The organism is Bradyrhizobium sp. AUGA SZCCT0158 (assembly GCF_018130065.1).
GTDB lineage: Bacteria > Pseudomonadota > Alphaproteobacteria > Rhizobiales > Xanthobacteraceae > Bradyrhizobium.
Map to the genome: position 1 here is coordinate 56328 of NZ_JAFCME010000006.1, position 57671 is coordinate 113998.

35 protein-coding genes and 1 tRNA gene (2 of these 36 cut by a window edge) are annotated in these 57671 nt (G+C 62.3%); 14 read left to right on the forward strand and 22 right to left on the reverse strand.

Translation table 11 applies throughout. The annotated features are described in order from the left end of the window. A protein-coding gene (locus JQ574_RS10530) for a TRAP transporter large permease subunit (RefSeq protein WP_212383484.1) crosses the window boundary here: on the forward strand, window positions 1-324 show its final stretch. The gene continues 1575 nt to the left of window position 1, outside the view; only the last 324 of its 1899 coding nucleotides appear in the window; its start codon lies off the left edge, out of view; its stop codon occupies window positions 322-324. A gap of 27 nt (window positions 325-351) precedes the next feature. After that, a complete protein-coding gene (locus tag JQ574_RS10535) occupies window positions 352-2013 on the forward strand; it encodes an acyl-CoA synthetase (RefSeq protein WP_212208712.1) in 1662 nt (553 codons plus the stop codon). A gap of 87 nt (window positions 2014-2100) precedes the next feature. Here JQ574_RS10535 and JQ574_RS10540 read toward each other — a convergent pair whose 3' ends face one another. From JQ574_RS10540 to JQ574_RS10575, 8 genes are all read right to left on the reverse strand, one after another. Next, complete coding sequence (locus tag JQ574_RS10540; RefSeq protein ID WP_312014653.1) at window positions 2101-2838, reverse strand: antibiotic biosynthesis monooxygenase family protein; 738 nt, start codon at window positions 2836-2838, stop codon at window positions 2101-2103. Between the two features lie 58 nt (window positions 2839-2896). Further along, window positions 2897-3895, reverse strand: a complete 999-nt coding sequence (locus tag JQ574_RS10545; RefSeq protein WP_212208709.1) for a L,D-transpeptidase — start codon at window positions 3893-3895, stop codon at window positions 2897-2899. A 78-nt stretch (window positions 3896-3973) separates the two neighbouring features. Next, the gene (locus JQ574_RS10550; protein WP_212208707.1) at window positions 3974-4780 is read right to left on the reverse strand and encodes an MBL fold metallo-hydrolase; all 807 of its coding nucleotides are present in this window, start codon (window positions 4778-4780) and stop codon (window positions 3974-3976) included. Next, window positions 4777-5568, reverse strand: a complete 792-nt coding sequence (locus JQ574_RS10555; RefSeq protein WP_212208705.1) for a TatD family hydrolase — start codon at window positions 5566-5568, stop codon at window positions 4777-4779. Before JQ574_RS10555 ends, JQ574_RS10550 begins: the two co-directional genes overlap by 4 nt. 14 nt (window positions 5569-5582) lie before the next feature. Then, a complete protein-coding gene (metG, locus tag JQ574_RS10560) occupies window positions 5583-7490 on the reverse strand; it encodes a methionine--tRNA ligase (RefSeq protein WP_212208703.1) in 1908 nt (635 codons plus the stop codon). 57 nt (window positions 7491-7547) lie between these two features. Further along, window positions 7548-8588, reverse strand: coding sequence for a DNA polymerase III subunit delta' (locus tag JQ574_RS10565; RefSeq protein WP_212208701.1), 1041 nt, complete (start codon window positions 8586-8588; stop codon window positions 7548-7550). Continuing rightward, window positions 8585-9271: a dTMP kinase gene (tmk, locus tag JQ574_RS10570; protein WP_212208700.1), complete on the reverse strand. Its 687-nt coding sequence runs from the start codon at window positions 9269-9271 to the stop codon at window positions 8585-8587. Before tmk ends, JQ574_RS10565 begins: the two co-directional genes overlap by 4 nt. A gap of 2 nt (window positions 9272-9273) precedes the next feature. Further along, window positions 9274-10536 carry a D-alanyl-D-alanine carboxypeptidase family protein gene (locus JQ574_RS10575; protein ID WP_212208699.1) on the reverse strand — a complete coding sequence of 421 codons (1263 nt, stop codon included), beginning with the start codon at window positions 10534-10536 and terminating at the stop codon, window positions 9274-9276. A gap of 167 nt (window positions 10537-10703) precedes the next feature. On the opposite strand from JQ574_RS10575, the gene JQ574_RS10580 reads away from it, so the two are divergent. Beyond that, the gene (locus JQ574_RS10580) at window positions 10704-11645 is read left to right on the forward strand and encodes an alpha/beta fold hydrolase (protein WP_212208698.1); all 942 of its coding nucleotides are present in this window, start codon (window positions 10704-10706) and stop codon (window positions 11643-11645) included. Here the strand turns inward: JQ574_RS10580 and JQ574_RS10585 are convergent. After that, window positions 11639-12565, reverse strand: a complete 927-nt coding sequence (locus tag JQ574_RS10585; protein WP_212208799.1) for a septal ring lytic transglycosylase RlpA family protein — start codon at window positions 12563-12565, stop codon at window positions 11639-11641. The two genes, JQ574_RS10580 and JQ574_RS10585, sit on opposite strands and share 7 nt — an antisense overlap. Before the next feature lie 781 nt (window positions 12566-13346). Between JQ574_RS10585 and JQ574_RS10590 the strand changes: the two genes are divergently transcribed. After that, a tRNA-Ser gene (locus JQ574_RS10590) sits at window positions 13347-13436 on the forward strand. 258 nt (window positions 13437-13694) lie between these two features. On the opposite strand, the gene JQ574_RS35485 is transcribed toward JQ574_RS10590, so the two are convergent. The 6 genes from JQ574_RS35485 to JQ574_RS10620 all read right to left on the reverse strand — a co-directional run bounded on the left by JQ574_RS35485 (window position 13695) and on the right by JQ574_RS10620 (window position 24502). Then, window positions 13695-13814 carry a helix-turn-helix domain-containing protein gene (locus JQ574_RS35485; RefSeq protein WP_212208797.1) on the reverse strand — a complete coding sequence of 40 codons (120 nt, stop codon included), beginning with the start codon at window positions 13812-13814 and terminating at the stop codon, window positions 13695-13697. 124 nt (window positions 13815-13938) lie between these two features. Further along, complete coding sequence (locus JQ574_RS10600; RefSeq protein ID WP_212208674.1) at window positions 13939-14454, reverse strand: hypothetical protein; 516 nt, start codon at window positions 14452-14454, stop codon at window positions 13939-13941. A 40-nt stretch (window positions 14455-14494) separates the two neighbouring features. Continuing rightward, window positions 14495-21193: an FG-GAP-like repeat-containing protein gene (locus JQ574_RS10605; protein ID WP_212383486.1), complete on the reverse strand. Its 6699-nt coding sequence runs from the start codon at window positions 21191-21193 to the stop codon at window positions 14495-14497. Between the two features lie 378 nt (window positions 21194-21571). Continuing rightward, entirely contained in the window at window positions 21572-21763 is a 192-nt protein-coding gene (locus tag JQ574_RS10610; protein WP_212208672.1) for a LuxR C-terminal-related transcriptional regulator, read from the reverse strand. Window positions 21764-22168: 405 nt separating this feature from the next. Further along, window positions 22169-23344 carry a helix-turn-helix transcriptional regulator gene (locus tag JQ574_RS10615; RefSeq protein WP_212208670.1) on the reverse strand — a complete coding sequence of 392 codons (1176 nt, stop codon included), beginning with the start codon at window positions 23342-23344 and terminating at the stop codon, window positions 22169-22171. Window positions 23345-23359: 15 nt separating this feature from the next. Then, window positions 23360-24502, reverse strand: a complete 1143-nt coding sequence (locus JQ574_RS10620; protein ID WP_212383488.1) for a LuxR C-terminal-related transcriptional regulator — start codon at window positions 24500-24502, stop codon at window positions 23360-23362. 744 nt (window positions 24503-25246) lie between these two features. Here JQ574_RS10620 and JQ574_RS10625 point away from each other — a divergent pair. Beyond that, entirely contained in the window at window positions 25247-25516 is a 270-nt protein-coding gene (locus tag JQ574_RS10625) for a hypothetical protein (RefSeq protein ID WP_212208668.1), read from the forward strand. Between the two features lie 39 nt (window positions 25517-25555). Here JQ574_RS10625 and JQ574_RS10630 read toward each other — a convergent pair whose 3' ends face one another. From JQ574_RS10630 to JQ574_RS10650, 5 genes are all read right to left on the reverse strand, one after another. Further along, window positions 25556-26368, reverse strand: a complete 813-nt coding sequence (locus tag JQ574_RS10630; RefSeq protein WP_212208667.1) for an aspartate dehydrogenase — start codon at window positions 26366-26368, stop codon at window positions 25556-25558. Window positions 26369-26510: 142 nt separating this feature from the next. After that, the gene (locus JQ574_RS10635; protein ID WP_212208666.1) at window positions 26511-28172 is read right to left on the reverse strand and encodes a ShlB/FhaC/HecB family hemolysin secretion/activation protein; all 1662 of its coding nucleotides are present in this window, start codon (window positions 28170-28172) and stop codon (window positions 26511-26513) included. 15 nt (window positions 28173-28187) lie between these two features. Further along, window positions 28188-46493, reverse strand: coding sequence for a leukotoxin LktA family filamentous adhesin (locus tag JQ574_RS10640; protein ID WP_212383491.1), 18306 nt, complete (start codon window positions 46491-46493; stop codon window positions 28188-28190). 75 nt (window positions 46494-46568) lie between these two features. Beyond that, entirely contained in the window at window positions 46569-47285 is a 717-nt protein-coding gene (locus JQ574_RS10645; RefSeq protein ID WP_212208664.1) for a hypothetical protein, read from the reverse strand. Window positions 47286-47857: 572 nt separating this feature from the next. Continuing rightward, window positions 47858-48583: a hypothetical protein gene (locus tag JQ574_RS10650; RefSeq protein WP_212208663.1), complete on the reverse strand. Its 726-nt coding sequence runs from the start codon at window positions 48581-48583 to the stop codon at window positions 47858-47860. Between the two features lie 129 nt (window positions 48584-48712). Here JQ574_RS10650 and JQ574_RS10655 point away from each other — a divergent pair, with 129 nt between their 5' ends. Then, the gene (locus JQ574_RS10655) at window positions 48713-49318 is read left to right on the forward strand and encodes a tripartite tricarboxylate transporter substrate binding protein (protein ID WP_212383492.1); all 606 of its coding nucleotides are present in this window, start codon (window positions 48713-48715) and stop codon (window positions 49316-49318) included. A gap of 9 nt (window positions 49319-49327) precedes the next feature. On the opposite strand, the gene JQ574_RS10660 is transcribed toward JQ574_RS10655, so the two are convergent. Continuing rightward, window positions 49328-49594 carry a PilZ domain-containing protein gene (locus tag JQ574_RS10660; RefSeq protein WP_212208661.1) on the reverse strand — a complete coding sequence of 89 codons (267 nt, stop codon included), beginning with the start codon at window positions 49592-49594 and terminating at the stop codon, window positions 49328-49330. 219 nt (window positions 49595-49813) lie between these two features. On the opposite strand from JQ574_RS10660, the gene JQ574_RS35490 reads away from it, so the two are divergent. The 3 genes from JQ574_RS35490 to JQ574_RS10670 are packed head-to-tail and all read left to right on the forward strand — an operon-like array spanning window position 49814 to window position 51621. Beyond that, window positions 49814-49936 (forward strand): hypothetical protein, encoded by a 123-nt coding sequence (locus tag JQ574_RS35490; protein WP_283813710.1) that lies wholly within the window; start codon window positions 49814-49816, stop codon window positions 49934-49936. Window positions 49937-49995: 59 nt separating this feature from the next. After that, a complete protein-coding gene (locus tag JQ574_RS10665) occupies window positions 49996-51192 on the forward strand; it encodes an acyl-CoA dehydrogenase family protein (protein WP_212383494.1) in 1197 nt (398 codons plus the stop codon). Window positions 51193-51219: 27 nt separating this feature from the next. Continuing rightward, window positions 51220-51621 (forward strand): VOC family protein, encoded by a 402-nt coding sequence (locus tag JQ574_RS10670; RefSeq protein WP_212383496.1) that lies wholly within the window; start codon window positions 51220-51222, stop codon window positions 51619-51621. 347 nt (window positions 51622-51968) lie between these two features. On the opposite strand, the gene JQ574_RS10675 is transcribed toward JQ574_RS10670, so the two are convergent. After that, window positions 51969-52718, reverse strand: a complete 750-nt coding sequence (locus JQ574_RS10675) for a Spy/CpxP family protein refolding chaperone (RefSeq protein WP_212208794.1) — start codon at window positions 52716-52718, stop codon at window positions 51969-51971. Between the two features lie 465 nt (window positions 52719-53183). Here JQ574_RS10675 and JQ574_RS10680 point away from each other — a divergent pair, with 465 nt between their 5' ends. The 5 genes from JQ574_RS10680 to JQ574_RS10700 all read left to right on the forward strand — a co-directional run. Beyond that, on the forward strand, window positions 53184-54524 hold the full coding sequence (locus JQ574_RS10680; RefSeq protein WP_212383498.1) for an ABC transporter substrate-binding protein: 1341 nt from the start codon (window positions 53184-53186) through the stop codon (window positions 54522-54524). A gap of 142 nt (window positions 54525-54666) precedes the next feature. Further along, window positions 54667-55599 carry a carbohydrate ABC transporter permease gene (locus JQ574_RS10685; protein ID WP_212208657.1) on the forward strand — a complete coding sequence of 311 codons (933 nt, stop codon included), beginning with the start codon at window positions 54667-54669 and terminating at the stop codon, window positions 55597-55599. Continuing rightward, window positions 55599-56513: a carbohydrate ABC transporter permease gene (locus JQ574_RS10690; protein ID WP_212031516.1), complete on the forward strand. Its 915-nt coding sequence runs from the start codon at window positions 55599-55601 to the stop codon at window positions 56511-56513. Before JQ574_RS10685 ends, JQ574_RS10690 begins: the two co-directional genes overlap by 1 nt. A 4-nt stretch (window positions 56514-56517) precedes the next feature. After that, a complete protein-coding gene (locus tag JQ574_RS10695; protein WP_211996838.1) occupies window positions 56518-57618 on the forward strand; it encodes an ABC transporter ATP-binding protein in 1101 nt (366 codons plus the stop codon). A gap of 32 nt (window positions 57619-57650) precedes the next feature. Further along, window positions 57651-57671 carry the start of a hydroxyacid dehydrogenase gene (locus tag JQ574_RS10700; RefSeq protein ID WP_212383500.1) on the forward strand. Its footprint extends 966 nt past the window's final position, so 21 of the gene's 987 nt are visible here — the first part of the coding sequence; its start codon is at window positions 57651-57653; the stop codon falls past the right edge of the window.

The window sequence follows — 57671 nt, forward strand, 5'->3', positions numbered from 1 at the left end:
TTCATCGCGGTGTCGATCGTGGCCTTCGTGATCCTCGGCAGCGTGCTCGAGGGCATTCCGGCCATCGTGCTGTTCGGGCCGCTGTTGTTTCCGATCGCCCGCGCGGTGGGCGTGCACGAGGTCCATTATGCCATGATCGTTATCCTGGCGATGGGTATCGGGCTATTCGCGCCGCCGTTCGGAGTGGGCTATTATGCCGCCTGCGCCATCGGACGCGTCGATCCGGCCGAAGGGATCAAGCCGATTTGGGGTTATCTGCTGGCGCTGATGGTCGGACTTATTATTGTGGCGATCTTCCCGTGGATTTCGATCGGGTTCTTGTAGGTACATTTTAGCGATGGGACAGAGCCGATGAGCGCAGCCCAAACTCCAGACCAAGGTCAATACAGCATCGGATTGGACAAGACGCCGGCGAATTACGTGCCGCTGACGCCGCTGAGCTTCCTCGCACGCAGCGCGGCTGTTTACCCCGACGCCGTCAGCACCGTCTACGAAGGCCGCGTCTTCACCTGGTCGCAGACCTATGAGCGCTGCCGTCGCTTTGCCTCCTATCTCGCCGGCCGCGGCATCGGCAACGGCGATACGGTCGCGGCGATGCTGCCGAATATTCCCGCAATGAACGAACTGCATTTTGCGGTGCCGATGGCGGGCGCGGTGCTGAATGCGCTCAACATCCGGCTCGACGCGCCCTCGATTGCGTTTCAGCTCGATCATGGCGGCGCCAAGATCATCCTGGTCGATCCGGAATTTTCCGGCGTGATCACGGAAGCGCTGGCGCTGATGAAGGGACTCAAACCTTATGTCATCGACGTCGACGATGCGGCATTTGCCGGCGGCACGCGGATCGGCGAACTTGAGTATGAGGCGGCGGTAGCGCAGGGCGATCCCGGTTTCGTTGCCCTCCTGCCCGGCGATGAATGGGACGCGATCGCGCTGAGCTATACGTCGGGCACCACGGGTAACCCGAAGGGCGTCGTGACCCATCATCGCGGCGCTTATCTCAATGCCGTCAGCAACATCCTGGCGGGCAATCTCGGCCAGCATCCGGTCTATCTCTGGACGCTGCCGATGTTTCACTGCAACGGCTGGTGCTTTCCGTGGACGGTCGCGGCCTCCGCCGGCGTCAATGTCTGCCTGCGCAAGGTGGACCCGTCGAAGATCTTTGAACTGATCCCCAAACACGGCGTCACCCACATGTGCGGCGCGCCAATCGTCTACAACACGCTGATCAATGCGCCCGGCGCCCCCAAGGGCGCCAAGGCGCGGCCCGTGGCCGGATTGATCGCCGGCGCCGCGCCTCCCGTTGCCGTGCTCGAAGGCGCCGAGAGCATCGGCATCAAGCTGACGCATGTCTACGGCCTGACCGAGGTCTATGGCCCGGCGTCGGTCTGCGCCGAGCAGCCGGGCTGGGATGAATTGCCGGCCGATCAACGCGCCCAGCTCAAGCGCCGGCAGGGCGTGCCCTACCCGCTGCAGGAAGGCGTCACCGTGCTCGACCCCGAAACCATGCGCGAAGTGCCGCGCGACGGTGAGACCATTGGCGAGGTGATGTTCCGCGGCAATATCGTGATGAAGGGGTATCTGAAGAACGAGAAGGCGACGCAGGAGGCGTTTGCCGGCGGCTGGTTTCACACCGGCGATCTCGGCGTGCTCGATGAGAGCGGCTACGTCATCATCAAGGACCGCTCCAAGGACATCATCATTTCCGGCGGCGAGAACATCTCCTCGGTCGAAGTCGAGGACATCCTCTACAAGCATCCGGCCGTGCTGTTCGCAGCTGTCGTGGCGAAGCCAGATCCGAAATGGGGCGAAGTGCCCTGCGCCTTCGTTGAGCTGAAAGAAGGCGCGAAAGCAACCGAAGCCGACATCATCGCGTTCTGCCGCGGCCACATGTCCGGCTTCAAGACCCCGAAGGCCGTGGTGTTCGGCGTTATTCCGAAGACGTCGACGGGGAAAATTCAAAAGTTCCTGCTGCGCAATCAGGTGGATTCGGCAAAGGCGATTTCGGCGTGAATTCGTAGACCGTAGGCGTCGTGCCCACCATCGTTCGTCGAATTCCTCGAGAATGGTGGGCACGCTTCGCTTTGCCCACCCTACGAACTACACCTGCTCTCTCCTGACCGGCGGATAATACTGCGGCGCCTCGGCCCGCTCGTACATGCCGTAGTCGCGCATGACCTCGAAGACGCGGAAATATTCCGTCGTGGGATCGGCAAATAGCCGCGCACCGAATGCGGCACCGCCCGCTTCGTCCGGCACGTCGATCAGGTGGGCATACTGTCCTTCGCGATAGACGCTCGTGAACGCGTCGCGGCGCCAATCGGTTGAGACTGAAAGTTCGGCGCTTCGCGATTCCGCCGCCAGCACATAGGTCGGCGGACGGCGGGAAGGGTCGTTGTAGGGCGTCCGCTTCTTCGGCTGCCAGACAGGTTGTCCCGGCCGCTCTTCGTGAACGAGCTGAGCGACGCGAATGCGGTAGTCCGAAAAGACTTTCTCGCGGCCGGCCGTCTGGACCTCGTGATGGTGGCCATGGGCCCGCCAGGCCGTCAGGGCGCCCTCGTCCTGCCATATCTGGTAGGACAGCAGCAGGTTTTCCTGTGTCAAACTCCTGAAGCGGTCAATGAAAAGACAGCCGCCCATGGCCTCAAGCTCGGGCTTCAGTGAAGCGGCGAGATTGAGATACTGGTCCCGGCGCCCGGGCCTCGTCTGAACTTCGAAGAACAGGCCGATCATTACACTACCCCTGCTTTTTCCCCAACGTAGTCCGTTTGCTCCACCCGCTCCAGCATCAACCGTCATGGGCCCGATCACGCCAGCCTGCAGAGTCTGACGCAGCACTTCATAATCCTGTTGGTGATGACAGGAAGTGGTTCGGCTTGAACCGCGCTCGGACGATCTAGCTCTTTCCGCTCGCCGGCGGCTGCTCGACGAAAACGACCGCTGTTCCCTTCTTGACGCTCTTGCCCAGCAAGCCGGCATCCCAATTGGTCAGCCGAACGCAACCGTTGGATTCAGACTTGCTGACCGTCGAAGGGTTGGACGTGCCGTGGATGCCATACCCCTCCGCTGAAAGCCCTATCCAATAGATTCCCACGGGGTTGTTCGGGCCGGGTTTGATGGTGAAGGCCTCTTTTGATCTGACACCCTTGAATTTGTAGTCGGGATTATAGCGGTAGTTCGGGTTGGCATCGGCGGACACGACTTTGAGCATACCGCTGGGGGTTGGCTTTTCCTTACTCCCGACCGTCGCTGGAAAGAACGCGACAAGCTCGCCGGAGGAGGCAAAGACCTTTACGGTCTGGCGCGATTTATCCACCTCAATCCGTTCAGCCTTCAATTTGGCGTCGTTGCCGGCCACGGCCGTGACCCAAACCGCTTCACCTGCCTTATCGAACTTCTTTCCGGGGTTCAGAGCTTCCAGCAGTCCCTCACTCATGTGAAATTTCTCGGCGAGGCCCTCACGCGGGCTCGTATAGCCAACAGTCTTGAGGTCTCGCATGGCCTCCATCCTGGCGGGAAGCTTTTCCAGGAAGGGTCCTTTGATATCGTCACTGGAAATCTTGTACTCGATAACGACGGCATCCGAGCTTGTCCCGGTAAGCGCATTCCATACCTCCGGCGTCAGTGCCTGAGCCGGCTTCAAACCCTTCGCCTCGGCGAAAGCCCTTAACGCCTTCTGCGCGTTTTCGCCGAGCTTGCCGTCGATTTCTCCCGGAGAAAACCGCGCGCGATCGAGCAGGACCTGCACCTTGACGACGAGCGGATCGACTTTTCTTTCTGCCGGAGGTCTTGCAGATTCAAATTCTGCATTGTTGATCGATGCGGCGTCCAGGCCGGCCGCCGGCAATATCAGCCAGACCCACAGGACCGGTGCGGCCAACAGGCGGCGGATCATCTCGGCTCACTCCTGGAAGCGGAAACTCCGGTGATAATCAGTTCGTGCCGACGAAGTTCCGCCGCGCCGGCTGGGCCCTTAGCCCGCCCGCTCCAGCGTCAGGCGCATCCCGTCAAAAGCCGGGATCACGCCGGCCGGCAGGCTCTGGCGCAGCACCTCGTAATCGAGGTCGGAATGCATGTTGGTGATGACGGCGCGGCGCGGCTTGAAGCGTCCGATCCAGGACAGCGCGTCGTTGATGCTGAAATGGCTGGGATGCCCGGCATAGCGCAGCCCGTCGATGACCCAGAGTTCGAGGTTTTCGAGGGCATGCCAGCTCTCCTCGGGAATGTCGTGGAGGTCGGGTGTGTAGGCGGCATCCCCAATGCGAAATCCCAGCGCGGGAATCTTGCCGTGGTGAACCAGGAAGGCGGAAAGCTCCACCGGGCCGCCCTTCCCCTGTGTTGTGTGGCTCTCGCCGGCTTCGATGGAATGACGCGTCAGGATCGGCGGATAATCGCTACCCTCGGGCGCGATGAAGCAATAAGAGAACCGCGCCATGATGTCTTTCGCGGTCGACTGATTGAAGTAGGTGGGAATGCGGCGGCGCTGGTGCAGCACGACCGAACGCAAATCATCGATGCCATGGGTCTGGTCGGCGTGCTCATGCGTCAAAAACACCGCGTCGATATGGTCGACATTAGCGTCGATCAATTGCTCGCGCAGGTCGGGCGAAGTGTCGATCACGATCCGCGTGGTTCCGTGGGCGCCCGTGCGCTCAACCAGCAACGAACAACGACGGCGCCGATTCCTGGGATTGTTGGGATCGCAGGCGCCCCAACCGAGCGCCGGACGCGGCACGCCGGCGGAGGAACCACAGCCGAGGATCGTCAGCGTCAGCGTCATGCGACCGCTTTCGGCGCAGGCACCTTGGAAAACAGGCGGAAGAAGTTCTCGGTGGTCTGCCGCGATATTTCCTCAAGCGAAACCCCGCGCGCCTCCGCCAGCACCTTGGCCACCTCGACCACGTAGGATGGCTCGTTGCGCTTGCCACGGAATTTGCCGGGCGCGAGATATGGCGCATCGGTTTCGACCATGATGCGGTCGGCCGGCAGTTCTGCGGCGAGTTCGCGCAAGGCCTCTGATTTCTTGAACGTCAGGATGCCCGTGAACGAGATCGAAAGTCCCAGCGAGATCGCCTGCATCGCCAGTTCGCGCCCGCCAGTGTAGCAATGCAGCACCGCTCGAAACGGCCCCTTGGCCATTTCCTCTTCGAGGATGCGACCGCAACCTTCATCGGCGTCGCGCGTGTGTATGACCAGCGGCAGGCCGGTGGCGCGCGCGGCGGCGATGTGGGCGCGAAAGCCGCGCTCCTGCGCTTCCGGGGAGCCGTCATCGTAGAAATTATCCAGCCCCGCCTCGCCCAGCGCCACGACCTTCGGATGCTTCGTCAGTTCGATCAATTCGGCCGCGGAAATGCCGTCTTCCTCGTCGGCGTGGTGCGGATGGGTGCCGACCGAGCAATAGACATTCGGAAACCGCTCGGCGATTTGCAGCAGGCCGCCGAGCCGCCTCACCCGCGTCGAGATGGTGACGATGCGACCGACGCCTGACGTCTCGGCGCGCGCGACGATGCCGTCGAGATCGTCGGCGAAATCGGGAAAGTCGAGATGGCAGTGGCTGTCGACGAGCATGGCGTTCGAACCGATCAATCTGCCTTTGGTTCGACGTAGCGCGGAAACACCCCGACCGGCGCTGGCAAGGCTGTACCTGCGGCGATGCGCGTGGGTAGTGCTGCAAAATTACGCGACTTGATATCTTGGGGGATACCGAGACTGTCCAGCAGCTTGGCTGAGGATTCCGGCATCACTGGCTGTGCCAGGATGGCGACCTGGCGCACGACTTCCGCGGTCACGTACAACACGGTCTTCTGCCGCGCCGGATCGGTCTTCGCCAGCGCCCAAGGCGCCTCGCCCGCGAAATAGCGGTTGGCTTCCGCCACCACGGCCCACACCGCGCTCAGCCATTGATGGATCTGCTGCGTCGCCATCGCCGTGCGCGACGCTTCGAGCATTCCATCGGCCTGTGCCAGGATCGCCTTGTCGTTGTCGCTGAATTCACCGGGCTCCGGCAAGATGCCGCCGAGTTGTTTGGCGATCATGGAAAGCGAACGCTGCGCCAGATTGCCGAGATCATTGGCGAGATCGGCATTGACGCGCGCGACGATGGCCTCGTGGTTGTAGCTGCCGTCCTGGCCGAACGACACTTCGCGCATGAAGAAATAGCGTATCTGATCGACGCCGTACTGCGCCGCCATGGCGAAGGGATCAACGACGTTGCCGACAGATTTCGACATCTTCTCACCGCGGTTGAGCAGGAAGCCGTGGCTGAAGACACGATGGGGGACCTCGACGCCGGCCGACATCAGGAAGGCGGGCCAGTAGACGGCGTGGAAACGCACGATATCCTTGCCGGTGACGTGCAGATTGGCCGGCCAGTAACGCTGGAATTCGGCGCTCTCAACGTCGGGATAGCCGGCAGCCGTAATGTAATTCGTGAGCGCGTCCATCCAGACATACATCACATGGGACGGAGCGCCCGGCACCTCGATGCCCCAGTCGAACGTCGTTCGCGAGACCGATAGATCCTTCAGGCCGCCTTTGACAAAGCTCGCAACTTCATTGAGCCGCTCGCGCGGCAGCACGAAGTCGGTCACGTCAGCATAGAGGGCGAGCAACTTGTCCTGATAGGCCGACAGGCGGAAGAAATAGGTCTCTTCCTCGGTCCACTCGACCGGCGAGCCCAGCGGCTCGCGGCGAATGCCATCGTCCCCGACGGTGGTTTCCGCTTCGTCGAAATAAGCCTCCTGACGGACCGAATACCAGCCGGCGTACTTGTCGAGATAGATATCTCCGTTCTTCTCGATCGCGCTCCAGAGTGCCTGGCATGCCCGTTTGTGGCGCGGCTCGGTGGTGCGGATGTAATCGTCGTATGAAATGTTGAGCGCAGTCATCATGTCGCGAAAGCGCGCGGAGTTGCGATCCGCAAGAGCCAGCGGCGTGAGACCCTCCGCAACCGCGGTTTGCTGCATCTTGAGGCCGTGCTCGTCGGTTCCCGTCAGAAACCGGACATCGAAGCCGTCGAGCCGCTGAAAGCGGGCGATCGCGTCGGTGACCATTGCGGTATAGGCATGCCCGATGTGCGGTATGCCATTCGGGTAGAAGATCGGCGTCGTGACATAGAAGACCTTGTCCCGCGGCGCGGCCGGGGCCGGCGCCGCGGCAGCAGGCGCCTTCGCACGCGGCGCTGCGGCAGGCTTCTTTTCGGCTGACGAGGTCCTGTCGACGGCACTCGGCGTTTTGGGGACTGCAACGGATTTCTTGGCCGCTGATTTCTTCGCCGGTTTCTTCGAAGGTGTCTTAGAAGACTTCTTTACGGCCTTCTTTGCTGTCTTCACGGATTTCTTGACGGTTTTCTTGGCAGCCTTCTTCGACGCCTTGCGCGATTTCTTCACGACGCGCTTTTTAGCGCTAGCCTTTTTGGTGGTGCGCGCTGGCGAAGACTTGCGGGCCTTGGCCTTTTTCTTTTTGGAGGTTTTCTTGTTAGCCTTCGCCACCACGAATTTCCTTTAAGCGTTCAAATCAGATTGTCCGGATTGATATCAAACGGAGCGTCACCGCGTGGCTTCCGCGAGCATCCCGAATACCGAGAAAACCAGCGGTTTTCGTTCCAGATTGTACGATTCCGTATCGCGCGCGGCGCGGATGATCTTTTCCCATACCTCCGCCAGCCGTGCAAGGCGCGGCAGGTTGGCGTTGGCGTCATCAGCGCGCAGCTTTTCGCCGATCCAGCGATCGACGCCATCGACGAAGGCGGCAAGGGCCACGCGGTCGCTGCCGCCCAGAGCGTCACCCAGCGCATGCAATTCGCGGGGGTCGACATGCGGCAGGGTCGCCAGCAGCGCCGCGGTCCGTTGCTGCAATTTCAGCGCATCGCCTCCGAGCAGCGTGACCGCGCGTGAGACACTTCCCTCCGCCGCCTCTGCCGCTTCCGCAAGCGCGGGATCATCCGCCATCATGTTCGCAGCCTGTGCGGCGGCGCGGATAACGTCGCCAGTCGCCAGCGGCCGCAGCGGCAATTTGCGGCAACGGGACAGGATGGTCGGCAGCGCCCGCGCCGGCGAATGACTGACGAGCAGGAACAGTGATCGCTGCGGCGGCTCTTCGAGAATCTTGAGCAGCGCATTCGCCGCATTGGGATTGAGCTCGTCGACGGTATCAACGATGCAGACCCGCCAGCCGTCGACCGCCGCGGTCGAGCCGAAGAACGAGATCGTCTCGCGCGTCTCGTCGACGGTGATGACGGTGCGCATCACGCCGCGGTCGTTCAGACTGCGCTCCAGCACCAACAGCCCGCCATGGGCGCCATTGGTAACCTGCCGCGCAACGGGATCGGCGGGATCTACGGCAAGCGTCTCCGCGCGTTGCACCGCTGGCGACAACGGGTTGGGATGCGTCAGCACGAACCGCGCCATGCGATAGGCCAGCGTCGCCTTGCCGATGCCCTGCGCGCCACCGATCAGCCAGGCATGCGGAATGCGGCCGCTGCGGTAGGCGTTGATCAGTGCGATCTCGGCATCGCGATGCCCGAACAGGTCAGGCGTTTCGCGGGGATGCCGGACTGCGGTGTCCTGCTCGACCTTGCGGGCGCTCATGCGGAACTCGCCGTCGAGGAAATAGCGAACAGGTGATCGCGCAACGCCTTCCAAACGCGGGCGGCGACCGTGTCGGTATCGGCATTCGCGTCGATCAACGCGCAACGCTTCGGATCTTCCGCGGCGATCTGCTGGTAGGCATCGCGCAGATCCTGATGAAACTTGACGTCCTCTGCCTCGAAACGGTCGGGCGCGCCGGTGCCGCGGCGGGCGGCGGCGCGCTTCAGTCCGACTTCAACGGGGATATCGAGGATGATGGTCAGGTCCGGCTTGAGATCGCCGATGGTGACCCGCTGCATGGCGTTGAGCACGGCGGGCGAGACCTGCCCCAGCCGGCCCTGATAGGCACGGGTCGAATCCGAAAACCGGTCGCAAAGCACCCAAATGCCCTGGCTGAGCGCCGGCTGAATCACCGTGCGCACATGGTCGTCGCGGGCGGCGGCAAACAGCAGCGTTTCCGCCTCCGGCCCCAGCAGCTTGCCCATGCCCGACAGCACGACATGACGGATGATTTCGGCGCCCGGAGAGCCGCCGGGCTCGCGGGTGACGATCGCGCGCAGTTTTACCGTTGCAAGGCGGTCGGCCAGTTTCTTGATCTGCGTGGACTTTCCGGAGCCCTCGCCGCCTTCGAACGAAATGAACTTTCCGCGTCCCGAAGGCCGGCTAACCGTTGCTTCGGCCATAATCAGAGCTTCTCTGTGCTCGCGCGGAACACGCCGATGACAAGCTCGCTGGCGCCGTCGATCGCCCGGCGCATCGTCGAACCGGTCGCGACCGCCTCCGCAGCATAGACCGGCGCCTCCATCGCGACATTGCCGCCGCGCCAGACCCGCACCACTCCGACCGGCTGGCCCTCGGCGACCGGCGCCCGCACCGGGCCGCTATAGACCAGGCGCGCGATCAGTTTTTCGTTGCCGTTCTTCGGCACCATCACCTTGATCGGCTCGCGGCTCGCAAGCTTGACCGATCGGCTTTCACCGCCGAACACCTTGGCGTATCCGACCTGTTGATTGGCGGCGAACAGCGTCCGCGCCTCGAAATTGCGGAACCCCCATTCCAGCATTTTCTTGGCTTCCGAGGCGCGATCGTCGGGGTCTTCGAGCCCGTTGATCACGACAATCAGCCGGATGTCGTTCTGGACGGCGGAGCCGACCATCCCGTAGCCACCCTCCTTGGTGAAACCGGTCTTCAGCCCGTCGGCACCGCTAAGCGAGTTCAACAGCGGATTGCGGTTCTGTTGCCGGATCTTGTTCCAGGTGAACTCCCTCTCCGCGAACAGCTTGTACATGTCCGGATAGGTTTGAATGATATGGCGCGCGAGGACAGCCAGTTCGCGCACCGTCATCTTATTGGCGGGATCGGGCAGCCCGTTGGAATTGCCGAAGGTCGACCTGGTCATGCCGAGCTCGCGCGCACGCTTGGTCAGGAATTCGGCGGCAAAGATCTTCTCGTTTCCAGCCATCCCCTCGGCGAGCGCGATGCAGGAATCATTGCCGCTCTGAATGATCGCGCCCTTCAGAAGATCGTCGACCGAAACCTTGCTGTTGAGGATGGCGAACATGGTCGAGCCGCCCGCCGGCGCGCCGCCTTTGCGCCAGGCGTTTTCGCTGATGCGGTATTCGTCGGTCAGTTTGACCTTGCCGGTCTTGACGGCGTTGAACACCACCTCGGTCGTCATCAGCTTCAGCATGCTCGACGGCGCCCGCAACTCGTCGGCGTTCTTTTCGAACAACACGCTTCCGCTGGTGGCCTCGATCAGGATCGCGGTCGGCGCGTCGCCGTCGAAACCGCCCTCCGCTTCCTTCTTGCCACCCTGCACGCTGTTGTTGGCGGCGTAGACGATCCCGCCCCAGCCGACGGCCAGTGCCAGCGTGGCCGCGATCAGGCCCCGCCACGGACGTGCGGCCGCGGCGTCAGCTTTGCGGGAAACGGGTCTGTCGGCAGCCATTGGCGATGTCCTGAATCCCGGCGTTCTAACAGTTGGAAGTATCGCAAACAACACAGGTTTTCGGACTTGTGGATCAGGCGATCCAATTGCGGCTCCGACCAAACGACCGTATCCTTCGGGGGCGCTGCAATTTCCCGACAAGTTACGAAAAACAGGGCGGAAACGCGATGCCATCCTCACGCACCATTTCCGCAGGCGGGATCGAGTTGTTTGTGCTCGAGGAAGGTCAGGGTCCGCTGGTGCTGCTCTGTCACGGCTGGCCCGAATTGTCCTATTCGTGGCGGCACCAGATCCCTGCGATCGCGGCAGCCGGTTTCCATGTCGTGGCCCCGGACATGCGCGGCTTTGGCCGCAGCAGCGCGCCCGCCGATGTCGGAGCATACAGCATCTTCGACACTGTCGGCGACATGGTCGCGCTGGTGTCGGCGCTGGGCGAAAAGCAGGCCGTCATTGTCGGCCATGACTGGGGCGCGCCGGTTGCCTGGCACGCGGCGATGTTCCGCCCCGACGTCTTTACGAAAGTCGCGGGCCTCAGCGTCCCGCCCCCGTTCCGCGGCCGGGGCCGGCCGCTGGAGAGCCTGCGCGAGGGTGGAATCACCAACTTCTATTGGCAATACTTTCAGACCCCCGGCGTTGCCGAGGCCGAATTCGAGCGGGACGTCGCCTGGACCATGCGCCTGGTGCTCGGGCGCGGGGTGTCCGACCCGGCCGCGCTCTACATCACCGAGGGCAAGGGCTTTCTCGGCAACATCAGCCCCGTCGTGAAGCTGCCGGATTGGCTTGATGAGGCCGACATCGCCTATTTTGCCAAGGTCTATCGGAAGTCGGGCTTCCGCGGCGGACTGAACTGGTACCGCAATCTCGACCGCAACTGGGAACTGACCGCCCCCTGGCAGGGGGCGCAGATCCATCAGCCGTCATTGTTCGTTGCGGGATCGAAAGATTCCGTCATCACCGGCCTGATCGGCGCCAAGCGCGTTACCGAACTGGAGCGGGTGCTGCCTAACCTGCGGCAAAAGCTGATCATCGACGGCGCCGGTCACTGGGTTCAGCAGGAACGGCCCGATGAGGTCAACGCCGCGTTGATCGCCTTCCTGAAGAATCAGTAGAGCCCGCGCCCGCTCAGAACCTCGCTCGGGCCCCGCGGATCGATCGGCAGATAGGCTGCGCGAGGCGCGGCCGTATAGCCCGCCTCGTTTTCGTAAGAGACCGCCCGTGGGTTTTCCAGCGCCCGGCCCCGGGTGCGGTTCGACGTCGACATTTCAGAGGTCGCATTGATCGAGGCGTAGTCGGCCGACGTGTTGCCGAGGCTATAGGGCCGCCCCTCCGGCATCGGAACCTCGCCCCGGATCCGGCCCGCGGAGGACGGCATCTCGGGAACGAACGGCCGGGCGGAAGCCACACGCACTGTGGATGGTGACGGCGCCGGAACGCCGGTCCGCAAGGTCGCCATCAGCTGGCGGTCGTCGGAACCCTCCAGGGGGGCTCGCCCGACATATTCGACGCGGACCTTGGCGACGCCATTGCTTTTAAAATCAAGCAGTTCAGCCGCCTTGTTCGACACGTCTATGAGGCGATTGCCATGGTATGGGCCGCGATCATTGACGCGAACCACCAGCGATTTGCCGTTACGCAAGTTGGTGACGCGGGCGTAGCTGGGGATCGGCAGCGTTGGATGGGCTGCCGTCAGCGAGAGCATGTCGAATACTTCGCCATTGGCGGTCAGCCGGCCATGGAAATCGTCGCCATACCAGGAGGCCATGCCTTCCGCGCGATAGTCAGGGTCTTCCTCGGGCACATAGACCCGCCCCGCAACGGTGTAGGGCTTGCCGATTCGGTAAGTGCCGCCGCCCTTCGGCACGGGCTCGCCCATCGCCACCACCCGGGGGCTCGAGGAGACGCCGTATTTGGGATCGACGCGGCTCGCGAACTTGCCCGACGAGGCGCAATTGGCGAGGAGGACGCAGGCGGCCACGGCAGCAGCGCCACGCGCCACCCGGACCATCGATTTCGGCCGTCGAATCCCCATCTGCCCCAATTACCATTCCCACGGCCGCATGCCTACGTTGAGGCTGCAGGGCCTGATTCCTTGATACGGCCCACCTCCGCACCAAGTCGTAAAGATATCGCAACCCGAACACGGCGGAAATGCGGTGCGCGCCGCCGTGGTGAATCAATGGTTGCTATCCACCGTCGCCTCGGGTTTGCCTCGGTCCCCCGGCGATTTACGGGCTTCATTGTGACGACCGCCACCAAGGCTTCCCTGCCCTGTCCCGCATTCGGACAATCTGTTGCAGCAAATCATCACTCGGCCCGGATCTGTCGTTTCGGCCACTGAATCTTTTTGACTGTGCAACGCCGCAGTCGTTCTGTGCGTGCAGGGGCGCAAAGGATTTGTGCGATGATTGAGACGGTTACAGCGATTATGGGCTTGGTGAGCGCGGCGATTTTCCTGGCTCATGCATTCGAAGGCTATCGTTCCCGGGCCTGACTTTCAGGTCCTGCCGGTGGCTTTGGCCCCGGGCAGAAAGACGCATCACCTCTTTCGAGGCGGGAGATTCGGAAAGCTTTAATAAATTCGGACGAGCATCCAGAGTGGCAGGTGTATCATGCGCAACCACGATTTGGTCTCCAACGGATTCCTCGCACTGACCACGGCCAGCCTGGTGCTGCTGTGCTCGAGCTTGCTGGCGTTCGCGCTGGGCTAGGACGACGGCCTTCCGCATTACTGGGCGGGATGGCATCCTCACCGCGCGAAATGACGCTTTCCCCGGCGGCACGCCCCTGCTAAGTCGCTGACATCCAAAGACGGAAGGGTGGCCGAGTGGTTTAAGGCACCGGTCTTGAAAACCGGCGTGCCTGCAAGGGTACCGTGGGTTCGAATCCCACCCCTTCCGCCAGTATACTGTTCTCCCTTGTTCGCCATTGTTCGGAATCCCCAACAAGAGCAGAGCCTTGCGCCGGAACGTCCATCCTCCCTACTCACCTGAAAAACGAATTGGAATCGTTCACATTTCGGAACGCTCGGCAGAACGCAGCAGCAAAGCTACGGTTGAAAGCCACGGCGGTAGGGAATAAGGCGCTAAGAAGTCGGCTAGAAATCAACGAATGCCTCGTCAACCGATCTCCTGATCTTCCCATAGCGAAATCAACTCACTCTACTTATCGTGACTGACATTATACGACCGCGCAATGTCCGTTAGCACCTCGCCCGCCTCCCTCCGAGCGATTGCCTCCCTACGCTGGTGTCCAGTTAGCTTTGGCTTGCGACCGAGAATTAAATACGCGTCTCATGAATTTCCTCACGCATAGCCAATGACAAGCAAGGTACACGGCTGTACGGCGCAGTTATAAATCGCGGACCTCGCTTGGCACACAAGTAGCCACGAAATTCAGCTGGTCTCAGTTAGTTTTGACAAACTTGTACGTGCCTTTCTTATGGCCAATGACTTGACTGATGCCGTCGAAGTTGCCCTTGAGCGGGTTGATGGTAATGACGAGCGCGGCCTGGAGTCCGTCGAATTTGCCGGTCCCGCCAGTTATCTTGCAGTTATTGGGTTGCCCCGGCACGAAATCGCATTGTTCAAAAGTTTGATCGCCGTCCTTGTCGACATAAGTGCAGAACCCGTGCACTTCCACCGTCTTCGCGGACGGATCCCTGAGCCTGCTAAACTGGCAGCGTCCACCCATGTTGTTGAGCACAGGGTTTCCCGCGTCGTTCGTTGCTGTCATCGCTTGGTTCAGCAGGTCAAACTCCTTGCCGGCGCCAATCGGCATCGACTTGGGGAGCGGAATTGGCGTCGCCGTAAATGTGACGGACACGGGTCCTTCCGGTGGAATGCTCTGCGCCTGCACGGTGGTAGCCGTCAAAACGGCGGCAATCGAAGACAATGCGAAAAGCGCGTGAGAAATTGTCATTGCTCTCTCCCGTTAATTGCGGCCAATGGACAGTTCACATTTAGAGTACGAAGTCCCCTGCGCTAAGTATGTGACGGCCGACCAAGTCGACCTGAAATTCCGCCGCCGCATCGGCGTCAACGTTACCCTCCACGATTGTGTGCTCGATGCCGTTTGCGTCCGTCTCGTAGTGGTACCCAACTTGGCCGCGTCCGAGTTGGCCGATGCCGCCGACGATGTTGGTGATCTGGCCAATAAACACGAAGTCAGGGGTACCGGCTTGGCTGCCGTTGGCGTCGACTCCGCTCAGATCGATGCGATCCCCAGCCGAAAAGTCGGTGATCAGATCCCGATTGGCACCAATGCCAGCGGTGGCAGTACTTGCGAAGACAAAGGTGTCGTTGTCTGCTCCGCCGGTAAACGCATTTTTCCCATTAGCGGCCGTAATGCTGTCCTGCCCGGAGCCTGCCACCACGTTCTCGATCGCGTTGAGGCTATCGGTACCCGTCTCGCTGCTGCTCGCTGCCCCCGTGGTCAGGTTGATGGTCGCACCAGCCGTGAGTCCGGCAAGACTATAGGTGTCACTTCCGCCATTGCCGGCGTAGCTGTCGTTGCCGTCGCCGGCTTTCGCAACGAAGGTGTCGTCCCCCGCACCACCGCTGATCGTGTCATTTCCACTCAGGCCGATTATTACGTCATCCCCACCCGCACCCGACAGGGTGTCAGCGTTGCTGCCGCCGGTGATCGTGTTGGCCAGGCCGTTGCCGGTCCCGTTGAAAGTGCCGGTCCCGGTATAGGTCAGATTTTCGGTGTTTGCTGACAAGGAATAAGCAGCGATCGCAGCCATCACGCCGTCTGTACCCGCACTCGCCGCCTCGACGACGACATCGGACGCGTTGTCGACAAAGTAAGCGTCATCCCCCCCAAGGCCGACCAACCGGTCGGCCCCTGTCGCTCCGTCGAGCGTGTCATTGCCGGCACCGCCGGTGATGGTATTGGCGAGCGCGCTGCCGGTGCCAGCGAAATTTCCGGTGCCGACGAATGTGAAGTTCTCCACGTTGGCGATCGCGGCTAGGGAAAACGCCGCGAGCGCGGAGCGGATGGTATCGGTGCCTTCGCCTGAATTCTCGACCACGATGTCCTGCAGAGTGTCCACCTCGTATGTGTCGTTGCCTGCTCCACCGGTCATCGTGTCTCCACCAGTTCCGCCATCGAGTGTGTCGGCGCCAGCGCCGCCAATGAGCACGTCGTTTCCTGCGAGCCCCCGCAACGTGTCGTTCCCGCCCGCACCATTGAGCGTGTCTTCCTCGGCTGTGCCCGTCAGCGTATTTGCGGATCCGTTGCCCGTCTGCGATACGCCGGGCACGTTCTGCACTGTGACTGCGATCGCCTGCGTGTCGAATCCACCGGCGCCGTCGGAGACCTGTACGGTGACGTCGTAAACGTTGTTGCCGCCTGCATCGGCGGCTGCCTCGAAATCGGGTGACGTGCTGAAGGACAGTGCGCCGGTGCTGGCGTCAATCGTAAAGAGGCTTGCGTTCGCACCACCGATAATCGAGAAGCTGAGCGTCTGCTCAGCATCCGGATCAGTCGCCGCAAGCGTCGTCACCAACATCGTGTTCTCGGCGATCGAGGTCACGGCCGTCGCCCCGCCGCCATTGGACGTGATGGAGGGCGCGTCGTTCTTGTCGATTGTGTATGCTGGGCCCGCTACAGTCAGCGGGCCGTTTTGCAGGATCGAGATCGAATTCGAGCCGAAATTGGCGACGGCCGCATCGGGGCGCCCATCGCCATTGAGATCGGTGACAGATACCCAGCCGGAGACATCACCACCTGTTGCGGCTTGTTGCGCCGCCTGGAAGCTGCCGTCGCCATTGCCGAGGAGGATCGCCAGACTATTCAGAAGGGGACTGGCGACCAGAAGGTCGCCTGCGCCATCGCCGTTCACATCTTCGATTGTTACGTTGCCTGGACCAACGCCGTCGCTTGGCAGGCCGACTGTGTAGGAAACGACCGATCCAAACGTTCCATCGCCGTTCCCCAGCGCCACCGACACCGTGCCGTCATAAGACGTGAAGGCCAGATCGTTGTCGCTGTCGCCATCAAGATCATCGAGCGCCACCGAGAGAGTGTGTGTGGCGGCCGGAACGCCGGGCGCTTCGGTGAACGATCCGTCGCCGGCGCCAATATAGACCTGGATGCCAAACGCTCCGGGGACATTGGAGAAAGCGACGTCCTCAATGCCGTCGCCATTGAGATCGGCTGCTGCAACACCAGTGACATCCGAATGCGACGGCAATGCCGTCAGCGCATTGAATGTGCCGTCGCCGTTGCCGAGCAACACAGAAACATCGCCACCAAAGGCGTTTCGCGCCACAAGGATATCAAGGTTCCCGTCATCGTTCAGGTCTGCGATCGCCGAATTGGTGGCATGAGAGCTGTTTGTCGGAGATGAAATCGCCGTTTGGAAAGTTCCGTCGCCATTGCCGAGAAGAACAGCGACTGCACCGCTGCCGCCGCCATTCGATATGGCGAGATCGATCCAGCCGTCGTTGTTGAGATCAGCGACCGAAATGCCATTGAGATCGTGCCCGGCGTCGTAGATGGCGGCCGGCTGGAACGTGCCGTCGCCATTGCCGAGCCACACCGACACCTCCGAGGTCGAAGATTCGGTTACGAGATCTTGATTGCCGTCGCCGTCGAAGTCCGCGCTCGTGACGTGGCCACTGGCGCCAGGGATTGACGACGCCAATTGGAACGCGCCGCCGGCGAGACCATTGCCGGCAAGGTCGCACACGTTCGCTCCCGTGACGCCAAGGGTGACCGTGCCGTCGCCTGCGCCTGTATCGACTGCGACGACGTACTGCGCGCCACCGCTGCCCGATACTGAGGTCACGCCGGCGATGCTGGCGCCGGTCAAGGCACCGGTCGTCGTCAGCGAGAACTGGCTCGCGTCGACGCCCGTCACCGGCTCGGAGAACGTCACCGTGTAGTGCACCACTTGGGAGCTGGTGGTCGTGGCGTCGTTGCGCGTGATGCTCGCGACCGTGGGTGCGATCTCATCCACGTTCGTCACGGTCACCGCAACGGCTTGCATGTCGGTGCCGCCTTGGCCGTCGGAAACCTGCACCGTGATGTCGTAGGTGTTGTTGCCGCCCGCGTCGGTCGGTGTCTCGAAACTCGGCGCCGCGGTGAAGGCCAGCGCGCCGGTCGTAGCGTTGATCGTGAACTTCGATGCATCGGCGCCGCCGACGACGAAATAGGTGAGCGTTTGTCCGGCATCGGGGTCGGTGGCGGCCAGGCTCGTGACCGCAGTCGTATTCTCCGCGATTGATACCGCCACGGTTGCCGGCGAGTCGAAAGTAGCATCCAGGCTGCCGTCAGCGTTGTAGCGGACAAGCGCGAAGTCGGCGTTCGAGCCGTTGTTGCTGAATCCCGACACCAGAATCTTTCCGTCGGGCTGCACCTTGATGCTGTAGCCTTCGTCCGCCCCGACGCCGATCTGCGTCGTCGCCTTGCCGCCGTTGCCAAAGCTCTCATCAAGGCTACCATCGGCGTTGTATTGAACGAGCGCGAAATCGGTATTGGTGCCGTTGAAGCTACTGCCGGCCACCAAAATCTTGCCATCGGGCTGCACGGTGACGCCGGTGCCGGAGTCGTCCCCCAGCAGGAAGTCAGTCTTCACTCGGCCGTCGGCATCAAACGTGGTGTCGAGCGTGCCATCGACATTGTACCGGGCGACCGCGAAGTCGAAGCCGGAGCCGCCTGAGCTGACGCCTGCGACCACGATCTTGCCGTCGGATTGGATGGCGACGCCTTGGCCGACGTCATTGGTGGAGCCGAAGTCTGTCGTTAGCTTGCCGTCGCCACTGAAGCTCGTGTCTAGGCTGCCGTCAGCATTGTAGCGAGCAAGAGCGAAATCATTGGGCCCGGCCCCGGTGAAGCTGTGGCCCGCAATCAGGATCTTGCCGTCGGGCTGCAGTGCCACACTGTAGCTGGCGTCGTGGAAGGCGATGTCCGTGATCACTTTGCCGCCGCTGCCGAAGCCGGTGTCGAGACTGCCGTCGGCGTTGTAGCGAACGAGGGAGAAATCGAATTCAGAGCCATTGAACGTATAGCCTGAAACCAGGAACTTGCCGTCAGGCTGCAACGCGATGCTTTGGCCGAAATCGTCGAAAGAACCCACGCTCGTTGTGACAACGCCGTCAGCGTCGAACGTCGTGTCGAGACTGCCGTCGGCGTTGTAGCGCACTACGGCAAAATCGACGGTCGAGCCGATGGCTGCGTGGCCCGCCACAACAATCCTGCCGTCGGGCATCACGACAACGCTGAAGCCATGGTCGTCGGACGCACCTATCGGCGTTGTCACCTTGCCGTCGCTACCGAAGCTCGTATCGAGACTGCCGTCGACGTTGTAGCGGGTCAGGGCGAAGTCGTTACTGGTGCCGTCAGTGCTTCGGCCGGCCACGAGGATCTTGCCATCGGGCTGCAGCGCGATGCCGCGACCGAAGTCGTCAGACGTGCCGATAGCCGTGGTCACCGTGCCGTCACCGCCGAGGAAAGCCGGCGCGTTATTCACGGGCGCATCGTCGAGCCCGGATACGGTCAGCGTCACGGTCGCGGTCGACGTGCCGCCCTGGCCGTCGCTGACGGTGTAGGTGAAGGTGTCCGTCGCAAACTGGCCTGCGGCGAGTGCCTGCAGCTGAGCCGCGCTGCTCGGATCGTAGGAGATGGTCGAACCGTTGAGCGTCACCGTGGCGCCGAACGCACTGATGGCGCTGACGCCAGTGAGTGCGAGCGTCGTGCCGGCATCGACATCGCTGTCGTTGGCGAGCAGTGTCGCCGCGGCGATCGTCTGAGCCGTATCCTCGTTGGTGAAGGAGCCGTCGCCCGGCCGGCCGATCTCGGTCTCGACGACGTAGCCGGCGACCGCGTTCGGACCGGGGAAGTCGTACCAGTTGCCGTTGTTGCCCATGAAGACATGGTCTTCGTTTCCGGCGTTGTTCGGCTCGACCGGGTTCCAGCTGGCGTAGATGAAGGTCGTGCCGGGTGCCTGCCAGAACGCCTGTCCCGTCTCCGGGCCCGTCTCCCACACCCAGGTGCCCTCGACCGCTGCATCCGTGCCGCCGAGCCACGCGCCGCGGTTCGCAAATGGATCGGAGATCGATGGGTTGAGCTGAACGCCCTGGACCAGGCCATGGATGAAGGCGTTCTCCTGGCCGTCGGTGATGGTGGCGAGATAGCCGCCGTAGCTGGCGGCCTGGGCTCTTGCCTGCTCGTAGGTCAGCGCGCCGGTCAGCGCGCCCTGTTCGATGCGATACCAGTGACCATTCACCGGGTTGAGATTGTAGGCGCGCTCCTGCAGCCTGATCGCATCCAGGTTGTCGGCGCCGGCTGCCGGCGCCTCGTTATGATTGGTTACGGAGACGGCAATCGCCTGCGTGTCGGTGCCGCCGGCGCCGTCGGAGACTTGAACCGTGACGTCGTAGATGTTGTTGCCGCCGGCGTCGGCGGGTGCCTCGAAGTCGGCGGCTATGTTGAACGAAAGCGCGCCGGTGTTGGCGTCGATGGTGAACAGGCTCGCGTCCGCCCCACCAGTGATCGCGTAGATGAGCGACTGACCGGGATCCGGGTCGGTGGCCGTAACCGTCGTGACGGGCGTTTCGTTCTCGGCGACCGAGTCGGTTGCCGTGTCACCGCCGCCGTCCGACGTGATGGCGGGCGCCTGGTTGTCGGGGCTGATTTCGAAGATCTGCGCCCGCACGGCAGCGCCGGACGTGTCGCCGCCCGCCTGACTGGCATCAGTCCAAGCGACGACAAATCGCCCATCGGTCAGGGCGGTGATTGCGGGCTCAACTTGGTTACCTGTCATTGTGGTGTTGACCAGGAACTCGGAGCCGGACGGCGCGCCATCGGCGTCGAACACCTGCGCCCGCACCGCCGACAAGGACGTGTCGTCGCCCGTCTGGCTGTCATCGGTCCACGCGATCACAAAACGCCCGTCGGCCAACGCGGTGATGGTTGGGTCGGACTGATTGCCTGCCGTCGTGCTGTTGACCAGGAGTTCGGATCCGGACGGCGCGCCATCGGCGTTGAATATCTGCGCCCGCACGGCGAGCCCGGACGTGTCGCCGCCCGTCCGGCTGTCATCGATCCACGCGACGACAAAACGCCCGTCGGCCAGCGCGGTGATGGTTGGCAGGTACTGAAAGCTTGCCGTAGTCGTGTTGACCAGGAACTCGGACCCGGAGGGCGCGCCGTCGGCGTTGAATACCTGCGCCCGCACCGCCCACGAGGACGTGTCGCCGCCCGTCTCACTGACATCCATCCACGCGACCACGAAATGCCCGTCGGCCAGGGCAGTGACTACGGGCTCAACTTGCTGACTTGCCGTTGTGGTGTTGACGGGAAACTCGGAGCCAGACGGCGCGCCGTCGGCGTCGAATACCTGCGCCCGCACTTCGTACCCGACGACCGCGTCGAAATCGTCCCACGCGATGACGAAACGCCCGTCGGCCAGGGCGGCTATGGCGGGCCTAACCAGGCTAGTCGTCACGGTGTTGACCAGGAACTCGGACCCGGACGGCGTGCCGTCGGCGTTGAAGACCTGCGCGCGCACGGCAGCGCCGCTCGTCGGGCTGTCATCAGTCCACGCGACGACAAAACGCCCGTCGGCCAGCGCGGTGATGATTGGCTGGGACTGATCGTTTGCCGTCGAGGTGTTGACCAGGAACTCGCTGCCGATCAATTGTACCGCCATTGCAACCTCCCCTCAGTGGCCGCGTCTGATTTTTGTTTTCTTGGGCGGCTGAGCGCTCGAATTCTGAACAGGCTGCGAGCGGCGCGAATGATGCAAATGTACCAATCGCCCTGTACCTCGTTCGAGGTAAGCCTATCGAGGTTGCGTGGGGTGGGCTTGACCCAAGTGGGTCTAGCGAGGATCGCGTAACCCTGCGAACCCCGCATACCCTTCGGATCTGAATGTCCCAGAAATTTGCTTGGAAAGGGGCACCCACGATTGAGCGTCGGGACCAGCCAAGACGGTCAACATGCCAAGGTCGCGTGCAGCCACGGAGCCATTTGCCTGGGTAACCTCAGCGAGACGCGAAATGCCACAATCCGCGAACCGTGGCCAGCGTCAGTGCAATACAAGCTTCGACAGCAGCGCGGCGAGCTCGTTCTGCCGGGACACACCGACCTTGTAGAACACCCGCTTCAGGACATTTCGGACAGTTTCGTTCGGTATTCCGAGCTTCTCGGCCGTCTCCCTTGCAGAGAGACCGGAGCCAACAAGGGCCGCAACCTTGGCCTCGCCGAACGTCAAAAACATCGCGGACGACACTTGGGTCGGGCGGTCCAATGGACGACCGGTCGATCGCAAGGACGACGGCGTGTGCATGGACCAGGAATTCGTGTGCCGCTACCGCGTGGCCGGCGACGGGCAATACATAAATGGCGAGGGAGCGATGTGACCTGGGTCGTTCAACCAGGATGGGTTTGGGATCAAGTGTTGCTCGGCGCGCGCCACGGCTCGACACCTGCCCGATCGCAGCGTCGACCGCCGCGTGGATGCGCAGCCGCTGATCGACGATGTCAAGTCCATCACCAAGGAGACATTGCCCCGCGCGATTGGAGAATACCACGCGACCAAGGATGTCGAGCACGAATACCTCGATATCAATCCGGCACGTCCCATTACTCGTTCGGCTCCAGGTCCAGATGCAGCGCCGGAGTCTCACCGACATCCGAGTATGCCCAGCGTTCCGACGATCGCGGCCACGAGCTCAGCTTGCCGCCGCGTGTCGGTCTTTTCGAGAGCGGACGCGAGCTGGTTGCGCACGGTGTTGCGCGAGTGCCCGCTGTCGCGGGCATATTCCGCCAGCGTCTGGCCCGCGATCAGCGCGCTGACGAGCCGCGCCTCGGCGGCGGACAATTTGAAGGCCGCCTGGATCGCCTCTGGAGGAATGGATAACGCACACTCGGCCGCGACCACGAGCACAAGAACGGTCGTCTCGCCGCGGAGATCGAGCATAAATTGCGAGCGATGGTTCGGTCCGTTTGGTTGCTCCGACCGCATGGGCACGGCCCAGGCGATGAACGCCTGTCCGGACGCGCGCGAGGTCAAACGGACTGGCTGCGTCGTGAGCGCCGTCGGCGGGCGGAAGGCGTGTGAAATTGCGGCTTCGAACGCTACATTCTCCGTGCAATTGGCAGCACGCAGCCGCTTCGAATGATCCGTGCGCAGCACACTTTCGCGTCGCAACAGGTCTTCAGCCTTTTGATTGGCGAGCAGGAGCCGCCCGGCCCCATCGACCACGAACGCTGCGAGCTTCAGCGCATCAAGGCTGGTCCCAAGCGCTCGCTCCGCAGTGCGCGCAGCCGCCATGACGCGATTGATCTCGACGGCACGCATCAGGTGTGGCACCAGCAGCGCGAACTGGTATTCGTATGTCTCCCTGTTTTTGCGATACACCGATGCGTGCGGACAGATGGCAAGAAGCGTCACGCCGTTCCCGTCGTTGTGGAGCGATACACCCAAATGATCGGCGGTGATGCCCAGCGGCTTCATAAAGTCGGCGTAGAACTCGGTGCGTTCAACGAACTCGGCGTCCAGAAAGTCGCTCGCGCGAATTACCTTTCCGACAGGGATGGCTTCGAAGCGTGCCGGTGGGTAAGGATTAATGCTGTGGAAATAGTCTGCATATGACGAGTTGAATGCGGGATCGTCCCCGAAATGTCGGAACGAAGGTGCCGCTGCCGTAGCCACATCATAGGAGTGCAAGACGCCCCACGCGCCACCAAATGCGCCAGGCAGCGCATCGAGGAATGCCTGCCATCGTTCGGGATCAAGCGCCGCGTCGTAGAGCAGATCGAGCAGTCGCGGGAGTTCTCTCTCGTGGAAGCTCCGCATGGCACCGTTCTCCAGTCACTCGTCCGGGTCGAGGTCCAGACGCGGCGCGACGGCTGCCACGACGCCAACCAACTCCGCCTGCCGATGCACGCCGAGCTTGGCCATGGCAGCTGCCAGCTGATTACGCGCGGTTGCGCGACATATGCCAAGCCGATCGGCAGCGGTCTGCATACTGTTGCCCTCAGTGATGCGCAGGACGACATTCGCTTCGGCATGCGACAGCCCATAGAGGCTCTTGAGCAACTCGCTCGGAGGCACTGGCGCACGTCGTCGGTCGTTGATCAATACGAGGGCAAGCCCGCGATCCGCGCCAACCGTGGCGAGCGTCCTTGAGGTCCTGAACGGCAACACGAGAACCGCGTAGCGTTTACTGCTCCCATTCATCACTGTGAAGTTCGCCGGAGATAGCGTGGGGGACGCAAAAGCACTTTGGAGCGCGTGACGAAGCTTCTCGTCGGTATGATGCGCGGCGAACATCAGCTCCGATGCTGGCGAGATGCGCAGGAGCAGACCTTGCTCAAGCAAAACGACGGCGCGTTGATTGACGGCCACCACCTTGCGCGGCTGGTGCACCAGGAATGCGGCCCCCGAGACTCGATCCAGCAGCCCCTGCAATCCCGCTTCGGCAACCCGCGCGGCATGCAGGCACGAGGTCAACGCGAACGCACGTAAAAAGTGCGAGCCTACACGTTGCAGGAATTCAGTGGCCGGCGCTTCGAGGTGCGAAAAACGTTCTGGAATGTCGATGCTGAGCCGCGCTAATGACCCGGAATCGCGTGCCAGCGTCAGATTGGCGCCATGGGTATAGTTGCCCGCGGGCTTCAGCCATTCCTGGTAGAATGGCTGCCGCTCCAGCCAATCCCGACTGACGAGGTGAGATTCCCGCACCACCTGCCCCACGTTGGACCGCAGCAAGTCATTAAACGGGTTCAACTTAGGGAAATGCTCGAAGTACTGCCTGATCCAGTCCGGGTCCCAGCCGGTCGTGGTTGAGATCGGATCATGCCCAAGGCCATCCAGGCTAATGAAGAAACTGAAGGCCGTGCCTGGAAACAGGCTCTGGCAACTCGCGACCACCTCCGGCCAGCGCGCAGGATCGCAGCCCGCCAGGTAGATCTGATCGACTGTCTCAAGCAGAGCTTTGGTGGAAACAGCCATCCTTGCGTCCAATCATTGACGCGCCCAAAAGAGCAATGACCAAACCCATTTTAACTCCGCCGGCTAATCTCCCAAGGCCTTAGCGTCATCTCGAAGCCTATGCCGCAGGGCTATGTCCGGTGATCGCACTTTCCATCGCGCCGATCCGGCTCAGGATCGTGAGCATGTCGAAGCAGCGCAAAGTGCCGACGAATTATCCAAGGTCTAATTGAGCACGCGAACTCCGGCGCCGTCACTGCGGTGCCTACCGATGGCATCGACGCTGCCAGTTTGAACGAAACGGCGAGTTCGGTGTGCGTCGCCGTTTTATGAGCAGCTGTCAGGCGCCCAACGCGCGTGTCTCATTCTGGCGCATTTTCCGTCTGGAAGGCAAGGCGTGCTCCCGCTGGAGGGCGTACCCCAGAGGGCGTACCCCGTTGTCCTACGATGTCGGGCCACAAGCCGGAATCGGATGTTCGATGCAGCCCATTACAACCCTGCCGCCGGAATATTACGCTTTCGAGTCTGGTGCGACAACGTGCTTGCGGTCGCTCTGTCACCTCTGTGGCCACTTAACGGCGATGGGTTCGCACTTCCTCTAGTTGGATTAGCCTCCTCCAGCCGTAGCCTAGACCGTCGGTCTTGATCGGACGACGAGAAAAGATAAGCAATGCCAACGAGGTTGACAGGACACCCCTTCCGCCAATATTGGACGATTATCCATTCCTATCCTGGGCTCTTCATCCCTCGAGTTTGCAAGTGGCCATGAGTGATCTCGAAAAAGCGACGCGCGTGCTGGACGCCTTGAAAGCCGCCGAAGATCAGCCGGCCCAACAGGCCTTGCCGATACTGAACGGGCTGGTCGGCCTGGTACAGGGAAGCGGCGAGCAGCCGCTGGAGGTCGAAGAGGCGCGCTCTGGGGCGTTCATGGCGATCTGCGAGGTCGGCAAGGCGCTGCACCGCGGTCAGCCTGCGGATCAGCTTTGGGTGGCGGCGATCGGGGCCACGGAGCGATGGATGGCCTTGACGAAGTGAGGCGCCTGCCCTGCCCGTGACGACCTGATCCCGAAGCGCTCAGGTTCCGACGCGCAATGCTGCGCCCTGCTTGCGCAAATATGCAATGACCGAAAGTGCCGTGATGCGGCCGGTCTTGGGGTTTTCCGAGGGAATGTTTTCTATCGTCATCGAAAAGCGTGCGGAATCCGATTCCACTTCAACGCGGTGCACGTTTCGGGTCACGGTCGGGTCGGCCCAGATCTGCAGCGTGGTCCGGTCGGGCCCAAGGCCCGCCAGCGAAAGCGCCACGGCAACATTGAGATTCGCCGGAAAGCCCTTGGCGGCGTCCCGCGCAGTGCCCTCGAAAATCTTCAAGGGCTCGGTGATGCCGGCAATGTCGATGTTGTTTTCGACCAGATAGGGAGCCCCGGCGAGGCCGTTGAGCGGCTTTCGCGTCACCATCCTGACCGACTGGATATTGCCTTCCGCCGCGGCGGTGACGGCGTCGAGACCGATCAGCGCACCGGTCGGCACCACGATCTGGCCGCCGTTCTGCCTGGCCAGCGCAATGAGATCATCGTTCTCGAGAAGCGCGCCCACGCTCAGGACGATCGCGGTCTTTCCGCGGCTCACGAACGGGATGACAATCGATCGAACGAGCTTGCTGGGTGCGCACTCAATCACGATATCGGCCGCTGCGCAGAGCTCGTCGATTGGCAAGACGGCGGGCGAACGCTTCAACTTGGCGAGAAAATCGCCATGCTTCGCCGGGTCCTGTACCGATACCGCCGCGAGGACCAGACCGTCGATGCCTTGATCCAGGGCTTCCACAACCTTACGCCCGATCGGACCAAGGCCGACGACGGCGACGCGCCTCGATGGGGTGGGCATCGTACGAACTCCCTGGAAATCGCTCAGGTGCCCTGCATAGCATTTCTCGGACGCGCGTCGAGAATGGCAACGCGGCCAAGGTGGACGTCAGAGCATTGCCGGAGATGTTTCGGGGCGGTTCGCCAGAATCCTGGCCGCGTGCCTATCCGGGCACGTTCTGCTTGGGGAACATCCGCAGGGGCCGGAAGATAAACCGGCCATAGTATTCGTAGTGCCGCTGGGTGGAGATCGCCAGTTTCAGGGGCGTTGCATAGCTGCCCTCGAACGTCAGCGAGGGCGCCATCGTCCACGAGAAACCCACCCCGATCGAAGCCAATTCCACGATGCCGGGGAATGTCGAGTACACCGCGCCCCAATCGGTGAACACATACGTGTCCAGGCCCTTGAGAATGGCCGACCAGTTGTAGTGCAGTTCAGCGTTGACGTAGTAGCCGCTGTCGCCGGCCACCGCATTGGTGGGATAGCCGCGCACGGTGGTCGGGCCGCCGATCGAAAAGATCTGGTCGCCCGGCAACAGCTTCGTCGGCGAATATTGCCAGCTGCCCAAGAGATTGGCGCTGAAATTGGCAGGGCCCACCACCGACGCTATCGCACTGCCGGTATAGGTATTGAAGGTTCGGTTGCCGTTCAGGATGTAATCGTGCCACTCGATGTAGTTCATCGACGGCGAGACGGTGATGGAATAATTGTTGCCGGAATTGGTCAACGAAAACCCGCCCGTGGATCGCTGATAGCGGTCGCTGGTGACCGCGACGGTGCTAAACCGGCTTACCGTATTGCCGTCGGTCTGGGCCGCGTTGAGCAGCAGCAGCCAATTCTGGGTAACCCAGGCCGGCTGGCTGAAATTGATGGAGGCCTGGGTCGACCGCCCGGTTACGTCGAGCGCGACGAACGGTCCGTCGATGATCTTGATCTTGCCTTGCGTGTAACTCAGGCCGACGCGGCCCCCCCAGGGGTTTACCGGAATGTTGTAGGCGACGTTGCCGTTGAGATTTCCGTCCGACCTCACCCCATAGAACGTCAGGCGATCGTCCACGCCGAACAGGCCGTGACGCCGGTAAAACGCGCCGCCCTCGAACCGGCCTGTGTTCTGGACACCCTGATTGTCGGTAAATAATTGCAGTGTATCGGTGGGTGGTTCGATAACGGCGAATTGCAGGTCGGTCAGGCCGAAGCTGGTCCCCGGCTGCAACAACGCCTTGATCTGCACGTCGTTGGTTCGATTGAACCAGATCACATCGCGGTTGAGCTTCGGCACATCGAGGACTTCACCTTCCGGCGCCTGGACGCGCGGCAGGATATAAGACGTCGACGTCTGCTTGTTGCCCTCGATGGTGGTCTTTTGCAGACGACCTTCCGTCAGCTTGATACGAACGATCCCGCCCTTGGCATCCTGATCCGGCAGCGTCGCGATCCCTGTGACGATCCCGCGTTCGGCATAGACCGCGTTTATGTCGGCTACGACCTGCTGAAGCGTCGCGATATCGGCGTTCTTGCCGATATATTTCTTCGCAATCTCGTCGAGCTCTTCGGGCGTGATGAACTTGGATGAATCGAATTCAAGCTTGCGCAGCAGGAATTTTGGACCACCTGGTTTCAGGGTTTGGGTCTTTTCCCGCTCGCCGCCGACCACGCCCGGGCCCTGGAGCTTGGGCGGTTGGCTCTGCCGCTCGAGTTGCTGCCGCTGGCGATCGATGTCGGTCTGGATGGCGCCGGGGTTGACCTGCGGGGCGAGCTGCGCGCGCGCGGATGCATTGCACAACAGTGCAAGCCCGATGCCCAATGCTATTGCCTGCCTACGCATTGAAAACCTGTTGCCTTAGAACTGAACTACCGGATTGCCATTCTCCCTGGCATCCGCGAACCGATTGGCATTCCCTTTTGCACGTCCATCAAGCCCGGTGCTGTTCCAGCCCGGACGGCCGTTCTTGCGCCCTTCACGCTGGAGCTGCCGAAGCTTCCTGGCTTCCGTAAGCCCCTCAATATTCACGGCCGGTCCCGATCCGATCACCTCAACCGGCTTCGGGGTGAGCAGCGCCTCCAGTCTCGCGTTTCCGGCAAGGCCAAGCAGGTAGAACGTTTCGGCGCCGCTCTTTTGCGCCAACCAGGCGTTGAGCGTTTCCGTGCCCTCCGTATCGTTGGCGATGTTGCGGATCGCCATCGAGCCGGTGAAGCTGCTGCAGCAGGTGTGCGAACCCACATAGTTGGTCACGGTCGCCGAGATGTCGCCATTGTAGAGAACGACGTAGCTGTCGGTGACGTTGGCGTTGCCGTTGTGGCTCATCGTGAACACGCCGCCCGGCTGGTAGAGCTGCAGCGTCGCCCAGTTCGACGGCGACGGCGAACGGTTGTCCAGCAGGATCCGTTGGGTCAGCGTCGTCAGCATCAGCTGGCCCGGCACGAAGCCGTTGACGATCGTGACGTTCGGCGCGTCGGTGACGAAGTTCGCGTCAACGACCCTGAACTGGTTCACGATGATCGTATCCGGATCGATGTTGAGATTGGCCGAGGTCGCGACGCCGCCTTTGTAACCGGTGACGTTCATGATCAGCGGGATCAATGGCGTCGATGGAATTTGCCCGCCGACGACGTTGATGGTGTTGTTGGCGGCAAGATCCAGTCGCTTGACGACGCCAACCCATTTGATGGTGAGGTCGCCCGGCGCGGACAGTGCGACCGTATTGCCCCGGATCTGATCGAGGCTGATCGAGTCCGCCGTATCGAAACGGGTGTCGCCATTGGCATAAACCGATCCTCCCAGGATTGACCCGAAGTTGGAGCTCAGATTGACGTCACCGGCATCGCCGGGGATGCCATTGGCAGTCAGCTGCTTGAAGACGATGTCGCCATGCGCCTGCAAGGTCTGGGTGCCGCCGCTGATCGCCGTTCCCAGCGTGATCCCGTTCGCCGTCGCGGTGATGCCGAGTGCGCTGGCAGCGTTGAGGTTGGTCCAGTCGATCAGCGTTCCCTGCAGCAACGCGCCGCCGGTGACGGCCGTGAGGTTGTTGCCGGTGTTGCTGGTCGCCGCGATCAGGCTGGCGGAACCATGGGCATTGATCGAGCCGCCGGCGAGCTTGCCGGTATCGGCGTTGATGTTGACGTTGCCCGCGTCACCCGCGATGCCGCTGGTGGTGAGCTGATTGAACGTCACGTTCTGCCTGGCGTGCAGCGTTTGCGTGCCGCCGCTCTGTGCTGACGCAAGCGCGATGCTGCTGCCAGTCGAATTGACCCCCAGCGTCGTACCTGCTGTCAGAGCGGTCCAGTCGATCAGGCCGGCGGCCAGGAGCGAGGCCGAACCGGTCGTCGCCGCCAGCGTCGTGCCGGTGATGGTCGTGGCGGCCGTCAGCGAAGCTGAGCCATTGGCTGAGACCGAACCCGGCGTTGTGACGCCACCGGCAACGACAGTCTCTGCCAGGATGAAGCCGTTGGCGGCGTTAACGTTGATGTTTCCGACGTCGCTGCTGATGCCGGTGGCGGCCAGCTGGTTGAACGTGACGTTCTGACTGGCGTGCAGCGTCTGGCTACCGCCGCTCTGCGCGGTCCTGAGCGTGACGCTGCCGCCGGTCGAACTGATCCCCAACGTCGTACCCGCGACCAGCGCAGTCCAGTCGATCAGGCCGCCGGCCACGAGCGAGGCCGAACCGGTGGTCGCCGCCAGTGTCGCGCCGGTGATGGTCGTGGCGGCCGTCAGCGAAACCGAGCCGTTGGCTGCGACCGAACCCGGCGTCGTGACACCGCCGGCAACCACGGTCTCTGCCAGGATGAAACCGTTGTCGGCACTGACGTTGATGCTTCCGACGTCGCCGGTGATGCCGGTGGCGGACAGCTGGTTGAACGTGACGTTCTGGTTGGCGTGCAGGGTCTGGCTGCCGCCGCTCTGCGCGGTCCTGAGCGTGATGCTGCTGCCGGTCGAATTGATCCCCAGCGTCGTGCCCGCGGTCAGCGCGGTCCAGTCGATCAGGCCGCCGGCCAGCAGCGAGGCCGATCCGGTCGTCGCGGACAGCGTTGAACCGGTGATGGTGGTGGCCGCCGTCAGCGAAGCCGAACCATTGGCCGCGACCGAACCCGGCGTCGTGACGCCGCCGTTAACGACTGTCTGCGCCAGGACGTAACCGTGATCGGCGTTGACGGTGATATCGCCGGGATCGCTGCCGGCACCCGTCGCCGTGAGCTGGTTGAAGGTGACGTTGCCGTCGGCATGAACTGTCTGGTTGCCGCTGCTGGCGGCCGCCCCGACGACGATGTTGCTGCCGCTGGTGGTTGCCCGCGCCGTAAAGGTGCCGTTGGCGCCGGTCGCCGTGCCGGCCAGAACGCTGTTCAGCGTCAGGCTGCCGCTGCCCTGCACATCCACGCTTCCCCTGACGGCCGACAGCAGGCTCGCCTCGAGGTCAGCCAGCGCGCCGGTATAGATGCCGCCATCGGTCGCCGTGGCGGCCAGGTATGGCGCGTTCAGGGTGATCCGCCGCGTCGATGTTCCGATGCTGTTGGCGTTGAGCGCGACCCGTGCATTGGTGCCCGAGGCCACCAGGTTGGTCTGGCCGTCGGCGTTGCTCAGGATCGCGCCCGCGGAAACGCCGCCGGCCGAAACCACGATGGAAGCCGCATTGCCGGCCGCGGCATAGGATGCCGACGAGTTGAGCTGGCCGAGCGTGGCATCCCCGGTGGTCGCCACGGTGATTACGCCCGCGGCGTTGATGGCGGTGTAGGCGCCCATGGTGAGCGACGCCGAGGCCAGCGTCACCGCTCCGTTGGTGCTCTGGGCGACAATCGGATCGGCGCTGGTACCGGCCGTGAACGTCACCGCGCCGTTGACGAGCAATTGCATCAGGCCGTCACTGGTGATGTCGGCATTGATATTGAGCGCGCCAACCGGCGTCCGGAGCGTCATCGCGCCGCCGGCGGAAAGCCCGCCGTAGGTTCCGCTCGTACCGATATTCAGGTTGTCCGACGGGGCCAGGATCGTCATAGCGCCGACCGAGGTGCCAGTGATCGCGCCCGATATCTTGACCTGCAGCGGTTGGGCCGTCGTGCCGTTGAAGCCGACATTGCCACCGGCGCGCACGTCCAGCGATGCGCCCGCGATATGGACCGCGGTCCGGTCGGTAAACTGCGGCTGGGCATAGATGCTGCCGGTCGCCGCGAACTGGATCGCGCCGGCGGCGGTGACGTTGCCGAGGACAAGGTCGCCGGTGGTCTGTTTCAGATAGATGCCGCCCTGCGCCGCCACGACCTGGTCGAGCTGGTTGGTCGACGGGTTGGCGAAAGCGATCTGGAGGGCGTTCGGATTGTTCGCCGGGTTGGTTCCGGCCGCTGGCGCCTGGCCGATGTTGCCGGTTTCCGAGATCAGGGTGAGATCCCTGATGTTGCCGGAGATTACCGGCTGATTGGCAATGCCCGCGAATATGTCGCCGACGGCGTTAAGCTTGACGTCGCCACTCACGGTCTGCACGCCGTTGGACTGTGCCGCCGTGATCGGGCCAAACGTTGCGTTGGCGATACCACCCAGCTTCAGGTCGGACTTGCTGGCCAGATAGATGTCGCTCTGCACCTTGGCGGCAACGGCGTCGATCGGATTGAGAACGACGTAGCTCTGCTGCGACACGCTCACATTATACGTGATGACACCGGTAGCCTGGTCGGTTGTCGGCGTCACCGTCAGTTGTGACGGACCGGCCGAGGCCAGCAGGGCCTTCTGTACGTCCGACAACGACGAGGAACCCGTGCTGGTGAAGGAGAAGTCCACGGGCCTGGCCAGGTTGCCGACCGAACCGTTTGGCGCGTACAGCATGACCTGCCGGCCGCTGACGTTCGCGGGCGTGAGTTCGCCGATCGGCGCCGGCGCCACAGCGGTGGCCGGATTGGCGGCGGCACTCACGGTGTATTTGAGCTGATCCTGCGTCCACTGCGAACCCGATGTGATCTTCGCGTAGAGCGTCGAACTGGTCGACAGCGAATAACTGAAGTTCGGATTGTACGCCGTAAGCGACACGGTCAGATCCGGCGCCGCCTGCAGGGTTGCATTCGAGGCAAGGTTGGCGCCGAACAGCGTCGTGAGCCCATTCGTAAGCTGAGTCTCCGTCTTGATGCCGAGCAGATACTGGGCCTTTTCAAACCGCGTTTCCGCCTCGGTCTTCATCTGAGCCGTCGTGACAGCAGCGGGATCGATGTCGAGCTTGCCAGCGACCTGGGCCCTGAGCACGGTGGCTCCCAGCGAGGTGAGCGCGTACGTGCTGCCGTCGGCAAACGCCAGATTCCGCAGCTGCCAATAATCGTTGTAGGCCGCCTTGATCATCGACTCGTAGGCGGTCACGGAAGCCGCCGCGGAGCCGCTCACCAGGTTGAGGCTGGTCCAGACATCCTGAAGGTGCGCGCTCTGCTCGGCGGTCAACCCGCCAGCCGACAGGCCGTTGAGGATGTTGGCGGTGGCACCGTCGGATGCGGCGGCCGCCAGGAAGACTCCTCCGCCAGACGAAACCTTGCCGAGCCTGAGATCGCCGGTCGATTGCACGATGTAGGTACCGGTCGAGGACGTACTGTTGAGAAGCCCGCCATCGACGCTGCCGTTGATCAGGGTCGTCCCCGTGGCCTGGACCACCAGCGGGTTGACGTTGGTGAGAACCGTTGCCCCGTTGCTGACACCTGAAACCGCGCCGATGGCGCCGCCCGTCGAATTAATCTCGATCGATTTGCCGACCACGACCGGGTTGGCGACGTTGTAGGGTGAACCCGAACTGATGTCGCCGGTCGCCGACAGGAATATGTTTCCTTGCGGCGCGTTGCCCGCGATTGCCGAATTGGCCTTCACCTGACCGATCACCAGCGATCCCTGCGCGGCAATGGCGATGTCACGGTCGATCGATGTTGCGTTCAGCCTGCCGCCATAGACCTGAACCGGCACCGGCGTCTTCGTCCCCGCGAGCGAGCCGATACCGCCATCTGCCCTGAGCGTGACGTTGGTGCCGGAAATCAGCGGATTATTGGCGGTCGCACCGACCGTAATGGACGAATTGGCGCCCGTCGCGGTGACGGTCGTTGCGCCCTGCAGATTGTTGATCGGTCCATTGATCACGATGCTGGCGTCAGATGTCACCGCCACCGAGCTGGAACCGCCGCCGTTGATGTGGATGCCGATGTCGTAGGAAGCCTTGACGGTGTTCGTCAACGTCAAGGTCAGGCGGTCGTAGATCTGCTGGTACCAATTGTACTGTTTGAGGCTGCCGCAGCATGCACCACTGCCGGTGTTGAAGTTGTTTGAATGGTAAGCGCCGGTCGCCGTGACGACTTCCTGGAAGTTGGCGGTCTGCAACTGTCCGGTCGCAACGCCGTTGACGACCTGCTGCACGTTCGAGACGAGGCTCGTGGTCTGTGTGTAGGGATAGGTCGGCGAGTTGGCCGAGACGCCGCTGAAGGTCCAGCCATAGTCCGCGGCAGTGCTGGTGACGGGACGCGTCAGCGTCGCGGTGTCGACCCATTGATAATATTGGTTGGCCTGCGGCTGGTAGACCACGCCCGAGGTTCCGCTGAGGCCGACCAGCATCCCCGAATTGTAGCCGCTCGCGTTGACGCCTGCGGTCCGGTAGGTGCTGACCTGCTGTCCGCCAGGCGCCGCGGCGTTGTAGACGTACCAGGTGGTCTGCTGCTTGAGCTGGTCGACGATCTGGATGACGCTTGCGGCGCTGACGCCGGTGTTAATCGTGTTGGTGACGAGCGTTGTCCCGGTCGTGTTGTTGACGGTGATCGTGCCGGCGCCGCCATTGACGATGATGTTGCCCTGCGACGTGCCGCTCGTGGACGTGCTGATGATCCGGCCGTTCAAGTAGACATAGCCACCGGTGCCCTGCACCACGCTGTTCAGCACGATCTGGTCGGTCAGCACGTTGTACCGAGCGCCAACCTGCACGTCGCCGCCGTTGACCTTGGTCAGATACGGGGTCAGGTCGAGATAATTGCCGTTCTGGGCATTGGTCTGGGCCTGGGCGAGCGACAAGTTTGCCAGCGTGTCGGCGCGCAGGCTGTCAATGGCGTTCCTGACGTTGGTGCCGATATTGACCGAATAGTTGCTGCTCTGTCCGCTCTGGATGGTTCCGTTGACGTTGAGCACCGACGCCGACAGGATGATGGCTTTGCCGATGGCAAAGGCGTTGGGCGCCGCCGCCGTGGTGGTCGTCGCAGCGGTTATTGGCGTCACCGCCGCGGACTGGATGTTGATGACCTGGAAGAAGGCTGCGCAGCCCAAGCAATGGAACGGGCTTCCGTTGTCACCATACACGGTCTGACCGTCATAGGTGCTCTTCTCCCAAGGCCTGGTCGAGACGATGGCAGGATTGGCTCCCTCGATTTGAGCGAGGTTTCCAGGAATGCCCTCGCCTGACGGCAGGAAGATCGCCGAGTAAAGCGAAACGCCGTCATAAAACAGGTTGAGCATGCGCGCGGTGAACACCACGCTGTTCGGTACAGCAGCCGCGCTGCCGCTGCCGCCGTTGCAGCAATAATGGGTATACGGTTTGTAGGTGCCGTTGCCGGCAATGTAGACCTCGCCTGGAACGTACTGGCCGTACGTTCCGAGCCACGTCGCCGCCGTCATGACGGCGGTCAGCGTGTCGGTGGGCCTGAACTGGACGCCCGCCCACTGCGACGACACGGTGCCGTTGGTGTTGTAGATGCTGCCGACCCCGCCATTGAACGTGAAGGTGCCGTTCGGGACCACCACCTGGATCGTCGCCGCGTTGTAGGTCTTCGATGCGACCACGTTGCCGAGCGCGTTGGAGATGTTGAGCAGGCCGTTGAGGTTGGTGACCTCGCCGTTGAAGTAGATATCGGGGGTCTTGGTCAGCGGGATTCCGTTCAGATCGACGCCGAGGCCGGTGTTCGGGTCCTTGCGGTTATAGCTGGCGTTTACGGCGACGACCGGCGTCGAGCCCGTCAGATCCTGCTGGAATGTGATGCCGGGCGACGTGGTGTCGGTCGCCGCACCCGTAAAGATATTGTGGCCACCGCTGACCCCGGTCACCGTCATCCTCGACACCGACATGAAGTTCAGGCCCTGGTTCTCGATGTTGATCGAGACGGAGTCCCGGGACGAGACAAGCGGTGCGGCCTTGCCGGCCACCTGCGTGCCGCTCATCGTATCGGCCAGGATCGAGACGTTGCCGCCCGAGACCATGATATCGCCGAGCGCGATCGACGCGCCGGCGACGTTGGCGGCGAACGGCGCCTGCTGGATCAGCGTGTTGACCTGTCGCTGGATATCACCGGTCGGATCATTAGCAGTGGCAATCGTGATGGTGGGATTGGCACCCGACAGCACCGTCTGCACATCCGCCGTCGACAACCCGCTCAACGTTGCGATCTGCGAGACGATGGTCTGATAGGGATTGAACCCGTTGACGACCGCGTACTGGATGGTCTGGTGATTGTACTTCTTGACCGTGCTGAAATTATTGGGATTGGAGACCAGTTCGAGAGTCAGCGCGTACGGGCTGGTCGTTGTTAGCGTTGGCGTGGTGGCGCCGACAGCGATGAGGATCGATTGCTGATGGTAGATGCCGGCCACCACGACGCCGTTCTGCGAGATGTTGCCGCGGACCTGGGTCGCATCGCTGTGGTTGTCGTGGTTCTCGGTGCTGAACAGCGTCAGATATGGATTGTAATTGGTGCCCCTGCCATTCGCGGATACGGCGCCTTTGGTCGCTGCAAGCGAGACGTTGTTCACGCCGAGCACCCGCGCGCCGCCGGCGATATTCAGGTCGGAATAGCTGCGCGCCGTGGCCGTGCCGCTATACACGGCGGTAATCGGGATCAAGGTCTGGTTGTAGACCACGGTGGTCGCGTTGGCGCTCACCTGGCTGTACTTGCTGCCGTCGCCGGCCTGGCCGGCGGTGAGATTGAGCAGGCCCCAGGCCAGCAGCGTCGTATCGCCGCTGACGTTGACGGCCTGGTTCGCGGTCAGCGAGGTATTGGTGCTGGCGCCGGCGCCGGTGATGGCGCCGTAGAGGTTCGCGTTGGCGTAGTTGTACGCGATCAGCGACGACGCCGTGCCGATGAAGAGGTTACCGGCGCTGAAGATCTCGGTCGCGTCAATGTTCACCGTGGCGTAGGCGTTCGCCGTCATATTGGACCGCGCCCCGCCGCCGGCAAACAAGCCGCCCGCGGTCAGGCTGACGCTGTCGACGGTGCGCAGCGAGTTGTAGGCTTCGATGTTGACCTTGGCCGTTGAGGTCAACGGATCGTCGTTGAGGCTGAGGATCGTGCCGCTGCCGATATTCGTGGTCGCCCTCTGGGTGACGTGGGCGTCACTCACCGTCGCGGCGCCCGCAGCCACGCCGCCCGACCCTGCCCGCGCTCCGCCACCGACCTGATTGACGATGTCGTTGGAGATCACGAGCATGTCGCCGCCGGCGGAATGAATGATCAGGTTGGTTCCGACGCCGGCCGTCGTGGTCGAGGTGATATTGTTGGTCGCGTTGCCGCCGCTGGCGCCGGCAAAGGACGCCTGGAAGGCGTCGCCATTGCCGGCATAATTTGTCTGATGCTGGGCCTGGATGTTCAGCCCGCCGAGGTAAAGCGTGTTGGACGTCGCGTTACCGTAAAGATTCGCGCTCGTCGTCGCGGTGTTGTTGATCAACGCGACCGCCGCGGCGCCGGCGATGGTACCGCCCGAGCCGGCCGTCGCGCTGGACGCAAGGCTGTCGGTGCCGACCGCGGTGATCTGCAGGATCCCGATATGGTTCGCGGTGGTGATCGCCCCCGCCCCCAGATAGGCCTCCGTGGTGGCGTTGGATGTGACCTTGCTGATGGTCGCGCCCGCCGCGATATAGCCGGCCGCGATACCCGTCGCTGTCGCGTACTGGTTGCTGTCGTTTTGGGCGGCAATGATGAAGTCGCCGTCCGGCAGCGTAATTCCCGTCCCGCCATAGGCACTGACCGTCGAGTTCTCCCTGGTCTCGGCGTAGCTGCCCTGGACGCCGATCAGCGACCCACCGCCGCCCGCGATCGCACGGGCATAGATGCCGTTGCCGCTGCTGGGCGTCAGCGCCATGGCGGTGACGGAAACGTCACCCCCGGTGAAAGTGGTGCTGTTGCCAACGCGGGAGGTGACGTTGAGCGCCGAACTCGCCAGCGCCACGGAGACACCGATCGCGCCGCCGCCGACGGCGACACCCAGCGAAGTCGCCGAGATGTCCGGCGTCGCCGAAGCCGATACCAGGGTGCCGAGACCAGTCGAGGAGGTCGTGATCGCGGCACTGCTGCCGATCTCCGCCAGTACGGTGGAATCTTCCCTCGCGGTCGCGGCCGCGCCGGTGCCGGAGACGATGCCGCCGGCAACCGCCGTCGCCGACGCCGACAATTCGCCGGCTTCGGTTGCCGTAACGGCAACGGTCGAACTGTTGACGCTGGCGTTATCCAGGATCTTGGCGGCGACCGAACTGGATTTTGCGGTGGTGGCGATCGTAACGCCGACGGCCGCGATGCCGCCGCTGCCGCCCCCGGCCGTTGCGGCCTGGGTCGAGGTGTCGCGTGCGCTCACCTGAACGCCGTTGCCGCCCGTTCCCGTCACCGTGCCACCGAGCTGCGCCGTCACGGTATTGCTGACATTGCCAACCGCCACGGCCGCCTGGGCGCCGAAGTAAAGCGATAAGCCACCGGCAATGGATTCGGTGTCCACGGTCTTGCCGGCGTAAGGCCCGGTGGTGGCATCCTTCACGACAGCTGCGACGCTGACCGTGGGAGCCGAGACGATGGCGCTCAGATTGGCCAGAACGCTGCTGTTAACGGTGGTGTATCCGATACCGGCGCCGACGCCGACATTCTTGCCGAAACCGGCGCCGAGCAGGAATTGCTGCGCGGCGTTGGCGCTGGTGGCGTTGACGTTGACCTGGGTGCCGGTGACGTTGCCGCCCGCGATCTGTGCTGTGACGCTGTCATTGCCACCGGTCAGCACGGTGCTCACGTCATAGGTCGAGGTGGCGTTGGCGCCGCTCGGATTGCCGGCTGTACCGCTCGCGACCGCGCCGCTGCCCTGGCTGGAATTGGTTCCGGCGTTGGCGGCGGCGATGGTGCCGCCGAACTGTCCGGTCTGGTCGCCCTGCGTGTCGGCGTCCGCCGTGTTGGTGCCGATGAGGATGACGCCAATCGCCGCGCCGATGCCCACCGAGCTGCCGGCACCCACGGTCACGGCATAGGACTGCACTTCCTTGATGCTCTGGGCATTGACGTTGATCGCCCCGGACGAGTTCAGATTGCTGTTGCGGGTCTCCGCCGCGGTCTGGCTCTTGAACACCAGCACGTTGGCGGCGGCGCCGACGCCTACCCCGCCGGTCGCAACCGACAGCGCACCCGCGATCTCCCGGATGTAGACTTCCTCATTGGCGTTCACCGTAACCGCGCCCGCAGCGGTGCCGGTCGGCGACGTCAACGTGGTGTCGTAGATGCCGGCGATCGTGACGTTGTTGGCGATCTCGATGTTGGCCATGCCAGCAACAGCCCCGCCGCCGGTCGAGATCGCGCCGCCGACCGAAAACGCCTGGAAATCGTTGATCGTTCTTGCATCGACATCGAGCGCGCCGGTCAATTGCAGCGCCGTCGTATGGGCCGCGCTGTTGCCGCGGTAGTGGAATTCGTCGCCTACGTAAGCCAGGGTCTTGTTCGAACTGACCTGGACCAGGAAGGCAGCGCCGATCGCCACATTGCTGCCGTAGGCGCCGGAGCCGTTGGCGGAAGCGATACCCGTGCTGTTCTTGGCCTTGACGGACAGTGACGAGGCGGTCAGGGAGTCGCCATCGACATAGGCTTCCGTGGTGGCATTGAAGACGTTGAGGCCGACCGAACCGCTGTTGAAGCCGACCGCGACCGAGGACGCGTGCTGCTCGGCATTGGCCTTGACCGTGACCGCACCGACCGTCGGGGAGACCACGCCGCCTACGTTGACGGTGCCGCCGACCTCGGCATTGGTGATATAGGCGAACGTTTCGCGCGACATCGTCGTGCTGATGATGGTCGCGCCGCCGCCCGCGGTGCCGGTCGGCGCCACGATCCCGAGGCCGAACGTGCCGGAGTAAGACATGCTGCTGGCGGCGACGTTGATCTGGGGCAACGAAGTGGAGCTGGTCAGGCGGGTGTCGATGCTGGCGCTGTCGATATAGGCTTTGGTCGCGCCCGACATCACGTTGACGATCGGGTTGATCATGATCGAAACGCCGCTGCTCGCGGCCAGGCTGGCCACGTTGGCGACGACCGCCTGGTGCGAACTGGCGACGACCGAAAGGCCCCGCACATTCTCACGTGTCTCGCTCAGGTCGGGCGTATCGTCGGTCGGGGCGCTGAACGCACCTAGATCGAGCCCATACCTGAGGGTGCCGCTATTGACGGACACGGTGTCCGACGAACTGGTGCCGCGCGCATCGACCGTGGTGGTAGCGCCGCTGATATAGGCTGACGTATTACCGGTGATCTTGTTGGTGACGAGCGAGCCTGCGCCCCCGGCCGAGCCCTTCGAGATAGCAAAGGCGCCGGCGAAGACCGCAGCGTTGTCGGTGTTGGTCGCCAGCACGGCAACGCTGTTCTCGCCGATGACGTCGGCACCACCGGAAATGCTGGCTGTAACATTGGTGCCCATCAGATTAGTGGCGACCGATCCGGCCAGACCGAGCTGTGACGACATGGCGACACCGACAGCAACTGTCGATATCGCGGCGACCGATTCGGCTGCGACGGCAACGCGACCGCTCGAAACCACCTTGGAGCCCGTTATTCCGGCGCTCACATTGTTCGAAATGTCGCTGTAGACAATGGCAAGGCCAGCGGCGCTGCCTCCCGTCGACACGCCGGCCACGGCCGCAGTCCCGGTAATTTTCGAGGTATCCTTCGCGGCCAAAAAGAGATTTGTCGAAGCAATAGTCGAATTCGTGGTGTTCGACTGCGCGTTGCCAACGGTCGCCGAAACCGTGTTACCAATCGAACTGATGGTCATCCCGGCCAGGCCCGAGAACTGGCCGTTTCCGCCGCCAACACCGATTGCAACGGACTGGATCTCCGACGAGTCGGTCGCAGTCACCGAGACGGAGCCGCTGCTTGAGGTCAGCAGCACGCCCGCGATGTAGGCTGAATGTGTCGTCGCGATATCGTCGTATACGATCGACGCGCCAACATTGTTCTTGCCAACCTGGATCAAACCGGCAACCGAAATGATGGCGGCGCCGGGTGCCTGAGGCGTACCCGTTGTGCCACCATTAAGAGCCGCGTAGCTGAAATCAACGCAGGTTTGAGGGCTGCCACTGGTTCCGCAATTGGATGATGCGAGCTGATTGTTGTTCGACTCTCTCACCAGATCTGACAGCGCGTTGTCGAGCGCCGAGATAGCCACACTATCAGCGGTCACAACGACGGCGCCCGTGACATTGATGTTTACGGTGGCACTGCTGCTGATATAGGCGGTCGTCGATGAGGTGATCTCGGAGACGACGATGGCGCCGCCAAGACCGTTGCCTCCGACTCCGCCGGATGCTCCGCCCGCCGCGATGACGCCGGCGTTATCCGACAGCACGGTAAGCGTGTCGTAATTGTTGATCGACGTCGAGCGTATATGCGCGTCGGCGGCCTTGCCGCCCGTCGGATCGCCAATGGAGGCGTAGGTCATCGTGACGCCGATGCCGCCCTTGCCGCCCGCCATATACAACGAGCCGCCACCGATCGCGATATTGCTGGTTTGATACGCGTCCACCTCGACTGAGCGCGAAGTGCCGCCGCTGACGCCGTTAATGGTGGAGTTTTGAATATAGGCGTTCACGCTGTCAGTGATAATGCCGACAGAAGCCGATACCGCCGCGGCATTGCCCCCCTGCGATCCGGCGATGGCAATGGCCACGACGGTTTGCTCGCCGCCGTTCAGTGCCTGCACCGACACCGACCTGTGGTTATTGATGGTCGTGTTATCGATATAGGCCAGAGTTGCGTTGTTCGACATCGCCGAGGCAATCGCACCGCCTATCGCGAGGCTGCTCGGCGAATCGCTTCCGGCGAGGTTGGCCGAAGCAGATCCCGATCCGTTGTTCAGTACAGTGTCGTTGAGCGCCTGAACCAGCGTCCTGGCCGTGGTGCTCGACGCATCGAAACGGTTGACCGTCACACCGGAAATAAAGGCGCTGGTACCCATGCTGACATCGCTGACCGACGAACTTCCGGCCACGTCGATGCTGAAGCCATCGGGTGAGGTCCCTGATTTCTGGCTGACCTTGCTCGCACCGGTAGCGATGCCTGCGGTTCCTCCGGTGGCGGCGTCGGTTACGGCTTCCGCCTTGTTGGCAAAGCTGGAAAATGTCGGACTTGTTATCGCGGCCGCGATTGAAGCGGCAGTGATGCGGCCTGCGGTAGTCGCGCTAAGCGCGAGGGTGTTGGCGGCGACTGTGCCGTTTCCACCGCCGTTACCCGAGAAGCGATCATTGTCAATGAAGGGACCCGACCTGATATCCCAACGATTGTCACCGATGTAGGCGGCGGTGTCGGTGTTCGCACCGAGATAGGCGACCGCTATGCCGACAGCGGAGCCGGCGCCGGCCGAGAACGCGCCGGCCAGCGAAATCATCGAAAGTTCCTGTGCCGCGTGAATATTGACCGTCGGCGCAGACACATGGGCTCCCTGCCCAATCGATGCGTGCGTGGTGTTGTCGACCAGCGCGATCGACGTGATCCCATTCAGTACCAGGGCGCCCGCAGCCTTGCCCGATGTCGGCGCCACACCGAAGAATTGGTCGGTCGTCGCCGCCTCGACGGCGATTTTGTTGGCCGCACCGAGTGATGCGCCGGAAGCCACGCCGGCAATGGTATTGCTGGTAAACAGGACGAGATTGAGCGCACCTCCCAGCGAGGAGCCGCCTGACGAGCTACCCCAGCCGAGACCGAGCGCGCCGGTATTGCCGGCGGCATTGATAGAATTCGTTGTCGTATTTGCAGCGACGGTGAGGTTCGCGCTGAAATCCTGTGTGTCGCCGCTGTTAAGCGGCACCGACCACGAGCCACTACCGCAAACCGCGATCGTACAGGTCGCGTTCAGGCTTGCGCCCGTCGCGACCCATGCCGTCGTGTTGTTGTTGACGATAAAGTCATTCAACGAACCGGCGATCGCGACGGTCTCACCCGCAGTCGCGCTCGAGTTGGCGTAGCTGGTCAGGATGTTGCCGCCGACGCCGAGCGTGCCGTTGAGGTGGCTCAACACCTCGCCAAGGCCGGCCCATTTCAGCCAGGTATTGGTTATCGGCATGTAGGTGTTCGCCGTCACGCCGATATTCGGTGCGTCGATCAAGGTACCGGCACCGATATAGGCGTTCGAATTATGTGTGAATTTGCCCCATGCCACCGCCGCACTGACGGCGGTGGGTTCCGGCGTACCGCCGGGGAAGCTTGAGGCGATCGCAGAGGCCGTCGAATTGCTGCGGACGCCGACGTCGATCACGTTGCTGACGACGGCTACATTTCCGGTCGAGTAAATCGATGGCGCACCGCCGCTCGGATTTTGCGCGATCGCCGCCGTTGCGTTTTGGGTACTATTCGCGACCGACAACGCAGCCGCCGCCTTGAGACCCAGGTCCGACTGGAACAGCGTGCTCATCTGCAGCAAGAACAAATTGGCAGGCGCCGTAGCGCTGGGAAGCAGCGCACCTTGCAAGGCTCCAATCAATGCCGGGGTGCCGACGGTAGTCGAGGCCATGGTCGAGTTTGACTGGGTGTTGGATGTGGCCTCGACCAGCACGGAGCCGACCATTCGGTTTGCGAAGGTGCCGAGCGATGCGCCGAGCGTCGCCGTCGCGGTCGTGGTGGCATTGCTGATGGCTACCGCGCCGCCAACGCCGCCATTCAGCGCCGGGGTACTGAGGGCTACCGACGTCGCCGACGTCGAGAAACTGTTGTTGTTCAGCGCGCGCAGCGCGAAGCCGCCGGCCGACCCACTCGCCGTGCCGACCGTCAGGTTGGCGCCGGTCGCGACGTTCGCCGTCGTCGTGACGTTGGCCTCCGAATAGGCGACGGTCGCAACGACGAGTGCGCTGGTGGTCGCAGCCACCGCGGAAACCTTGAGCGTCGCATCGTTGATGGCGTTGATGTTCAGGCTGCCGCCGGCGCTGATCGTCGCGCCGGATGCGACATTGGTCGAGACGTTTCCTGAGAGGGTGCCGACGACCACGCCTGCTCCAACGGGCGAGAGGCCAAGCAAGGTGCTGGCGATGACGGGATCTTCGGCGACCTCCTTGCCGTTCGCGCTGATAGTAACATTGCCGGTGCCGGTAATGTTTGCGTGACTGTTGATGGCAACATTCGCCGTTGCGCTTGCGGCGACATATCCACCGTTGAGGCCCAGGATTAAACCTGGAATGGCCTGTCCGAGAACTGCAAAATCGGACACGATGTTGCTCGAGAAACTTGATACGGCCTCCGACGTTGCGCTGATGTTGATCGCCCCGCCCGTGATTTGGCCGTCGATCGTAATGCCGGTCGTCGCGCTGGCATGGCCGGATGACCGGTTGTCGCTCGCGGTCGCGTTGAGCGTGACGGCACCGCTGGTGAAGGTCGAGCCACCGAAATTGACGGCTTGAGCAAGGATCTTCGATCCCTGGGCCATCGTGATCGTCGGCGCGCTCAACGTAACGTTCCGCGAGTTGGCCTGCGAATTCTGCGAGGCGTTCAGTGAACGTGAATCGATGACGGCGGTCGTGTTGAGGGTGATCGAATTGTTCGCCGATATCTCGAATCCGCTGGCTCCGGAAAGTGCCAGCATCAACGAGGCGATCTGGGTGTTGTTGACGAACCCGGCGCTCCCGGCACTGGGATCGGCCGAACTGCCGATGATGACGTTGTCCTGGTCGAAGGCAAACGCGGCGGCGCCCGCGGCGATCTGTGCGCCCGACATGACGTTGAGCGTACGGGCCTGCAGCGCGACCTTCATCGTGCTGCCGGCGTTGATCACCGCATCGGCGTTGAGATTCAGCGTGTTGGCCTGAGCCGACAGCAACAACGTTGCGGAGCCGTTTACCGCCGCGATGTATTTGGCGATCATCGCATTCGACAACTGGCCGGCTTGGCCGTTGTTGGCGAGTACGTTGCCCCCGGTAAGCGAGGCGCCACCGACCGTCAGCGTGCTTTGGTTGAAGAAGAACCCGACGGTGCTGCCGGTGATGCTCGCGCCGGTCACTACGTTGATCGATGGTCCATTGAAATTGATGACACGGGACGGATCGGCAACGATCACGGCCGTCGATCCCACGGTGATCGAGGCCTGGTCCGTACTGAAGCCAAGGAATGCACCCTTGACCGTGCCCGAAATGTTCAAACCCGAACCCGCACCGAAGGCGTTCATGATGACCCGGCCGGAGGTAAAACTGGTGCCGCCGGCATTGACAGCCTGCGCAAGAACCTGCCCGCCGTTGTCAATGTTGATCGTCGGCGCGCTCAATACGATGTTTTCCACCGAATGTGCGTTCGAAACGGCGCCGTTCATGCGGCGGCCGTCGACAATACCAGTGGAGTCGACGGTGATCTGCGACGATGCGCTGAGCGAGAGAGTGGCGCCGCCGCCTAGTACGCCGGCGTAGCGGGAGATCGTGGCATTGGAGACAAAGCCGGCCGCGCCGGTGTTGGTGCTCGTGCTGCCATTGCCGACGATCATGTTGGCGGTGCTGGAGAGGACGACCCGTGACGCAATGATCTGCAGTGCGGTGTTCGTCAAAACCTGAGCGCCGCCATTGCTGGCCGCATTGATATTGACCTGGCCACCCGACGTGTTGGCACTCAGGGCGACCGTGTCGCCCCTCACGTAGCTGCCCGCCAGCAGGTTCAGCGTCGGCGCATTCAGGGTCACGTTAACGGTGGTCCCGCCGTCGACGACGCCGTTTCCATTGATCGTGATCGAGTTGCTCGCCAAAAGCGTGAATGTGCCAGTGCCGTTGAGCGCGGAGATCGCAGCAGCGACCGTGGCATTTGACATGTTGACGCCGGCGACACCGGTGGCCGCGCCGACAACGATATCCGTCGGATCGAGGATGAGCTTGCCGGCATTGCCGTTAGGCGCGGCAACGTTGATTTTGACGCCGCTGGCGATGTCGACGATACCGTTGGCGCTCAGATCAACGACCGCCGCGTTACCCTTGGCGGAACTGGCGTTGATCCGGGCACCGCTCTTCACGGTCAGGTCGCCGGTGCTCTTGAGCGTGACGTTGCCGGCGTCGCCTGTCTTGCTGGCGGCCGTGCTCAGGCTGGCGTTTTTGCCGAGTTGGATATTGTTTCCGGCGGTGACGGTGATCGTGCTCGGCGTGGTGGTGCGGCTGCGCGCCGTCAGCCGCCCGGAGATGGTTGCGTTGTTGACCGCTCCGATGTGAATTGATCCGTTGCGGACGGTGATGGCGCTGGCGCTGCGCAGGCCCTTGGAATTGACCGAGGCCGCGAATTTGGAGGCATGTTCGTGGTTGACACGCTCGCGCTGGCTCCTCCCGCCGCCGACGAAGACGTTCTGGCCCGTCAGACGAACCCCGTCCGCGGCGTTGATACGGCCGAGAATCCGGATATTGCCGTCCGGCGATATCGGGAATGAGCCGTTCATCAGGCTGCTTACGGCAGCATTGTTGATCTGCCCGGTGGCGCCGACGATGCTGTCGGTGAATTCCTTCGACGGCGTGGAAACGTTCAGGCTGCCGACATTGACGACGCCGGTCTTGCCGACCACGAAGCCGTAGGGATCGGCGAAATAGACATTGCCGCCGATTTTGCCGTTTTGATAGGAGTTGAGCGTTCCATTGACGTAAGCCGGCGCGTCCCGGACGATATTGATCAGGTTCTGGCTGCCGTTGGGCACCTGCAGATTGACGGTGTTGCCCTGCCCGACCCCGAACTGCGAAAACGAATTGAACGCGTTGGCGCCGGAAACGGTGGTCGTGGTGATGTTGGTGACATTGCCCGACGTCTGCAGGCTGGTTCCGGTGCGGCCGTCGGGAATGATCACGTTGGCCGTCTGCGCTCTTACACTGGTGCCGAGCAACGGCAGGATCGTCATCTGCGCAATGCAGATCAACGAGACGAAACGCAGGCGCGAGAACCTGCGTAACGTCAGACCACCCTCGCTTCTGGCTGAGAGCGGCATACGCATGTCAGCTCACCTTCGCTGGTGACAAGAGCGCGCGACCGGCGGCCATGCGTCGGGTTGATCCGGAGCGGGACGACATCAGAATTGACCAGGCGGGAGCTTGAAAACGTCGGGGCTCTTGGTGTCGGCCACATAGAACAGCAGCAGGCCGGTCGGGGTCAGGACCCGCTGGTTGTTCTCTTTGGTCTCGAACGTTCCCTGCAGCAGCAGGATCACCGATCGATCCTTGGCATCGCTGCCGCGAAACATCAGGACACCGCCGGCGACGGGCGTGTTGACGGCGATGGTGTCGGGTTTGAAACCTTCGCCCAGGAAGTGGGCGCGCAGAATGTTGGCATTCGAGAACAGCTTCTCCGGCGTCATCGCCGGATCCGTCCCTTTCGACCAGACCGTGCCGACCTGGATGAGCGTCTTCGACTTGTAGCCGAACACGTAGGATACTTCGGCGATCCCGCCGCTCGGCAGCAAGTCCGGAACGGCCAGCAATACGCTGCGGGTCAGTTCGGCCGGATTGTCCTGCGACTTGATCGCATCCGGCTTGACGCCGAAATCCTTGGTGATCGCCGCGCGGACATCCGCCTCGTTCATGCCGAACTTCGAAGAACGGAATCCATCGATCGCTTTGGCGGTTTTTTCATCGACCGCCGCCGCTGCTGCCGGCACCGTCGCCTCGGCCTGGGTTGCTGGCCGTGGCGCCGGCACTGCCTTCTGCTTGGGCGTGCCCTGTGCATACGCCGGGCCGGCTACGACAGATGCGATACCGCAACATGCCAGGAACATCGAAATCTTGCGCATTCAAAAACCTTCCGAAACACCAGACATAAACTTTAGGCAACGCCGCAATTCGGTAACCGGAAATTAGCAATTGGCCTCGTTACCCCGTAACAATACCGCGTTCCCCACACCGAACATAGCGGCGATGGGAGAATGAGCACCGATGGCTAATATTGGCGCGGATGCGTCGCTGGCCCGACACGAGTGCGCGCTGATACGGCATGCTGCGCACTTGCGACAGTCGAGCCAAATGCCATCGGAGAATTTTGGATTGGTGATACAAATCAGCTGCTTATAGCGACAGCATTGTAAGCGGATTGCGATGCCTGGAAACGTTCGGGCCGTTGGCATTCAGGCGGACCTGTCGATCGTTAATGTCGGTGGCGGCGAGAATTCGAACGGTGTCGATTCTCATCCAGCGCACGATCAGATCGCCTCATTTCTCACGCGGCGCACACTCGTGAGGCATCGAAAAATCGGGATTCGCCAACTCAAAAGCCAGCAGACGGCGCCACTCCAGTTGCAGAATGCGAAGAAGCCACGCTTGGCGCGCGGCTTCTTGATTACGATGCGTATGTTGCGCCGATTTTGCGTCAGATCAGCAGGAAGTTGGAATTACTCAGCGTGCCGTTGAGGTTGTTCAGCCCGATCTCCATGTCGGCCGACGTCATTGTGCCGTCGCCGTCGATATCAATCTGCAGGACGTTGGCACCGGGCCCATTATTAAGCAGATGGGCCGATGCCTGACCGCTACCGGCAAAGGCACCGGTGCCGACATACTCGATGTGATCGTCACCAATCGCGATGCCGGAGAAGGTGAACGTATCGCTGCTGGCATCGAAATTGGTAATCTGGTCAGCCGAGCCGCCCACGAGCGAATCCGACACGCTGGTAAAGCGGAAATTGTCCTGCCCCGCGCCGGCCGTAATCCCATCGTAGCCCGCACCCGCTGTAACGGTCGTGCTACCCGATGTGTTGCTGATCGTAAGGTTGTCTTGCAGGGCGCTGCCATTGATCGTTTCAACATCGATCACGGTCAGGTTGAACGAGCCTCCGTTCAAGTTAAGCGTGTCGGTCCCGCCACCAAGATCGACGGAGCCTTGATAGCCATTCAGGGTCAACGTATCGCTTGACGAAGTGCCGTTAACAAAATTGACTCCATGGAGCGCGTCGAACGAGTTGTTGCCGTCAGCGAGATTCAACGTGTTGGTGCCGTCGCCAAGATTGACGGTGACGCCCGACACGTTGTTGAGCAGCTCCAACGTGTCGTTGCTGGGGGTAATGCCACCGGTGAAGTCGCTGCCGTTGACATTCTCCACGTCCGTCACACTGACGGAATTCGAGCCGTTGGCGAGCCAAACCGAGTCGTTTCCTCCGCCGAGATTGATTGCGAGGCCGGTAGCGTTGGTCTGAATGGTCAGCGCGTTGTCCTGACCGCTGCCGTTGAGATGCTCGACACCGACGAGGCCGAATGCCGTATTTCCCGAGTGGATAGTTACAGCGTCGTCGCCCAGACCGAGATCGACAATCCCGGCAAATACGGTTTTGCCGGCCCCGGCGTCGGTTCGACCCCGCATCTGGGGGGTGAGCTGTTTCGGCTGGCGTTCAGCCTCGACCTGGTGCACGTGCCGTTTACCGGCGCAGCGCCTGCGATCCAGTCAACCGTCGGCGGGCACACGCCGATCGCTTTCACCGCGTTGCCGCCCGCCCTTTCGGCAGTGCAGGCCGGCCAATTGCGCGCGCTCGGCGTCGCCGCCAGCGAGCGCGCGGCCCAGTTGCCCGACGTGCCGACCTTTGCCGAACAAGGCATCAAGGACCAGGAGGCCGATACCATCACAGGTGTCCTTGCGCCGGCGGGAACGCCGAAAGAGATCGTCGACCTGCTCTATCGCGAAATTTCCAAGGCGGTCGGGCAGGCAGACGTGAAGGAGCGCCTGACCGTGCTCGGATTCAAGCCGGTCGCGAACCGGCCGGAGGAGTTCGGCGCCCGCATCAAGCTGGAAATGGAAAAATGGGGCAAAGTGATACGTGACGCGAAGCTCAGGATAGAGTGACGCGTCACTTCATTCCGGCGGTTCCTGTGCGACATTCATGAACGTCAGGCCTATCCGGTTCTTCTTGATCCAGGCGACCCGGCACTCATGAACGATCGAGGAATCCTTCGCCATCACAAGGCGGAAGTGCTGCGGAACGAATGCAGGGTTCTCGACGTCGATCGCCGCACCCTCGAGCGAAATATTCCTCACCACGCAACGCATCACGGAGCCGCCCGATGAGACATAGGCGGGCTCCTCGATCTCGGTTCGCGGATATTTTCGCTTTTCTTCCATACGTTTCCGGCCGTGAATATCGCTCGACCTATCTAACTAGCCACGAAACCTTAAGCAAATGGCGTGTGTGCACCGCAATGCAATCGGCGACGATGGACTTGCGACGTTCCGATTTGTGCGGAGCGGCAGGATGCCTCCATCGCTTCTGCGCAGATGTGCTCCGCGTCTTCATGGGCTTGTCGCTCGCGACGGCCCGGCGATACCCTCTTTAGATAAGCGGTGACAGCGTTCGTTTATCTCGGCTGCTGGTTCCTGATGGCCGGCATCGTGTACTATTTCATCGGCTTCGAGACCAGGGCAAGTCGATCGAACAGATCGACAAGGAATTGGCCGATGGGCTGAATATGTCGGCGGCGAGAGTCCGGCGGGCATAGTCTTGAACACAAGGCGTCGATGGAGGCTTGGACAATTTGATCGCGACTGCTGCCGACCTTGCCGGCGACCGGGCGATCATCGCCCGTGCCGAGGCCGTTCGTCCCGATGTGGCGGCGGCCGGAAACGACATTGAGAGTGCGCGCCGGCTGCCGCCCGCGTTGCTCGACAGGCTGCACGACGCGCAGCTGTTTCGTCTGTTGCTGCCGCGCTCGACCGACGGGATTGAAACCGACCCCGTCACCTTCTTCCATGTCATTGAAACCATCGCCAAGGCGGATGCGTCCACGGCATGGTGTCTCAGCCAGGCCGGCGGCTGCGCGATGTCGGCGGCCTATCTCGATCTGCCGGTGGCGCGCGCGATCTTCGCCGATCCGCGCGCAGTACTGGCCTGGGGTCCCGGGTCCAAGGTCCGCGCGATCGAATGCGAGGGCGGTTACCGGGTCACCGGCGTCTGGGCCTTTGCCTCCGGTGGTCGGCACGCGACCTGGCTCGGCGCGCATTGTCCGATCTTTGCGGCCGACGGCACTCCCCGATTGGAAGCCAACGGTATGCCGCTAGAGCGGACCATGCTGGTGCGAACCGAGGACGTCGAATGGACCGACATCTGGAACACGGTCGGCTTGCGCGGCACCGCCAGCGACCAGTTCGCGCTGAATGACTTCTTCGTTCCAACGGACCATTCCATCACCCGTGAATTCGACCGGGAATGCCGCGAGAGCGGTCCGCTCTATCGCATGGGGGCCGGCACTTGCTACCAGGTCGGCTTTGCCGGCGTTGCCTGCGGCATCGCTCGAAGCACGCTCGACGATTTCGTCGAGGTGGCGCGCAACAAGGTGCCGCGCGGGGCCATAGGCATCTTGCGCGACAACGCCGTGGTCCAAACCGGCCTCGCCCAGGCCGAGGTCAATCTGCGCGCCGCCCGCGGCTTCGTGCTGCAGTCGATGGCCGAAATCTGGAAGGACCTCGTCGCCGGCGCCAGCATCACCGTCGCGCAGCGCATCACGGTCCGCATGGCCGCCACCAACGCGATCCACAAGGCACGCGAGGCAGTCGACTTCGCCTACAATGCGGCGGGAGCCACCGCGATCTTCGAAGGCTACCCGCTGGAGCGCCGCTTCCGCGACATCCATACCGTAACCCAGCAACTGCAAGGCCAGATCAGACATTTTGAAACCGTCGGTGCCTGGATGATGGGCGTCGATGTCGATCTCACCTTTGTCTAACCCCATTGCGTCCAAGGAGAAGAAACCATGGGACTTGGCGGATTACAGCACTACACCATCGAACCTGCCGATCTCGAGCGCACCAAGGATTTCTACTGCGACGTGCTTGGACTGGAGAACGGCGACCGTCCACCGCTCGGTTTCCCCGGCTACTGGCTTTACTCCGGCGGCAACGCCACCGTGCACCTGATGGGTACGCGCGAGCCACGCGAGGGCATCGTGGTGCGCGGCACCGAAAGGAAATACGAGGACACCGGGCGGCTTGACCACATTGCCTTTGCTGCGACTGACGTCGATGGCGTGCGCAAGCGCCTGCAGGCCAAAGGCGTAAAATTCCGCGAGAGCATCGTGCCGCGAACCGGTGATACGCAAATCTTTCTCTACGATCCCGACGGCGTCGGTGTGGAGCTGAACTTCCCGAAGGCGTAACGGGCCACCGCCGCGAGCAATTTTCGACTGTTCGGTCAGCCCCAGCGCTGGCCGAACTTGCTTTAATTCCGGCTTTTTGATTTCGGCTTTGCGTTAGCGGTTCCCGACAAGGTCGCAAGTCAGCCATCAGTCGGGCGCGATCCCGTCAGGGTTTCTTCATCATTGCATGGCGATTGGAACCCGCCGCGCCGCTGCGGCAGGATAGCCGGGTGCCTCGCCTTTCACCTACCCCAGGGCATGCGTGCCCGGCTATTCGCCCACGGGTAAGCCCCACCATGATGGGGAAGTCGCCCCGGACTCGTTCCGGGGCGGATGCCGTTAGGTGCGAATGCGTCAGTCTATCCGCGCTAATCCAGCCCGCGCTCGTGGCTGAGATTGACCATTTCCTGGATGAATATCTTTTTCTGCTTCTCATCCAGGCTTGCAAATAAAGGTTCGGCGGCATCCGCCACATTGCGCTGGTCCACCGCACGGTCGTTGAGAAATTGGGCTTCGTTCCGCATCTGCTCGATGATGTCGTCGGGCGGATCGCGTTTGGCGCGCGCAATACGCAGATTGAGGCGATCGGCGCCATTATGGCCGAGATAGTGCATCGCACTGTTGAAGCCGGACCAGTTCTTCTCCTGCTCTGGCGTCAGATTCAATTGCTTCTTGATACGCTCGATATTGGCGTCGCTGTTGGCAACGATCTGTTCGGCCGTGATTTGCGGTGCACCGGTCTGGGTCAGCACCTGCGGCTGCTTCGCCGCCGTCTTTGTCCCCTTGGCCGCCTTGCCCGATTTGGCGGCATCGTCCTGCTTTGCGGTATCGCCTTGTTTGCCACCCTTCGCCGGGGCCGTCTGTTGCTGTTGCTGTTGTGCGCCGCCGGTGAGGACGCCGGTAACACCGGTCACCACCCCGACAACACCACCGATAGCGCCGCCAAGCACGCCGCCGACCGGTCCGGCCGCCTTGTTCCCCTCGCGGGCGCCCTTTTGGACCCCCTCAACCACCTGTGCCTCCACCGTGAGCGACGCGCTAAACAGCATAAGGGCGGCCACCCCAAGGGCTGCGCACAATCTGAACCGCGCGCGCAGCTTCGATGTCGGGCTGGTCATTGTCTGGTCTCCATGGTCGATCGTGAGTTTCCGGCGGGGTGGTGCTGGGCCAAGGACCGCGGCCGAATCCGATTTTATCGTTTTCGCGCCGCGCGAGTCTACCTGCCGCGCCTGGTCATCCCAGTGATGAAAACGCCGGCGTATCCCCATTTTGGACACGTGGTAGGGGAACCTGCGGCGCTATTTCGCATCCTCACCCCTCCGATGAGTTCGATAGGTGCAACGCAATATTCCGCGTCATGAGTCAGGAATGAGCGGTAGATAACGGGCCAACGGTCGTCATCGCCTTCGATTTGCACGCAACGTTAGTTCTAGGACAGCGCCTACGTGATTTCTCGACAGACGCTGGCAATTCTGCTCTGATCGTCAATAATGAAATATCCGCGGCGTCCGAATGGAGCCGAATAAAAAAGCAAGAACGGGAATTTCCTTCATATCCGATTGGCCCATCCAGGGAGGAACGCCATGACACGGAAGAAGCTTACTCGACGCCAATTCATTGCTGCGACAGCGCTATCATCGGCTGCACTCGTGACCGCACCCTACGTGCGCGGCGCACACGCCGCCGGCAAGCTATCGATCGGATTTTGGGACCACTGGGTACCCGGCGCCAACAAGGCTTCTACCGATATTGTCAATGAGTGGGCCGAGAAGGAAAAGGTCGAGGTCACCATCGACTACATCCCGAGCCAGGGTAACAAGAACCTCTTGACGATCGCCGCCGAAGCCCAGGCGAAGTCGGGCCACGACATTCTGGCGATGCCGACCTGGTGGCCGCACGCGCAGGCGGAGTTGCTCGAGCCGATGAATGACGTGGTCGAGGGGCTCATCAAGCAGAACGGCGAAGTCAACGGCACCGTCCAGTACCTTGGCAAGGCCGGCAACAAATGGCTGGGTGTTCCGGCCTGCGTCGGCAGCCAGATCAAGGGACCCTGCTCGCGTATCGATCTGATGAAGCAGCACGCCGGTATCGACGTCCAGGCCATGTACCCGGCGGGTTCGGCGCCGAAAGCCGATGGCTGGACCACGGACACATTCCTGAAGGCGGCGGAGGCCTGTCACAAGGGCGGCGTTCCCTTCGGCATCGGACTTGGCGAGACCAGCGATTCCGTCGATACCGTCGGGGCGTTCTTCCTGGCCTTCGGGGCGGAGGTCGTCGATGCCAAGGGCAACGTCGTCGTCAAGAACGACAACGTGCGCCAGGCGCTCGAATATTACAAAAAGCTGATGGCCTTCCTGCCGTCGGACGCGCCGTCATGGGACGACGGCTCCAACAACAGGTGGCTGGTCTCGGGCAGAGGCGCCCTGATCATGAATCCGCCGAGCGCGTGGGCCGTCGCCAAGCGCGATGCGCCGCAGATCGCGGAACAATGCTGGACCCACGGCTTCCCGGTCGGTCCGAAGGGCCGCTTCGCGCCGTTCCTGCCCTACTTCTGGAGCGTCTGGAGCTTCTCCAAGAACAAGCCGGCGGCAAAGAGCGTGCTGACGCGCCTGTCGCAGCCGGATGCGGTCGAGAAAATGGTGGCGGCGAGCGGCGGCTACGACCTGCCAGCCTTCGAGAAACTGACGACCCTGAAGACATGGGCCGAGGAAGGACCGCCGAAGGGCACGCTCTACCACTATCCGAATCCGCACAAGCATCAGCTGCTTTCGATCTCGGCGTCGCCCGCGCCGCCCAAGGTCGCCCAGCAGATCTACACCCAGGCAACGCTCACCAAGATGTGCGTGCGCTTCTACCGGGGCGAGCCCATGGAGAAGACGCTGGCCTGGGCGGAAGGCGAACTCGAAGGCTTCATGCGTAGCTGAGGCGATTTCGCCGCCGCGGCCCGTCGGATATCGGGCCGTGGGGGCGTACATCCGCCTGCCGACACGATGGGAGCCGGCGCCGCGCCGGCTTCTCGACGAGGAAACTACCCTGCTCTAATGAAACTCGCGAGGAAGATGCATCATGGCTGATGTCGCGATTGAGCGTAACGCCGCTCCGCGAACGGGGCGCAAGCGCGCCAGTTTACGAACCGCCCTGAAGCGCAAATCGACCGCGGCCTTCCTGATGACGCTGCCGCTGATCCTGCTGATCTTGCTGCTGGTCATCTATCCTGCCTTCTACTCGCTGCATCTGGCCACCCTGAACAAGTCGATGCAGCGCTTCATCGGACTCGGAAACTTCCAGTTCCTGTTCAAGCGGGAAACCTTCTGGCTGGTGGTCGAGCAATCCTGCATTTTTGCGATCACGGCCGTCGTCTTCAAGGCCCTGATCGGTTTCATCGTGGCGCACTTCGTCCACAACATTCCGGCCAAGGGCCAGCGCAAATGGCGCGGCATGCTGCTGGTGCCCTGGGTCATTCCGCCGGCCATGAGCACGCTGGCGTGGCTGTGGCTGTTCGATCCGTCGTACAGCGCCTTCAACTATCTATTGGCCGGCATCGGCATCGACCGGATTCCATGGACCGGCGAGACCGGCTGGGCCCGCTTCTCGGTCATCCTGGTGAATATCTGGTTCGGCGCCCCGTTTTTCATGATCATGTACCTGGCTTCGCTGAAATCGGTGCCCGACCAGCTCTATGAGGCCGCGGCCATCGACGGCGCCAACTGGTGGCAGCGCATCTGGTACGTGACACTGCCGATGATGCGCAACATCATCGCAATCACCACGCTGTTTTCGCTGATCGTCACCTTCGCCAACTTCGATATCGTGCGCATCCTGACCGCGGGCGGTCCGCTGGACCGGACCCATATGTTCGCCACCTGGGCATTCCGCATCGGTATCGAGGGCGGCGACATTCCGCTCGGCGCCAGCGTCTCGCTGTTCATGGTGCCGATACTCGCAATCGCGGCGGTGTTCATCCTGCGCGACATCAACAAACGCGGGAATGAATCCTGATGACCAGCACCGTCGTGATCGACAAGGCCGCCCCGACCCGCCCCGTCAAACTGCGCAGCATGAGCCGCGATCGCACCTGGGCGCTGCGATGGTCGTACTTCTTCCTCACTTTGTTCGCGGTGTTCGCGCTGGTACCTCCGCTCTACATGGTGATCACGTCGCTGAAGACCAGCGCCGAAATCTCCGCGGCGACGAACCCGTGGTGGGTTTACCATCCGACCTTGTCGAACTACGTCGAGTTGCTGACATCGAACCAGTTCCTGACCTTCTTCCGCAATTCGGCGCTGGTCTCGATCTTCGTCGTGACCATCACCATGCTGATCAGCGTGCCCGCGGCTTTTGCGCTGGCGCGGATGCGGTTCTGGGGCTCGGCAACGCTGGCGACCGGCGTTTTCCTGACTTACCTCATCCCTGAAACACTGCTGTTTCTCCCCTTGTTCAAGATGTTCGTGGCGTTCGGCGACCTGACCGGGATCCAGCTGATCAACAAATGGTACGTGCTGCTGGTGATCTATCCGACGCTGACGGTGCCGTTCTGCACCTGGATCATGATCGGTTACTTCGCCTCCATCCCCAAGGAGCTTGACGAGGCGGCGATCATCGACGGCGCGTCCTGGTTCCAGACGCTGACGCGTATCTTCATCCCCGTCGCCCTGCCCGGCCTGATCGCGGCGACCATCTTCGCCTTCACGGTTTCCTGGGCGCAGTTTCTCTATCCGCTGGTTTTCACGACATCGACGGACCAACTGGTGCTGCCGGTCGGTATCGTCACGACCTTGATCAAGGGCGACGTGTTCGCATGGGGCCAGATCATGACCGGCGCCCTGCTCGGCGCCGCGCCGCCGCTGATCATCTACGCGTTCCTGATGGACTATTACATTGCCGGCCTGACCGCCGGTGCGACAAAGGGTTGAACTCATGGCTGACGTGACGTTGCGCAAGGTTGTCAAGAAGTACGACGACGTCGAGGCGGTGCGCGGCATCGATCTCGATATCGCCGATCATGAGTTTGTCGTGCTGGTGGGCCCGTCGGGTTGCGGAAAATCGACCACGCTGCGGATGATCGCCGGGCTCGAGGACATCACCGACGGCGATATCATGATCGGAGGCGACGTCGTCAACGACGTGCCGCCAAAGGACCGCGACATCGCTATGGTGTTCCAGAACTACGCGCTCTACCCGCATATGACGGTCGCGGAGAACATGTCGTTCGGGCTGCGGCTGAAACGCTATCCGAAGGCCGAGATCAAGACCCGGATCGACGAAGCCGCGCGCATGCTCGACATCGTCGAACTCGTCGACCGCAAGCCGAAGCAGCTGTCAGGCGGTCAGCGCCAGCGCGTCGCCATGGGCCGCGCCATCGTGCGTAACCCCAAGGTGTTCCTGTTCGACGAGCCGCTGTCCAACCTCGACGCCAAGCTCCGCGTCCAGATGCGGATCGAGATCAAGAAGGTGCATCAGAAGGTCCGCACCACGACGGTTTACGTTACCCACGACCAGGTCGAGGCGATGACGCTCGCCGACCGGGTCGTGGTGATGAACCACGGCCGCATCGAACAGATCGGAACGCCGAACGAACTCTATCACAATCCCGCCACCAAATTCGTCGCGAGCTTCATCGGCTCGCCGGCGATGAACTTCATTCCTTGCCGGCTCGAGGAATCCGGCGGCAAGCTGCACGTCCGGATCACCGACCGTCTCGCCTTCCCGTTGCCGCCGGCACGCGCCGCCAGATATCAAGGCGTGTCGCGCACCGACAAGCTGCTGCTGGGACTGCGGCCCGAGCACATCACGGAGGCCAGCCCGCATCCGGAAACCGGCGTCGAGAACTTCGATGCCACGCTCGACGTCACCGAGCCGATGGGAATGGAGACGCTGATCTACTTCGCGCTCGAGGGCACGCAGGTTTGCGGCCGGGTCAATCCCAACGCCGGCGCACAGGATGGCGCCCCGCTCCGATTGGCAGTGGACCTCAACAATATGCACCTGCTAAACGAGGTGAGCGGCGCCGTCATTTGACGGCGGAGTTAACAGTCACCCAAGGGCAGGAAATGGCGACCAACAAGAAGAAA

Coding starts and splice junctions, on each gene's coding strand:
- JQ574_RS10585 (WP_212208799.1), bottom strand. CDS start 12,565: ATGGGGATTCGACGGCCGAAATCGATGGTCCGGGTGGCGCGTGGCGCT.
- JQ574_RS10555 (WP_212208705.1), bottom strand. CDS start 5,568: ATGCTCGTCGACAGCCACTGCCATCTCGACTTTCCCGATTTCGCCGAC.
- JQ574_RS10600 (WP_212208674.1), bottom strand. CDS start 14,454: ATGACAATTTCTCACGCGCTTTTCGCATTGTCTTCGATTGCCGCCGTT.
- tmk (WP_212208700.1), bottom strand. CDS start 9,271: ATGGCCGAAGCAACGGTTAGCCGGCCTTCGGGACGCGGAAAGTTCATT.
- JQ574_RS10680 (WP_212383498.1), top strand. CDS start 53,184: ATGACACGGAAGAAGCTTACTCGACGCCAATTCATTGCTGCGACAGCG.
- JQ574_RS10635 (WP_212208666.1), bottom strand. CDS start 28,172: ATGCGTAGGCAGGCAATAGCATTGGGCATCGGGCTTGCACTGTTGTGC.
- JQ574_RS10685 (WP_212208657.1), top strand. CDS start 54,667: ATGGCTGATGTCGCGATTGAGCGTAACGCCGCTCCGCGAACGGGGCGC.
- JQ574_RS10575 (WP_212208699.1), bottom strand. CDS start 10,536: ATGGCTGCCGACAGACCCGTTTCCCGCAAAGCTGACGCCGCGGCCGCA.
- JQ574_RS10675 (WP_212208794.1), bottom strand. CDS start 52,718: ATGACCAGCCCGACATCGAAGCTGCGCGCGCGGTTCAGATTGTGCGCA.
- JQ574_RS10670 (WP_212383496.1), top strand. CDS start 51,220: ATGGGACTTGGCGGATTACAGCACTACACCATCGAACCTGCCGATCTC.
- JQ574_RS10660 (WP_212208661.1), bottom strand. CDS start 49,594: ATGGAAGAAAAGCGAAAATATCCGCGAACCGAGATCGAGGAGCCCGCC.
- JQ574_RS10630 (WP_212208667.1), bottom strand. CDS start 26,368: ATGCCCACCCCATCGAGGCGCGTCGCCGTCGTCGGCCTTGGTCCGATC.
- JQ574_RS10690 (WP_212031516.1), top strand. CDS start 55,599: ATGACCAGCACCGTCGTGATCGACAAGGCCGCCCCGACCCGCCCCGTC.
- JQ574_RS10695 (WP_211996838.1), top strand. CDS start 56,518: ATGGCTGACGTGACGTTGCGCAAGGTTGTCAAGAAGTACGACGACGTC.
- JQ574_RS10655 (WP_212383492.1), top strand. CDS start 48,713: ATGCTCGACACCGACGAGGCCGAATGCCGTATTTCCCGAGTGGATAGT.
- JQ574_RS10535 (WP_212208712.1), top strand. CDS start 352: ATGAGCGCAGCCCAAACTCCAGACCAAGGTCAATACAGCATCGGATTG.
- JQ574_RS10625 (WP_212208668.1), top strand. CDS start 25,247: ATGAGTGATCTCGAAAAAGCGACGCGCGTGCTGGACGCCTTGAAAGCC.
- JQ574_RS10550 (WP_212208707.1), bottom strand. CDS start 4,780: ATGACGCTGACGCTGACGATCCTCGGCTGTGGTTCCTCCGCCGGCGTG.
- JQ574_RS10580 (WP_212208698.1), top strand. CDS start 10,704: ATGCCATCCTCACGCACCATTTCCGCAGGCGGGATCGAGTTGTTTGTG.
- JQ574_RS10645 (WP_212208664.1), bottom strand. CDS start 47,285: ATGCGCAAGATTTCGATGTTCCTGGCATGTTGCGGTATCGCATCTGTC.
- JQ574_RS10620 (WP_212383488.1), bottom strand. CDS start 24,502: ATGGCTGTTTCCACCAAAGCTCTGCTTGAGACAGTCGATCAGATCTAC.
- JQ574_RS10610 (WP_212208672.1), bottom strand. CDS start 21,763: ATGTTTTTGACGTTCGGCGAGGCCAAGGTTGCGGCCCTTGTTGGCTCC.
- JQ574_RS10615 (WP_212208670.1), bottom strand. CDS start 23,344: ATGCGGAGCTTCCACGAGAGAGAACTCCCGCGACTGCTCGATCTGCTC.
- JQ574_RS10545 (WP_212208709.1), bottom strand. CDS start 3,895: ATGATCCGCCGCCTGTTGGCCGCACCGGTCCTGTGGGTCTGGCTGATA.
- JQ574_RS10605 (WP_212383486.1), bottom strand. CDS start 21,193: ATGGCGGTACAATTGATCGGCAGCGAGTTCCTGGTCAACACCTCGACG.
- JQ574_RS10640 (WP_212383491.1), bottom strand. CDS start 46,493: ATGCGTATGCCGCTCTCAGCCAGAAGCGAGGGTGGTCTGACGTTACGC.
- JQ574_RS10565 (WP_212208701.1), bottom strand. CDS start 8,588: ATGAGCGCCCGCAAGGTCGAGCAGGACACCGCAGTCCGGCATCCCCGC.